The 56,498-nt window shown below is 63.1% G+C and carries 50 protein-coding genes and 1 tRNA gene (2 of these 51 cut by a window edge); 26 read left to right on the plus strand and 25 right to left on the minus strand.

Annotated features, from left to right (window positions below):
* The 4 genes from NKJ09_RS03430 to NKJ09_RS03445 all read left to right on the plus strand — a co-directional run.
* Positions 1-514 carry the 3' portion of a hypothetical protein gene (locus NKJ09_RS03430; protein ID WP_352515891.1) on the plus strand. 137 nt of this gene lie to the left of the window's left edge, so 514 of the gene's 651 nt are visible here — the last part of the coding sequence; its start codon lies beyond the left edge, outside the window; the stop codon is at positions 512-514.
* 209 nt (positions 515-723) lie between these two features.
* Positions 724-1,623 carry a bifunctional methylenetetrahydrofolate dehydrogenase/methenyltetrahydrofolate cyclohydrolase FolD gene (gene folD / locus NKJ09_RS03435; RefSeq protein ID WP_352493826.1) on the plus strand — a complete coding sequence of 300 codons (900 nt, stop codon included), beginning with the start codon at positions 724-726 and terminating at the stop codon, positions 1,621-1,623.
* A gap of 16 nt (positions 1,624-1,639) precedes the next feature.
* Positions 1,640-2,638, plus strand: a complete 999-nt coding sequence (locus NKJ09_RS03440; protein WP_023719415.1) for a GlxA family transcriptional regulator — start codon at positions 1,640-1,642, stop codon at positions 2,636-2,638.
* 112 nt (positions 2,639-2,750) lie between these two features.
* The gene (locus tag NKJ09_RS03445; RefSeq protein WP_352493827.1) at positions 2,751-4,418 is read left to right on the plus strand and encodes a vWA domain-containing protein; all 1,668 of its coding nucleotides are present in this window, start codon (positions 2,751-2,753) and stop codon (positions 4,416-4,418) included.
* Positions 4,419-4,466: 48 nt separating this feature from the next.
* On the opposite strand, the gene edd is transcribed toward NKJ09_RS03445, so the two are convergent.
* From edd to zwf, 3 genes are all read right to left on the minus strand, one after another.
* Positions 4,467-6,290: a phosphogluconate dehydratase gene (gene edd / locus NKJ09_RS03450; protein ID WP_352515890.1), complete on the minus strand. Its 1,824-nt coding sequence runs from the start codon at positions 6,288-6,290 to the stop codon at positions 4,467-4,469.
* A gap of 73 nt (positions 6,291-6,363) precedes the next feature.
* A complete protein-coding gene (pgl, locus tag NKJ09_RS03455; protein WP_352482394.1) occupies positions 6,364-7,077 on the minus strand; it encodes a 6-phosphogluconolactonase in 714 nt (237 codons plus the stop codon).
* Positions 7,059-8,528 (minus strand): glucose-6-phosphate dehydrogenase, encoded by a 1,470-nt coding sequence (gene zwf / locus NKJ09_RS03460; protein ID WP_023719411.1) that lies wholly within the window; start codon positions 8,526-8,528, stop codon positions 7,059-7,061. Before zwf ends, pgl begins: the two co-directional genes overlap by 19 nt.
* 274 nt (positions 8,529-8,802) lie before the next feature.
* Here zwf and NKJ09_RS03465 point away from each other — a divergent pair, with 274 nt between their 5' ends.
* Positions 8,803-9,549: an SDR family oxidoreductase gene (locus NKJ09_RS03465; RefSeq protein WP_352493829.1), complete on the plus strand. Its 747-nt coding sequence runs from the start codon at positions 8,803-8,805 to the stop codon at positions 9,547-9,549.
* A 67-nt stretch (positions 9,550-9,616) separates the two neighbouring features.
* Here NKJ09_RS03465 and NKJ09_RS03470 read toward each other — a convergent pair whose 3' ends face one another.
* The 4 genes from NKJ09_RS03470 to NKJ09_RS03485 all read right to left on the minus strand — a co-directional run bounded on the left by NKJ09_RS03470 (position 9,617) and on the right by NKJ09_RS03485 (position 13,922).
* Positions 9,617-10,417 (minus strand): SH3 domain-containing protein, encoded by an 801-nt coding sequence (locus NKJ09_RS03470; RefSeq protein ID WP_245278604.1) that lies wholly within the window; start codon positions 10,415-10,417, stop codon positions 9,617-9,619.
* A 259-nt stretch (positions 10,418-10,676) separates the two neighbouring features.
* Positions 10,677-11,963 (minus strand): NAD(P)/FAD-dependent oxidoreductase, encoded by a 1,287-nt coding sequence (locus tag NKJ09_RS03475; RefSeq protein WP_352493830.1) that lies wholly within the window; start codon positions 11,961-11,963, stop codon positions 10,677-10,679.
* Positions 11,964-12,060: 97 nt separating this feature from the next.
* Positions 12,061-12,429 carry a four helix bundle protein gene (locus tag NKJ09_RS03480; protein WP_352493831.1) on the minus strand — a complete coding sequence of 123 codons (369 nt, stop codon included), beginning with the start codon at positions 12,427-12,429 and terminating at the stop codon, positions 12,061-12,063.
* A 59-nt stretch (positions 12,430-12,488) separates the two neighbouring features.
* Positions 12,489-13,922: a glutamine synthetase family protein gene (locus tag NKJ09_RS03485; protein ID WP_352493832.1), complete on the minus strand. Its 1,434-nt coding sequence runs from the start codon at positions 13,920-13,922 to the stop codon at positions 12,489-12,491.
* Between the two features lie 168 nt (positions 13,923-14,090).
* Here NKJ09_RS03485 and NKJ09_RS03490 point away from each other — a divergent pair, with 168 nt between their 5' ends.
* Positions 14,091-14,807, plus strand: a complete 717-nt coding sequence (locus NKJ09_RS03490; RefSeq protein WP_352493833.1) for an HAD family hydrolase — start codon at positions 14,091-14,093, stop codon at positions 14,805-14,807.
* 32 nt (positions 14,808-14,839) lie between these two features.
* Here NKJ09_RS03490 and NKJ09_RS03495 read toward each other — a convergent pair whose 3' ends face one another.
* Entirely contained in the window at positions 14,840-15,229 is a 390-nt protein-coding gene (locus NKJ09_RS03495) for an ANTAR domain-containing protein (protein WP_156948085.1), read from the minus strand.
* 431 nt (positions 15,230-15,660) lie between these two features.
* Here NKJ09_RS03495 and NKJ09_RS03500 point away from each other — a divergent pair, with 431 nt between their 5' ends.
* Entirely contained in the window at positions 15,661-16,122 is a 462-nt protein-coding gene (locus NKJ09_RS03500; protein WP_023719403.1) for a RidA family protein, read from the plus strand.
* 64 nt (positions 16,123-16,186) lie between these two features.
* Here NKJ09_RS03500 and NKJ09_RS03505 read toward each other — a convergent pair whose 3' ends face one another.
* Both NKJ09_RS03505 and aceA read right to left on the minus strand, forming a co-directional pair.
* Positions 16,187-16,429: an SMc00767 family acetate metabolism repressor gene (locus NKJ09_RS03505; protein WP_352482385.1), complete on the minus strand. Its 243-nt coding sequence runs from the start codon at positions 16,427-16,429 to the stop codon at positions 16,187-16,189.
* A gap of 61 nt (positions 16,430-16,490) precedes the next feature.
* The gene (gene aceA, locus NKJ09_RS03510; protein ID WP_023719401.1) at positions 16,491-17,780 is read right to left on the minus strand and encodes an isocitrate lyase; all 1,290 of its coding nucleotides are present in this window, start codon (positions 17,778-17,780) and stop codon (positions 16,491-16,493) included.
* Between the two features lie 239 nt (positions 17,781-18,019).
* Here aceA and NKJ09_RS03515 point away from each other — a divergent pair, with 239 nt between their 5' ends.
* A complete protein-coding gene (locus NKJ09_RS03515) occupies positions 18,020-19,471 on the plus strand; it encodes a helix-turn-helix domain-containing protein (protein ID WP_352482384.1) in 1,452 nt (483 codons plus the stop codon).
* A gap of 43 nt (positions 19,472-19,514) precedes the next feature.
* Here NKJ09_RS03515 and NKJ09_RS03520 read toward each other — a convergent pair whose 3' ends face one another.
* Positions 19,515-20,306, minus strand: a complete 792-nt coding sequence (locus tag NKJ09_RS03520) for a class I SAM-dependent methyltransferase (protein WP_352493834.1) — start codon at positions 20,304-20,306, stop codon at positions 19,515-19,517.
* Positions 20,307-20,507: 201 nt separating this feature from the next.
* Between NKJ09_RS03520 and NKJ09_RS03525 the strand changes: the two genes are divergently transcribed.
* From NKJ09_RS03525 to NKJ09_RS03545, 5 genes are all read left to right on the plus strand, one after another.
* Positions 20,508-21,455 carry a DMT family transporter gene (locus tag NKJ09_RS03525; protein WP_352493835.1) on the plus strand — a complete coding sequence of 316 codons (948 nt, stop codon included), beginning with the start codon at positions 20,508-20,510 and terminating at the stop codon, positions 21,453-21,455.
* Between the two features lie 352 nt (positions 21,456-21,807).
* Entirely contained in the window at positions 21,808-22,908 is a 1,101-nt protein-coding gene (locus NKJ09_RS03530) for a polyamine ABC transporter substrate-binding protein (protein ID WP_023719396.1), read from the plus strand.
* 72 nt (positions 22,909-22,980) lie between these two features.
* Positions 22,981-24,120: an ABC transporter ATP-binding protein gene (locus tag NKJ09_RS03535; RefSeq protein WP_352493836.1), complete on the plus strand. Its 1,140-nt coding sequence runs from the start codon at positions 22,981-22,983 to the stop codon at positions 24,118-24,120.
* 9 nt (positions 24,121-24,129) lie between these two features.
* Positions 24,130-25,098 (plus strand): ABC transporter permease subunit, encoded by a 969-nt coding sequence (locus NKJ09_RS03540; RefSeq protein WP_352493837.1) that lies wholly within the window; start codon positions 24,130-24,132, stop codon positions 25,096-25,098.
* A complete protein-coding gene (locus NKJ09_RS03545; protein WP_352493838.1) occupies positions 25,095-25,913 on the plus strand; it encodes an ABC transporter permease in 819 nt (272 codons plus the stop codon). Before NKJ09_RS03540 ends, NKJ09_RS03545 begins: the two co-directional genes overlap by 4 nt.
* Positions 25,914-25,924: 11 nt before the next feature.
* Here NKJ09_RS03545 and NKJ09_RS03550 read toward each other — a convergent pair whose 3' ends face one another.
* Entirely contained in the window at positions 25,925-27,775 is a 1,851-nt protein-coding gene (locus NKJ09_RS03550) for an AsmA family protein (protein WP_023719392.1), read from the minus strand.
* 182 nt (positions 27,776-27,957) lie between these two features.
* On the opposite strand from NKJ09_RS03550, the gene NKJ09_RS03555 reads away from it, so the two are divergent.
* Positions 27,958-29,916 (plus strand): acetoacetate--CoA ligase, encoded by a 1,959-nt coding sequence (locus NKJ09_RS03555; protein ID WP_352493839.1) that lies wholly within the window; start codon positions 27,958-27,960, stop codon positions 29,914-29,916.
* A gap of 274 nt (positions 29,917-30,190) precedes the next feature.
* Here NKJ09_RS03555 and NKJ09_RS03560 read toward each other — a convergent pair whose 3' ends face one another.
* Complete coding sequence (locus tag NKJ09_RS03560; RefSeq protein ID WP_352493840.1) at positions 30,191-33,991, minus strand: PAS domain S-box protein; 3,801 nt, start codon at positions 33,989-33,991, stop codon at positions 30,191-30,193.
* A 253-nt stretch (positions 33,992-34,244) separates the two neighbouring features.
* Between NKJ09_RS03560 and NKJ09_RS03565 the strand changes: the two genes are divergently transcribed.
* Together NKJ09_RS03565 and NKJ09_RS03570 are read left to right on the plus strand one after the other, a co-directional pair.
* Positions 34,245-34,703 (plus strand): phasin, encoded by a 459-nt coding sequence (locus NKJ09_RS03565; RefSeq protein ID WP_352493841.1) that lies wholly within the window; start codon positions 34,245-34,247, stop codon positions 34,701-34,703.
* A gap of 345 nt (positions 34,704-35,048) precedes the next feature.
* A tRNA-His gene (locus NKJ09_RS03570) sits at positions 35,049-35,125 on the plus strand.
* A 44-nt stretch (positions 35,126-35,169) separates the two neighbouring features.
* Here NKJ09_RS03570 and NKJ09_RS03575 read toward each other — a convergent pair.
* Positions 35,170-36,093, minus strand: coding sequence for a LysR family transcriptional regulator (locus NKJ09_RS03575; RefSeq protein WP_352493842.1), 924 nt, complete (start codon positions 36,091-36,093; stop codon positions 35,170-35,172).
* A 137-nt stretch (positions 36,094-36,230) separates the two neighbouring features.
* Between NKJ09_RS03575 and NKJ09_RS03580 the strand changes: the two genes are divergently transcribed.
* The 4 genes from NKJ09_RS03580 to NKJ09_RS03595 all read left to right on the plus strand — a co-directional run bounded on the left by NKJ09_RS03580 (position 36,231) and on the right by NKJ09_RS03595 (position 38,911).
* Positions 36,231-36,983, plus strand: a complete 753-nt coding sequence (locus NKJ09_RS03580; RefSeq protein WP_352493843.1) for an SDR family NAD(P)-dependent oxidoreductase — start codon at positions 36,231-36,233, stop codon at positions 36,981-36,983.
* 90 nt (positions 36,984-37,073) lie between these two features.
* Positions 37,074-37,802 carry an SDR family oxidoreductase gene (locus tag NKJ09_RS03585; RefSeq protein WP_352762317.1) on the plus strand — a complete coding sequence of 243 codons (729 nt, stop codon included), beginning with the start codon at positions 37,074-37,076 and terminating at the stop codon, positions 37,800-37,802.
* Complete coding sequence (locus tag NKJ09_RS03590; RefSeq protein WP_502895967.1) at positions 37,802-38,146, plus strand: Atu4866 domain-containing protein; 345 nt, start codon at positions 37,802-37,804, stop codon at positions 38,144-38,146. Before NKJ09_RS03585 ends, NKJ09_RS03590 begins: the two co-directional genes overlap by 1 nt.
* A gap of 510 nt (positions 38,147-38,656) precedes the next feature.
* The gene (locus tag NKJ09_RS03595; protein WP_023719384.1) at positions 38,657-38,911 is read left to right on the plus strand and encodes a DUF768 domain-containing protein; all 255 of its coding nucleotides are present in this window, start codon (positions 38,657-38,659) and stop codon (positions 38,909-38,911) included.
* A gap of 61 nt (positions 38,912-38,972) precedes the next feature.
* Here the strand turns inward: NKJ09_RS03595 and NKJ09_RS03600 are convergent, their stop codons facing one another.
* The 3 genes from NKJ09_RS03600 to NKJ09_RS03610 are packed head-to-tail and all read right to left on the minus strand — an operon-like array spanning position 38,973 to position 42,650.
* A complete protein-coding gene (locus tag NKJ09_RS03600; protein WP_352482370.1) occupies positions 38,973-40,100 on the minus strand; it encodes a DmpA family aminopeptidase in 1,128 nt (375 codons plus the stop codon).
* A 7-nt stretch (positions 40,101-40,107) separates the two neighbouring features.
* Positions 40,108-41,673 carry an exodeoxyribonuclease VII large subunit gene (gene xseA / locus NKJ09_RS03605; protein WP_352482369.1) on the minus strand — a complete coding sequence of 522 codons (1,566 nt, stop codon included), beginning with the start codon at positions 41,671-41,673 and terminating at the stop codon, positions 40,108-40,110.
* On the minus strand, positions 41,670-42,650 hold the full coding sequence (locus NKJ09_RS03610; protein ID WP_352493845.1) for a LysR substrate-binding domain-containing protein: 981 nt from the start codon (positions 42,648-42,650) through the stop codon (positions 41,670-41,672). The genes xseA and NKJ09_RS03610 overlap by 4 nt, the downstream gene beginning before the upstream one ends.
* A 133-nt stretch (positions 42,651-42,783) precedes the next feature.
* Between NKJ09_RS03610 and NKJ09_RS03615 the strand changes: the two genes are divergently transcribed.
* A complete protein-coding gene (locus tag NKJ09_RS03615; protein ID WP_352482367.1) occupies positions 42,784-44,211 on the plus strand; it encodes an MFS transporter in 1,428 nt (475 codons plus the stop codon).
* A gap of 59 nt (positions 44,212-44,270) precedes the next feature.
* On the opposite strand, the gene NKJ09_RS03620 is transcribed toward NKJ09_RS03615, so the two are convergent.
* Positions 44,271-45,227, minus strand: coding sequence for a LysR substrate-binding domain-containing protein (locus tag NKJ09_RS03620; RefSeq protein WP_023716458.1), 957 nt, complete (start codon positions 45,225-45,227; stop codon positions 44,271-44,273).
* Between the two features lie 178 nt (positions 45,228-45,405).
* Between NKJ09_RS03620 and NKJ09_RS03625 the strand changes: the two genes are divergently transcribed.
* Positions 45,406-45,696, plus strand: a complete 291-nt coding sequence (locus tag NKJ09_RS03625) for a DUF1127 domain-containing protein (protein ID WP_023716459.1) — start codon at positions 45,406-45,408, stop codon at positions 45,694-45,696.
* 176 nt (positions 45,697-45,872) lie between these two features.
* On the opposite strand, the gene NKJ09_RS03630 is transcribed toward NKJ09_RS03625, so the two are convergent.
* From NKJ09_RS03630 to NKJ09_RS03645, 4 genes are all read right to left on the minus strand, one after another.
* Positions 45,873-46,949: a DUF937 domain-containing protein gene (locus NKJ09_RS03630; protein ID WP_352762321.1), complete on the minus strand. Its 1,077-nt coding sequence runs from the start codon at positions 46,947-46,949 to the stop codon at positions 45,873-45,875.
* Positions 46,950-47,051: 102 nt separating this feature from the next.
* Positions 47,052-48,425 carry a glutamate--cysteine ligase gene (locus NKJ09_RS03635; protein ID WP_352493847.1) on the minus strand — a complete coding sequence of 458 codons (1,374 nt, stop codon included), beginning with the start codon at positions 48,423-48,425 and terminating at the stop codon, positions 47,052-47,054.
* 204 nt (positions 48,426-48,629) lie between these two features.
* Complete coding sequence (locus NKJ09_RS03640; protein WP_352609404.1) at positions 48,630-49,364, minus strand: 16S rRNA (uracil(1498)-N(3))-methyltransferase; 735 nt, start codon at positions 49,362-49,364, stop codon at positions 48,630-48,632.
* Positions 49,365-49,396: 32 nt separating this feature from the next.
* On the minus strand, positions 49,397-50,059 hold the full coding sequence (locus NKJ09_RS03645; protein WP_352482363.1) for a hypothetical protein: 663 nt from the start codon (positions 50,057-50,059) through the stop codon (positions 49,397-49,399).
* Between the two features lie 73 nt (positions 50,060-50,132).
* On the opposite strand from NKJ09_RS03645, the gene NKJ09_RS03650 reads away from it, so the two are divergent.
* Both NKJ09_RS03650 and NKJ09_RS03655 read left to right on the plus strand, forming a co-directional pair.
* On the plus strand, positions 50,133-50,831 hold the full coding sequence (locus NKJ09_RS03650) for a type 1 glutamine amidotransferase (protein WP_023716464.1): 699 nt from the start codon (positions 50,133-50,135) through the stop codon (positions 50,829-50,831).
* Between the two features lie 291 nt (positions 50,832-51,122).
* Complete coding sequence (locus NKJ09_RS03655) at positions 51,123-51,263, plus strand: hypothetical protein (protein WP_023716466.1); 141 nt, start codon at positions 51,123-51,125, stop codon at positions 51,261-51,263.
* Between the two features lie 28 nt (positions 51,264-51,291).
* Here NKJ09_RS03655 and NKJ09_RS03660 read toward each other — a convergent pair whose 3' ends face one another.
* The 3 genes from NKJ09_RS03660 to NKJ09_RS03670 are packed head-to-tail and all read right to left on the minus strand — an operon-like array spanning position 51,292 to position 54,096.
* Positions 51,292-52,062 carry a metallophosphoesterase family protein gene (locus NKJ09_RS03660; RefSeq protein ID WP_352494024.1) on the minus strand — a complete coding sequence of 257 codons (771 nt, stop codon included), beginning with the start codon at positions 52,060-52,062 and terminating at the stop codon, positions 51,292-51,294.
* A 38-nt stretch (positions 52,063-52,100) separates the two neighbouring features.
* Positions 52,101-53,237 (minus strand): alpha-hydroxy acid oxidase, encoded by a 1,137-nt coding sequence (locus NKJ09_RS03665; RefSeq protein WP_023716468.1) that lies wholly within the window; start codon positions 53,235-53,237, stop codon positions 52,101-52,103.
* A gap of 55 nt (positions 53,238-53,292) precedes the next feature.
* Positions 53,293-54,096: a FadR/GntR family transcriptional regulator gene (locus NKJ09_RS03670; RefSeq protein ID WP_352482361.1), complete on the minus strand. Its 804-nt coding sequence runs from the start codon at positions 54,094-54,096 to the stop codon at positions 53,293-53,295.
* Between the two features lie 364 nt (positions 54,097-54,460).
* Between NKJ09_RS03670 and NKJ09_RS03675 the strand changes: the two genes are divergently transcribed.
* Together NKJ09_RS03675 and NKJ09_RS03680 are read left to right on the plus strand one after the other, a co-directional pair.
* Positions 54,461-55,744, plus strand: coding sequence for a DUF3422 family protein (locus tag NKJ09_RS03675; RefSeq protein ID WP_023716470.1), 1,284 nt, complete (start codon positions 54,461-54,463; stop codon positions 55,742-55,744).
* Positions 55,745-55,882: 138 nt separating this feature from the next.
* Positions 55,883-56,498 carry the 5' end (the start) of an FAD-linked oxidase C-terminal domain-containing protein gene (locus NKJ09_RS03680; protein ID WP_352493848.1) on the plus strand. It continues 881 nt past the right edge of the window, so the window shows 616 of its 1,497 coding nt (coding positions 1-616); the start codon lies at positions 55,883-55,885; the stop codon falls past the right edge of the window.

The raw sequence follows: 56,498 nt of genomic DNA on the forward strand, positions 1-56,498 counted from the left end.
CAGTCCGATCCTGTTGGCAGCCGCCGGCACAAGCCAGCTCCATCCTGATGGGCCGGAGGCCGCCACCATACTGACGGAAGAGCCTGCAGCTGCCGATGTATTGTTCGACCCCGCTGGCTCCGTTGGCGGCCGCGATGCTGGTCCCGCTGAGGACAAAGCGTACCGGGCAGCGCGTCGGGGTCCGATCGGTACCGTGTTGTCAGCGCTGCGCAGGCTCATGCCCGGCAGAGCGCCGGAGGAGATGGCGTCCGGCGAGACTTCCGCCGCGACAAATTCCGGCGCAGCGATGCCGCCTGCCTTCGATCTACAGCCGCTCTATGCCGGACAGCCACCTTATCCGCAGCAACCCACGCCGCAGCATTCGGCCTATACTCAGGCCTGGTCGAAGGAGGCAAATCAGGTTTCGGAAGCCGCCGATCAGCAAAGCCAGATCGAGGAAATCCGTGCCAGCCTGCGTGAATTCCGCGAAGCGGTTCGCGAGCTCACCGAAAACCGCACGCGCCGCTATTTCTAAGCGTCGAATAAAACATGCCGGTTTCGAGTTAGCGGCATGGGACGGCGCATTGACGGGATTGCCCGGCTCGATTTTCGTGAAAATGCCGCGCTGCATGTCCGCCCGGCTGCGCATGGTTCTGGGCAACGACATGCATAAAAGGTATCTGGAGTACGCCGCGGGGATGCTTTAACGCGGCAGGCTTAGGCGATCGGCGTCGAGGGTGGTTCATGGCTGAGTTGATTGACGGAAAAAGCGTCGCCGAAGACGTGGTGCGGCGGGTCAAGGCCCTGGTCGCCGAACTGGCGGAAAAGGGCGGACGGCAGCCCGGCCTCGCGGTGGTCATCGTCGGCGAGGATCCGGCGAGCCAGGTCTATGTCGCCTCCAAATCCCGCACCGCCAAGGAATGCGGCTTCCATTCGGTTCAGCACACGCTGCCGGCCGAGACCTCCGAGCCGGACCTGTTGAAGATCATCGGCCAGCTCAACGCCGATCCGGCCATCAACGGCATCCTGGTGCAGCTTCCGCTTCCCGGCCATATCGATGCCGGCAAAGTCATCCAGACCATCGCGCCGGAGAAGGATGTCGACGGCTTCCACTTCATCAATGTCGGCAAGCTCGGCACCGGCGAGCTCGAGACCGCCTTCGTGCCTTGCACGCCGGCCGGCTCGATGCTGCTGATCGAACGGGTGCGCGGCAAGGATCTGTCCGGCCTCAATGCGGTCGTCGTCGGGCGCTCGAACATCGTCGGCAAACCGATGGCGAATCTACTGCTTGCCGCCAACTGCACGGTCACCATCGCACACAGCCGCACCAGGGACCTGCCGGCGCTTGCCCGCACCGCCGATATTCTGGTCGCAGCCGTCGGCCGGCCTGAAATGGTCCGCGGCGACTGGGTCAAGCCTGGCGCCACCGTCATCGACGTCGGCATTAACCGCATCGCCGCACCTGAAAAGGGTGAAGGCAAGACCCGCCTCGTCGGCGATGTCGAGTTTGCCGAAGCAGCGAAGGCGGCCGGCGCCATCACGCCGGTGCCTGGCGGCGTCGGGCCGATGACCATTGCCATGCTGATGGCCAACACGCTAGCTTCCGCCTACCTCGCAGCCGGGTTGAAACGGCCTTCCTTCTGACCAGAGAGCAGCGTCCTTGCCGAACCTCACTGTTCCCTTAGAACGGCCGGTCACCAATGATCCCGTTCAGGGCGGCCGGCAGTTCGGGTTTCTGCTGGTCGACAAGTTCTCCATGTTCTCGCTGGCCGCGGCAATCGACACGTTCCGGTCGGCGAACCGGCTGCTCGGCCGCGATTTCTATGGCTGGACGACGGTGTCGGCCGACGGCGATGCCGTCATGGCTTCCAACGGCCTGCCGCTCAAGATCGACTACGCCGTTGTCGATCTGCCGCCGGTCGATATCCTTTTCGTCTCGGTCGGGCTGACGACGGAATTTCCCGGCAAGAGCAAGGTGCTGGCGGCGCTGCGCAGCTGGGGCCGGCGCGGCAATGCGCTCGGCGCGCTTTCGGTCGGCTCCTATTTGCTTGCCGAAGCAGGCCAGCTCGATGGCTATCGCTGCACCATCCATTGGGAAAACCGCGCCGGGTTCCTCGAACGCTTTCCGGACATCAACTGCACCGGCAACGTCTTCGAGATCGACCGCAAGCGCTACACCTGCGCCGGCGGCACCACCTCGATCGACCTGATGCTGGAAATCGTGCGCGGCGATTTCGGCTCGAGTCTCGCCAATGGCGTCGCCAACCAGTTCCAGCATGAGCGCATCCGCTCGGCCGGGGACCGCCAGCGCGTCGGCCCGGAACGCGACCTGACCGGCAAGTCGGAGAAGCTGCGCCGCATCGTCGAGCTGATGGCCGACCATCTCGACGAGCCGCTGTCGGCGGTGCAGCTCGCCAAGTCGGCGGGCCTGTCGGTGCGCCAGGTCGAGCGCCTGTTCCTGCGCCATCTCAGTGTGACGCCCGGGCGCTATTACATGCGGCTCAGGCTCGAGCGGGCGCGCGAATTGCTGCGCCAGACCAACATGCCGATCCTCGACGTGGCAATCGCCACCGGCTTCACCTCGCATTCCTATTTTGCCCAGAGCTACCGGCTGCAATTCGGCCGGCCGCCTTCCGAGGAACGCCGCACGACCTATTGAGGGTTTGGCAGAGAGGCGACGCAGCTTCGTACTCCGTCCGGGCTTGTGTCGCGACGCGGCGTCAAATAGCGTTCCGGCGCCGAACGGCGGCGACTGACGGGGGAGATTTTTGATGGCGGGATTTGTGCGGAGCGTCGCTGCGGCGGCCCTGTTGCTCTGGACGACGGGGTTCGGTTTCGCCGCCGATCGCGTCATCGTCATTCTCGATGCCTCCGGCTCGATGTGGGCGCAGATCGACGGCAAGCCCAAGCTCGAAATCGCCCGTCAATCGCTGCGGAACGTGCTGCAATCGGTCCCGGCCGATGAGGAAATCGGCCTCATGGCCTATGGCCATCGCGACAAGGCCAGTTGCGACGACATCGAACTCATCGTGCCGCCGCAGGCAGGCTCGGCAAGTGCGATCTCAGCCGCGGCCGACAGCTTGAAATTTCAGGGCAAGACGCCGCTGACCGCCGCTGTCAAGCAAGCGGCGGAAGCATTGAAATACACCGAGGACAAGGCGACGGTCGTTCTCATCACCGATGGCATCGAGACATGCAGCGGCGATCCCTGTGCGCTCGGCAAGGAGCTTGAGGCTGCCGGCATCGACTTCACCGTCGATGTCGTCGGCTTTGGCCTGACGGCTGCCGAAGGCAAGCAGGTCGCCTGCCTGGCCGATAACACCGGCGGCAAATATATCGAAGCATCGGATGAAAAGGCATTGCAGGACGCCCTCGTCGAGACCGTTGCGCCGCCGCCATCCGCTCCTGAACCGGCTGCCGCCCCGGAGCCTGCTCCCCAGCCGGCGCCTGCCCAGCCGGCGGAGTCCAATTTCGTGCCCACCGTCGTGCTTGCCGAAGGTGGCGATCCCGTCACCGACGGCAATGCCTGGGAGATCTATAAGGCGAATTCCGACGGCACGCGCGGCGATCCCGTCGCCACCGAGTACGGTGCCTACAAGGGCAATCTGGAGGCGGGCGACTATATCGTCGTCGCGCGCGCCGGCGAGGCCAAAGCCGAACAGAAGATCAAGATCGAGCCTGGCCAGGTCGCCAAGCCGCTCTTCACGTTGAATGCCGGCACGCTGGTTATCCACCCGCGGCCAAGCGAAGGGGCGGACGTTGACGGCGGCGCGGCGGTCGTGATCGCCTATCCAGGCGTCGACACCCTGCCGACCTACTATGGCGACACGAAAGTCGTGCTGCCGGCCGGCGACGAGAAGGTGACCGTCACGATCGGCCAGGGCGTGGTTACCGAGACGGTCCCGCTTGCCGCCGGCAGGGTCATCGACAAGGATATCATCGTCGGCGTCGGGCATGTCGTCGCCAACGCCTACTATGCTGCCGGTGGCGACAAGGCCGAGGGTTCTGGCGTCGGCTTCAAGGTGTTCCAGGCGAAAAAGGACATCGGCGGGACCAGGCAGGAGGTGACCTATGCCTACGGCCCCGACAGCAAGTTCGATCTGCCGCCCGACGATTATGTAATGGTCGCGACCGTCGATCTCGCGGTGGCCGAGCAGCCGTTCAGTGTCAAAATTGGCGAACATCAGGATCTGAAGATCGCCATGAACGCCGGCGTGCTGGCGATCACCGCGCCAGGGGCCTCGAAGATCGAGATATTCGAGGCCAAGAAGAACATCGATGGAACCCGCAAGTCGGTCGGCTACGCCTATGACCAGAAGTATCAGGCCACCTTGTCGGTTGGCGACTACGCGGTGGTTTCGGAGAAGTCGGACAGCAGCTCGAAGGAAGGCGCGGTAACGGTCAGGGCCGGCGCGCGAGCCGAGCTGACGGTTCAATAGATCCAAGGGAGAGCGGCCACCAGCCGCTCTTCCTCATGGCCGAAAAAGTCACGCCACGCCGAAGGCGCTCGCGCCATGGTCGGCGCGGCCCACCATCTGCCGGAACCCGGCGAAGAGCTCCCGGCCGAAGCCGAATTCATTGCCTATGAGGTCGCTGTCCGCGGGCCGGCGCAGTGCGAAATCGCCGGCCGGCACCAGCACCTCGAGCGTTCCGGCCTCGGCGTCGAGCCTGATAATATCGCCGTCATGAATCCTGGCGATCGGCCCGTCCTCCGCCGCTTCCGGCGTCACGTGGATCGCCGCCGGCACCTTGCCGGAGGCACCCGACATGCGCCCGTCGGTAACCAGCGCCACATGCTGGCCGCGGTCCTGCAGGATGCCGAGCACGGTGGTCAGCCGGTGCAATTCCGGCATGCCGTTGGCCTTCGGGCCCTGGAACCGAATGACGGCGATGAAGTCGCCGGTCAGCGACCCCGCCTTGAACGCCTCGTTCAGCCCTTGCTGGCTGTCGAACACCTTGGCCGGTGCCTCGATGATGCGCCGCTCCGGCTTGACCGCCGATGTCTTGATGACGGCGTGGCCGAGATTGCCTGAAAGCACTTTCAGCCCGCCGCTCGGCTGGAACGCCTTCTTGAACGGCGCCAGCACCTTCTCGTCGCCGCTCTGGCGCGGCGAGGCCTCGCGCACGACGCCGCCATCGGCGCCGAGCTTGGCCTCGACCGCGTAGGGGCGCAGCCCTTCGCCCCACACCGTCTGCACATCCTCATGTAAAATGCCTGCGTCGAGCAGTTCGCGGATCAGGAAGCCGAGCCCGCCGGCGGCGTGGAAGTGGTTCACATCGGCAAGGCCGTTCGGATAGACCCGCGCCAGCAGCGGCACCGCTTCCGAGATGTCGGAAATATCCTGCCAGGTAATGGCGATGCCGGCCGCCGCCGCCATGGCGATCAAATGGATGGTGTGGTTGGTCGAACCGCCGGTGGCGTGCAGGCCGACGATACCGTTGACGATCGAGCGCTCATCGATCATCCGCCCGGCTGGCGTGTAGGCGTTGCCGAGCGCTGTGATCGCCAGCGCCCGCTTGGTCGCTTCCCTGGTCAGCGCGTCGCGCAGCGGCGTGCCCGGATTGACGAACGAGGCGCCAGGCGTGTGCAGGCCCATGATCTCCATCAGCATCTGGTTGGAATTGGCGGTGCCGTAGAAAGTGCAGGTTCCCGGCCCGTGATAGGATTTGGATTCGGCTTCGAGCAGTTCGGCCCGCCCCGCCTTGCCCTCGGCATAGAGCTGGCGGATCTTGGCCTTTTCGTCGTTCGGAATGCCGGTCGTCATCGGCCCGGCCGGGATGAAGACCGCCGGCAGATGACCGAAGGTCAGCGCCGCGATCACCAGCCCCGGCACGATCTTGTCGCAGACGCCGAGATAGACGGCGGCATCGAACATGTTGTGCGACAGGCCGATCGCCGCGGCCATGGCGATCACGTCGCGCGAGAACAGCGACAGCTCCATTCCGGGCTGGCCCTGGGTTACGCCGTCGCACATCGCGGGCACGCCGCCGGCCACCTGGGCGATGCCGCCGGCCTCGCGGGCCGCGTCCTTGATCCGTGCCGGAAACGTCTCGAAAGGCTGATGCGCCGACAGCATGTCGTTATAGGAGGTGATAATGCCGAGGTTCGGCACCCGGTCGCCGCCAAGCGCCACCTTTTCGGAAGGACTGCACACGGCAAAGCCATGGGCCAGGTTGCCGCAGGACAGCACGGCCCGGTTGGCGGTGCGGTTCGAGGCTTCGGCGATGCGGCCGAGATAAGCCTCGCGACCGGGCCTGGAGCGCTCACGGATGCGCTGGGTGATGGCTTCGATGTCGCGTCTTGCGGTCATGGCGGTCGGTCCTTTCAGGCGAGGTCCCGCAAACACCTTCCGGCTGTTGCCGGGACCTGCAGCCAAGTTGAGATCAGGGTGCCCAGAAAACCTCTACGGGCTTTTGAGTTGCATCGAGCACGGCGCGAATGGGCTTTCGTGTTCCAACTCCAAGCGCGGCCTCGAATGCGGTGCGTTTTTCCGCGCCCTCGATATGCAGCGCGATGAAGCCGGCATTGATGATCCGCGCCAGTGACAGCGTCAGCCGCGGCTCGCCGGCGCTTGCCGCGTGAACCGGAAGCACGATCCTTTGCGACGACGGATCGAGCAATCTTGCCAGGTTGTCGGCATCCGGAAAGAACGAGGCGGTGTGGCCATCAGTTCCCATGCCGAGCACAACAACATCGAGGGGCCAGGGCAGCACTTGCAGCGCCTCACTGTCGGAGACCGCTGCGCCCGCGATAGTTGCCGCAGCGTGGTAGAGCGGCACGAAATTCGCGGCGGCGGCCGCGTTCTGCAGCAGGTTGGCGGCAACCAGACCGGCATTGGAGCGCGGCGACGAGGGCGGCACGAAGCGCTCGTCGACCAATGTTATCGTCACCTTTTCCCAGGCGATAGGAACGGTCGAAAGCGCCGCGAAGAATTTCGCCGGCGTCGTGCCGCCCGAAACTGCAAGCAGTGCCGTGCCGCGCTCGGCGATCGCCTTTGACAGGCGGCCGGCGACGTGGCCGGCAAGCGCTGTCGCCAACTCCTGGCGTCCGGCAAATTCGTGCCAGTTGTAGGCGCCGCCTAATTGCTCTCGTGCCATGTCCGCCCATCGCGTTCGATCAGCGCAATCGAGGCCGAGGGGCCCCATGTGCCTGCGGTGTAGCCTTGCGCCTCTTGCCTTCCGCTTTCCCAGGCGTCCTGGATCGGGTCGATCCATTTCCACGCAGCCTCGACCTCGTCGCGGCGCATGAACAGCGTCTGGTTGCCACGGATGACGTCCATGATCAGCCGCTCATAGGCATCGGGCGCGCGGCCGTCGAAGGATTGCGCAAAACTCATGTCGAGCGGGATCTGGCGCAGCCGCATGCCGCCCGGGCCCGGATCCTTGATCATGATGAACTGCTTGACGCCTTCGTCGGGCTGCAGCCTGATGACCAGTTGGTTGGCGGAGACCGGCCCGGCGCTCTCGCCGAAGATCGAATGCGGGATTGGCTTGAATTCGATAACGATCTCCGAAACGCGGGTCGCCAGCCGCTTGCCGGTGCGGAGGTAGAACGGCACGCTGGCCCAGCGCCAGTTGCCGATCTCGGCCTTGAGCGCAACGAAGGTCTCGGTGTTGCTGTTCTTGCCGAGTTCCTCGACATAGCCCTTCACCGGCCCGCCGGCCGAGGCGCCGGCACGGTATTGCCCACGCACCGTGTGCTTGGGCGCTTCGTTGCCGTTGATGCGTTTCAGCGCCCGCAGCACTTTCAGTTTTTCGTCACGGACGGCATCGGCGTCCATCGACGACGGCGCCTCCATGGCGACGAGGCAGAGCAGCTGCAGCATGTGGTTCTGTACCATGTCGCGCAACGCGCCAGCCTTGTCGTAATAGGTGACGCGGTCTTCCAGGCCGACCGTCTCGGCCACGGTGATCTGCACATGATCGACATTGGCGGAATTCCACAACGGCTCGTAGAGCGCGTTGGCGAAGCGCAGCGCCATCAAATTCTGCACCGTCTCCTTGCCGAGATAGTGGTCGATGCGGAAAATCTGGCTTTCATGGAAGTCGTCGCCGACCAGGTCGTTGAGCGCGCGCGCCGAAGCGAGATCGCGGCCGATCGGCTTTTCCAGCACGATCCGCGAATTCGGCGTGATCAGCCCGTGCTCCTTCAGCTTGTGCGAGATGTCGCCGAATAGCGCCGGCGCCACCGCCAGATAGAAAGCGCGGATGTGTTCGCTGTCGCCGATCGCCTTCTTCAGCCTGTCGAAGCCGGCACCTGTGGTTGCGTCGGCCGGGACATAGGAGAGCCGTGCGAGGAACGTTTTCAGTTCCGTGGCGTCGATATCTTCCGGTTTCACATGATCGGCAATCGCCTGCCTGGCGAAAGACTGGAATTCCTCATCGGTCATCTTCGAACGTGATGTGCCGATTATGCGCGTCGGCTCGGAAAACTGGTGGTCGCGCTGCCGGTGGTACAGTGACGGCAGAAGCTTGCGTTCCGACAGATCGCCGGTGCCGCCGAAAATGATAAAGTCGAAAGGGTCGACGGGGATGATCTGGCTGGTCATGGTCTGTCCGCTCTGACGCCGGTCGCGATAACGCGGCTGATATAATCTAATCGATTTAAACTTGCCAGTGTCATTGCGTCACATCCGCGTGTGCTCTTGACACCGGCTCTGGCCGGAGGCTTGTCGGCAAGCGATGCTTCCGGGAGCGTTCGCAGGTGCAGCATAGAGCGGGATCAAGGCGAAAGCCAAAGGAGAAATCGGCAATGGACACACATCTTTCGATGGCCATGGCCAAACGCGTCGTCGATCGTCTTCAACGATGAGTGAGAAAGGCATGCGCCTCCAAAACAAGGTCGCCATCATCACCGGCGCTGCCTCGGGTTTTGGCGAGGGCATGGCCAGGCGCTTTGCCGAGGAGGGCGCGCGGGTCGTCGTCGCCGATCTGAACGCCAAGGACGCAGAGCGCGTCGCCGGCGAGATCGGCGAAAAGGCGATCTGGACCCAGACCGACGTCTCGCTGCGGTCCGAATTCGACGACATGGTCCATGCTGCAATGAGCGTCTTCGGTCGCATCGACATCATGGTCAACAATGCCGGTTACACCCATCGCAACGGTGACATGCTGGAAGTCGACGAAGCGACCTTCGACCTGATCACGTCAGTCAACATGAAGGCAATCTACAACGCAGCACTTGCCGTGGTGCCGGCCATGGAGCGGCAAGGCGGCGGCGTCATCCTGACGACGGCTTCCACGGCCGGTATCAGGCCGCGGCCTGGTCTCACCTGGTACAACGCATCGAAGGGCTGGGCGATCACCGCGACCAAATCGATGGCGGTGGAACTCGCGCCAAAGAACATCCGTGTCAACTGCCTGTGCCCGGTCGCCGGCGAGACCGGCATGCTTGAGAAATTCATGGGCGCCGACACACCCGAGATCCGCGAGAAGTTCCGCGCATCGATCCCGCTCGGCCGGCTTTCGACGCCGCTTGACGTGGCCAATGCCGCGCTTTGGCTCGCATCGGATGAAGCAGCTTTCATCACCGGCGTGGCGCTGGAAGTCGACGGCGGCCGTTGCATTTGAACCCCTAGGCCATCCGGCGACAGGCGGCTGATGGCGAGCGATCCGAGCCGCGATCGCTCTGTCTGTCCTACGCCCCGGTTTTGACGTAGCTCTTGTAGACCCAGCCGCGCTTGCCGTTGTAGACGATCTGGCACCACTGCTTGCAACTCATCACTTGCACCGAGGTCTTGGCCGGCACGGTGAGAATGGCGGCCGCATTCTTCTTTGGGCCGGTGCGCATGGTGACGGATCTCAGGATGCGTCCGGTACCGGCAGTATTGGTTTTTCCGGATTTTGCCTTGGTGCTGTTGTCGTCTTCGCTCGCGGACTGCGTCGGCAGTTGCGGCTTGGGTGTGGGGATGGCAGCGGTCTGCGCACCGTCGGGCCCTGTGTTTTTCGTCGAGCTGCCGGGAGCCGCCACCTTGGCAAACAATGCCGCAGCGTCGGGTTTCGCTGCCGGATCGGCGAATGCCACCGAAGCAGACGATTTATCGGCCGCCTGATCGGTCTGGCTTGCCAGTTGGTCGGATGCTGCTGTGGCGGCGGCCGATGCCGTCTTTGGTCCCGTCCAGCGGGGATCGTTGGGAGCCAGCGCCGGTATGTCGGCTTCCGCCGCGGCCACCGCCGGGGAAACCGCGTCGGCCTTGCCCGTCGTCCGCGGCGCCGCAGCGACCTTGGAAGGCATGATCTTCGTCGTCTTGACCGGAATGGTCGGAACGGTCTGCTCAGGGCTCGCCGCCGCCTGTCGTTCATTGGCCGGCAAGGCCAGCCACAGCGCCACTGCGGCAACGCCGAGCAGTGCTGCCGTGCCAAGCGCAGCGATCACGAGATGCGCGTTCGACCGGACCCCGTGCCAGAACGTCGGCCGCATATCGTAACCGAATTGCATCGCAAGGCGCCGTCGTTCCGGCGCACCGAAACTGAAGGGCTCTCTCACACTTGCCACCTCCATTTGCGGGCCGATGTTCTCACGACCGATGCCGGAGAGCCGGCATTTCGATCGGCATCGTTCCCAAACCAAAAGCGGGCAGGCCCGCAAAAATTCCCCGTTCAGCTGCCCACGAGCATCATCTTTCGCCCGCGATTGTGGCATCACTGCGCCCTTGGCGGGGATTCTGCGCCCTGGTTAAGGATTCTGCGACGCCTGGTTAAATCCTGTCCCGCAACGCGTACCAGTTGAGCGCAAGAAAGAGCAGTGGCGCGCGGAAACGCCGGCCGCCGGGGAAAGGCGGAATCTTCAGATCCTCGATCAGCTTCAGCCGGTCGCGGTTGCCGGCGACCGTCTCGGCATAAAGCTTGCCGAAAAAATTGGACAGCATGACGCCGTGGCCGGAATAACCACCGACCGAGATCACATTGGGCATGACTTCGCGCACGAACGGCTTTCTCGGTACGGTGATGCCGACATAGCCGCCCCAGCCATGGGTGATCTCAATGTCCTTCAGTGCCGGATAGATCTCGGCGATCTGCCGGCGGATGTGGATGTGAATGTCCTTGGGATCGTTGACTGCGTAGATCTCGCGCCCGCCAAACAGCAGCCGCCCATCCTTCGATTTGCGGAAATAGCGCACGACGAAGCGCGAATCGTCGACCGCCTCGCCACCCGGCAACACTTTGGAATCGGCGCCCAGCGGTACCGTTGCGCCGATGAATGAGCCGATCGGCATGATATGCGAAGCACTCACCGGCTCGAGCGTGCCGCCATAGGCGTTGACCCCGATCAAGCACTTCCCGGCGATGATCGTGCCCTTCGGCGTCGTCACCCTCACTTTGCCGCCGCCGGAGGTGATGCCGGTCGACGGTGTCTGCTCGAAAAGCTTTGCGCCGGCCTGTGCCGCGACTTTTGCGGTGCCGATCACCAGCTTCAGCGGATGGATGTGGCCGGTGCCCGTGTCGCGGGTGCCGCCGAAATAATGCGTCGAGCCGAGCCGCTCGGCTGTCTCCGCGGCATCCATGAATGAGATGTGCGGATAGCCGAACCGGCTTGCCATGATCTCGGCATGTGCCTTGTAGTCGTCGACATAGCGCTTTTTGTGCGCCACCGACATTTGGCCGGGCATATAGTCGATCTCGATCTGGTGCACCGCGGCGAAGTCGAGGAGATGCGCCTTGGCCTCTTCGGCCAGGTCGAACAGCGCCTTGGCGCAGGAAAAGCCGTATTCCGCTTCCAGCTCCTCTGCCCAGGCCCGCTGTCCGGTGCCGAGCTGGCCGCCATTGCGGCCCGATGCGCCGTCACCGAAACGATGCGTTTCGATAAGCACGACATCCGCGCCTGACTTGGCGAGATGAGCCGCAGCCGACAGGCCGGTAAAGCCGCCGCCGACGATCACCACGTCGCATGTCCGGTCGCCGTCGAGCGCCGGATATTCGGGCCTTGGTCCGGCCGTGTCCTCGTACCAGGAGCGGCCGGGGGAGATTGGGGATTGGTAAGTCATGATGCTCGGCTAGGGGAGTAGGGGAGTAGGGCAGTAGGGCAGTAGGGCAGTAGGGCAGTAGGGCAGTAGGGCAGTAGGGCAGTAGGGCAGTAGGTGTCTATTCAGCCGACAGCTTGCGGATGAGAAGCCGCAAGAGCTTTCCTACGCTCTCGCTGTGAGGCATCAATGATTCGACTGCCTCGCGAGAGGTAATTCCAACCCGTTGCGCGATTAGAAGGTGTGTCTCCAGTTCCTTGAGTGATCCCTGGGGGATCCTGAGAAACTGCTGGTAGGAAGCTCGGCTTTCTCGGCCGTAACCCTCGGCGATGTTGGCTGGCACAGACGTTGCTGCCCGACGCACCTGACCCGTCAGCCCGTAGAGCTCGTCCTTCGGCCAGGTCCTTGTGACTTGGGAGATTGCAACCGTTAGGTCCATGGCTTGCTGCCAGACGATCAGATCCCTGTACGATGCGATCTTGTCCGTCATCCTTGCCCTACTGCCCTACTGCCCTAACTGCCCTACTGCCATATTGCCCTACTCTCCTACTACACATTCAGCAGCAAATACTCCCGCTCCCATGGGCTGATCACTTCCATGAAGGTCTCGAATTCCGCCCGCTTGATCGCCGCATAAGTCGCTGCGAAGGATTTGCCGAGTAGGGCGCAGAGTTCCTCGTCGGCCTCGAACAGGTCGACGGCTTCGAGCAGGCCGCGCGGCAGGTCGATCTCATCCTCATTGGCGGTCGTCAGTACCGGCGGATCGGCCTTGATCTTATTGGTCATGCCGATCAGCCCGCAGGCGAGCGATGCGGCCAGCGCCAGATAGGGATTGGCGTCGGAGGAAGGAATGCGGTTTTCGACGCGCCGCGCTGCCGGGTCGGAGCGTGGCACGCGAAAGGCCGTGGTGCGGTTGTCGTAGCCCCATTTGTTGTTGACCGGCGCCGAGGCCGCCTGCGTCAGCCGCCGGTAGGAATTGACGTAGGGCGCAAACATCACCAGCGCGTTCGGCACATGTTTCTGCATGCCGCCGATGAAGTGGAAGAAGGCCTCGGTCTCCGAGCCGTCCTCCGCGGAAAAGACGTTCTTGCCGGTCTTCTTGTCGATGATTGACTGATGGATATGCATGGCCGAACCGGGCTGCCCCTGGATCGGCTTGGCCATGAACGTGGCATAGATCTCGTGCTTCAGCGCCGCCTCGCGGATGGTTCGCTTGAACATGAACACCTGGTCGGCGAGCTCGATCGGATCGCCGTGACGCAGATTGATTTCGAGTTGGCCGGCGCCCTCTTCGTGGATCAGCGTGTCGATCTCCAGGCCCTGGCTTTCGGAGAAATGATAGATGTCGTCGATCAGTTCGTCGAATTCGTTGACCCCGGCGATCGAATAGCCGGCGCCGCCGCCGATCGGCCGTCCGGAGCGCCCGACTGGCGGGGTCAGCGGGTAGTCCGGATCGGGGTTCTTGCGCACCAGGTAGAACTCGATCTCGGGCGCCACCACAGGTCTCAGCCCGCGTCTGTCATAGGCGGCAAGCACGCGCTTCAGAACGTTGCGCGGTGTGAACTCGACCGAGCGGCCGTCCTGGTGGACGAGGTCGCAGATGACCGCCGCCGTCGGGTCCTCCTCCCACGGCACCACCGTCAGCGTCGAGAGGTCAGGCATCAGCTTGAGGTCGCCATCGTCCTCCGGATAGTGGAAGCCGTTGCCGTCCTCCGGATAACCACCCGAGATCGTCGTCATGAACACCGCCGAAGGCAGGGCAAGCGAGGTGTTGGAGGTGAACTTCTTCGACGGCATCATTTTGCCGCGCGCAACCCCGGCCTGGTCGGGCGTGATGCATTCGATGTCTTCGATGCCGCGCCATTCCAGCCAGGCGCTGACTTCCTTCCAGTTCTTGACGCCACGTTGGTTTTTCACGAAGGCAGGCATGCGGGCGCGTCCTCCGCGGCTCGACGGACGGACTTCCTTTTTTGCAGGCGGCATCAATCACCAGATTTGTTGCAGATTGTGGAGTATAGCCGTTGCCGGCGACCAAAGGGAAGGGGAGCCGGCTGGCGTGCGCCTCGATTACCGGGGGAACACAACGACTTCCGGATAAAAACATCCTGGTCTAGGGTCGGCGTCCCGCAACGCCGCAATTGAAGACGCCGAATGCAACACAGCCGCAAACTGACGACGATCGGCTTCGACGCCGACGACACGCTGTGGCAGAACGAACAGTTCTTCCGCATGACCGAGAAGCGCTTTGCCGCGCTGCTCGCCGACCACGCCGAGGAGGACTGGATTTCGGCAAGATTGCTGGAGGTCGAGAAGCGCAACCTCGCGGTCTACGGCTTCGGCATCAAGGGATTTACGCTGTCAATGATCGAGACGGCGATCGAGGTCACCGAAGGCCACGTGCCTGCCTCAACCATTGCCGAAATTCTCGCCGCGGGCCGCGAGATGCTCAGCCATCCGATCGAGCCGCTTCCCTATGCGCGCGAGACCGTGGAAAAGCTGGCCGGCGCCTACCGCCTGGTGCTGATCACCAAGGGCGACCTCTTCGACCAGGAACGCAAGCTCGCGCAATCCGGACTGGGCGAGTTGTTCCATGCGGTCGAAATCGTCAGCGACAAGAGCGCTGCCACCTATAGCCGGATCTTCAGCCGCTACGGCGATGGCCCGGAAAAGGGCATGATGGTCGGCAACTCGCTCAAATCGGACGTCGTGCCGGCAATCGAAGCCGGCAGTTGGGGCATCCACGTGCCGCATGAACTGACCTGGGTGCTGGAGCATGTCGAGCCGCCGGTCTCAGCACCGCGCTTTCGCCAGATAGCCAATCTCGGTGAACTGCCGGGCCTGATCGAGCGTATCGGCGAGATTGATTGATCAGGTCTGCAGTCGACGCGTCGCGGTAGAGGTCAGTTGCGGCCGAGCCCGACCAGCCGGTCGATCACCGGCTGCAGCCGTTCGGTGGTGATCGGCTTGACGACCACCGCATCGATGACGCTCGACAGGCCCAGGGTCTCCGGAGTGCCGGTCTTGACTGAGAGCAGGATCACCAACGGAAGCGATTTGCCTGACGCCCTTCGCAGCGCATCGATGCCCGACAGCAAGGCGTCGCAGTCACCGTTCTCCGCTCCGCCGTCGAGAACGACAGTGCCGGGAATCAGCGCGTGCAAGGCCTTTGCCGCGGTTTCGGGAGTTTCCGAGATCGGTTTGAGGCCGGACCGCTCAACGATCTTTGAAACCACGACCCGGTTGATCGGTGATTTTCCGACCACCAGCACCCGCGAGAAATCTGGGAGCATCCGCGTCTCCACGCCCCGGCTAACGAACGCCGCCTGCTTTGCAGTCTCGATTTCGCGATTCGCTGGGCACATGGCGGGGCAGGCCGTTGTTCAGTGTTTCAATGCAGGGTTGAAACTTGAGAGGTAATTGGCGTGAGATCGCTGCTCATGTCAAGCTGAAATGGCATATCAGGAGAATATCGCAAGAAACATTAAAATTAAAATTAAGTGCTTTTCTTTGCCGCCGCTCGAAAGGAGAAGTCGCCATTACAACTGGGCAGGCTTCAGCGAAGTTTGGCTGTGCAGCGCGAACGCATCAACTCGCAGCCGTAGCCGGATTGAAGCAGGTTGGATGAAGGCGAGGCAAGTCTGTCGCGAGCTTGTCGCATCGCCTCGCTGGACTATCCTTCCTCGTTGGCTAAGCACGTCTCTTTGAGCGACGGGAGATGACAATGGAACTCGTGACTCATAAGAAATTTAAAAACGGCCGGTTGATGCCATGGGGAAAGGGTACGGTCGTTACCGGCGCAAAGGGGTTTGTCTACCTTTCCGGAAATACCGCGACGGCCGAGGACTACGATCCGATCGGCAAAAGCGGCGGCGGCGCCATTGGCGACGCGGCAGCACAGTGGCGCGCAGTTCTCACCAACATCAAATCAGATCTGGAGGAGCTTGGCAGCGCGCTCGAGCATCTCATCCGGCTGACCTTCTTTGTTAAGGGGCCATTTCCCGATGGCGGCGTTCTGAGCTCCCCCAATTTCCGCTTGGACGTCTTGGACGAATTCTTTGCGGTGCACTGCCCGAAGCACTGCAGCTACAACAACCCGCCGCCCTCGGAAGTTATTGGAGTTGCAGCGCTTGCTCAGTCTGATCTTGTCATTGAAATCGTTGCATTAGCAGCTCTGCCGGACTAGGCAGAGCCGCAGCCTGCGAGGTGCGATAGCATGCGTTCAAAAAGGCGCGGTGCGGTAGAATTCATTAGTCGGGGCTCCGCTGTGTGACGATGACCGGGATCAGCAGATCGCCCCAGTTGCCATCGCCGCCATGGTGACGTGCCGAGCGCACCAGTTCGACCGAGACGCCGGCCTCGACCGCCTTCATCACCGACTGATTGAGCCTGTGCAGATCGTTCGCCAACATGCGAATGGTCGCCTGCTGGTCGACATTCATGCTGGTGGCTTGCTCTTCGGCCCGTTCCTTGACGCGGCTTATCGATGCCATTGGTCTTCTCCTTGTGTTGTCATGCCCGTTTGGGCGTTCCCTCTGTTTGTCTGCTATTCCGCTATTCCGCTGCCGGCCTGAATTGGGCGTGCTCGGTCGATCCATGCATGGCCGTGGTCGAAGACTGGCCACCGGTGATCGCCATCGAGACGGCGTCGAAATAGCCGGTGCCGACCTCGCGTTGGTGCTTGGTGGCAGTGTAGCCATTGGCTTCCGCGGCGAATTCCGCCTGCTGCAGTTCCGAATAGGCCGCCATCTGCCGCTCCTTGTAGCCGCGGGCGAGCTCGAACATGCCGAAGTTGAGCTGGTGGAAACCGGCCAGCGTAATGAACTGGAACTTGTAACCCATGGCGCCGAGTTCCTTCTGGAACTTCGCAATCGTCGCGTCGTCGAGATTCTTCTTCCAGTTGAAAGACGGCGAGCAATTATAGGCAAGCAGCTTGCCGGGATGGTGCTTGCGCACACCCTCGGCAAACGTCCTGGCCTGCGCCAGATCGGGCTTGGAAGTCTCGCACCAGATCAGGTCCGCATAGGGCGCGTAGGCGACGGCGCGGGCGATGCAGGGCTCGATGCCATTGCTGACACGATAGAAGCCCTCCGCGGTGCGGCCGGCGCCATAATCGACGAAGGGCTGGTCGCGCTCATCGATGTCGGAGGTCAAGAGCTGTGCCGCTTCCGCATCGGTGCGGGCCACGACCAGCGTCGGCGTGCCCATGACGTCGGCGGCAAGCCGCGCAGCGTTGAGGTTGCGGATGTGTGCAGCGGTCGGGATCAGCACCTTGCCGCCGAGGTGGCCGCATTTCTTCTCCGAAGCCAGCTGGTCCTCGTAATGGACGCCGGCCGCACCCGCCTCGATGAATGCCTTCATGATCTCGAAGGCGTTGAGCGGCCCGCCGAAGCCGGCTTCGGCATCGGCGACGATCGGCGCGAACCAGGTGTCGACCGACAGCCCCTTGCCTTCGGAAGTCTCGATCTGGTCGGCGCGCTGCAAGGTGCGGTTTATGCGCTTGACCAGTTCGGGCGCCGCATTTGCGGGATAAAGCGACTGGTCCGGGTACATGGCGGAAGCGGTGTTGGCATCGGCGGCGACCTGCCATCCCGACAGATAGATCGCTTTCAGCCCGGCCCGCACCTGCTGCATTGCCTGGTTGCCCGACATGGCACCGAGCGCGTTGACGAAATCCTCTTCATGGATGAGCTGCCACAGCCGGTTTGCCCCCATTTCGGCGAGGCTCTGCCGAATCTGCACCGAGCCGCGCAGCCGTCTCACGTCCTCTGGCGAATACGGCCGTTCGATGCCATCGAAGCGCCCTTGGGGCGCCGACGGGACAAGGTTGTAAAAATCGGTCATTGGTCACTCCAGGCTGGCTTTAATGCCGGTTTCGGAAACGCCGTACAGAAGGAATATGTGCGCCGTGTGCGTGACATCATTTACATGTCGGCACTAGGCAAGCGAGACAAACTCCGAAATTGGCCATGAAATAAGAGAAAACCTGTGTTGTGTTTGACTGATGAGAGCTGTAAATTTGTCATGATTGTAAACGCCGCCATGCCATCAGCGGATGTAAAATTCTTGTCAAGGACAGTCGATTGGCCGACCATAAAATCTTTGCCGGGCCGCGCATTCGTCGCATCCGCAACGCCAAGGGCCTGACCCAGACGGCGATGGCCGAAGGGCTCGGCATCTCGCCGTCCTATCTCAATCTCATCGAGCGCAACCAACGGCCGTTGACGGTGCAACTGATCCTGAGACTGGCGTCCGTCTACAAGGTCGACCCACATGAATTGCAGGGCGAGGCGAGGGGTTCGGTCGCCGATTTGAAGGAAGTGTTTTCAGATCCGTTGCTGGCCGGCGAACTGCCAGGCGACCAGGAACTCATCGAGCTTGCCGAGGCGGCGCCCAACGCTTCCGCCGCTGTGATAAAGCTGTTTCGCGCCTATCGCGAGCAGGCCGCGCGGCTATCCGATCTCAACGAGCTGCTCGCGCGTGAGGGCAAAGCCACCGCACTCTCCGGCGCCCGGCTGCCGATCGACGAGGTGCATGAGATTTTCGAACGCCGGCCGAACCATTTTACCGCGCTCGAAGAGGAAGCCGAGGCATTCACGTCGGTGCTCGATCCCGGCGACGATCTGTTCAGTGCGTTGAAGGCTTGGCTGCGGCGTGAATTCGGCGTCGTCGTCAAGGTACTGCCGGTCGCCACCATGCCCAACTGGCGCCGTCGCTATGACCGTCACTCGCAGCGCCTGTTCCTGTCCGAGCGCCTGTCGCCATTCGATCAGCTGCGCGAGGTGGCTATGGAGGCCTGCCTGATCCGCATGAGCGTTGCTGTCGCTGTCGAGATCCAGGCGCTGAAGCTGGCCACGGACGAAGCCCGCCGGCTCGCCCGTTTCGAGCTCGGCCGCTATGCCGCGCACGCGCTGATGATGCCCTATCAGCCTTTTCACGCCGCTGCGGTCCGCGCCCGCTATGACATCGACATGTTGCGGTCGCGCTTCGGCGTTTCCTTCGAGCAAGCGGCGAACCGGCTGACCACGCTGCAGCGGCCGGGTGCGTCGGGCGTGCCGTTCTTCATGCTCGAGGTCGACAGTGCCGGCAATCGCTTCCGCAAGGCGGGCAGCCACGGCTTTCCGCAAAGTCGCTTCGGCGGCGGCTGTCCGAAGCTGCCGGTCCATACCACCTTCGCCCAGCCCGGCCAAATCCTGGTCGAGGCCGTGGAAATGCCCGATGGTGCGGCGTTTCTCTGCATCGCCCGCACGCTCGAAGGCCCGCAGGGCTCGTTTGCCGAGCGACCGCGCCGCACCGCGCTGCTGCTCGGCTGCGACATCGGTTTTCGCGATGAGATCGTCTATGGAGCAGCGTTGCCGGGGCCGGCCGCCATCGGCAAGGCCGGACAGAACGCCACTGTGTCCGCGACGCCGGTCGGCCCTGCCTGCCGGCTGTGTGAACGCATCGGCTGCCTCGCCCGCGCCGAGCCACCGCTGACACGCCCGCTCGGCCTCGACGAGATGGTGACGGGACTGTCGGCGTTCGATTTTCAGTGACGGCAAACAGAGTTGCCGGGGATCGTGCCGCGGGCGCATTCTTCTATCGGCTACCGCTGCCTATCAGAACGTCCATTTCAATCGTCAGCGGCTCTCCAGGGCTCGGCGAAGCTAGCCCGCGCCAGACCTCCTCGCGCACGATGTGCTTCATATCCGGAGGAAGCTGGACATACTCCTGACCGCTCAATGTTGCGCCCTTGGCGATGCCGCTGAAATAGTCGTCGAAGGACGAGAACTTGATGGGCCGCGTTTCGAGCTGGACGTCAATCTTTCGAAACCCGGCGCGATAGAGCAAATCATGCAAGCATGTGGCGTCGGGGACGGAGAAGAAGCGATTTAGCTTTTCAGCTTTCTCAGGGGCATGGCGGGCGATTACCGCACCTATTCTGGCGAACAACGAACGCTCTGGCGTCGTTGTCACGCTAACTGCAGTCCGGCCGTTGGGGCGCAGAACCCGGCGAAATTCCGAAAGCGCTCCAAGCTGGTCCGAGAAGAACATGAGCCCAAGCTGACAGGTCACTGTGTCGAACCGACGGTCCTCATAAGGAAGCGCGTGAGCGTCGAACGTAGCGAGGGTGATTGGCTGGTCTTTCAAATTGCGTTTGGCGGATTCGAGCATGGCCGGCGAGATGTCGCCGCCAATCACGGCGCCGGAAGGGCCTACAATGATGGCAGCGGCTTGCGCTGCCGCTCCGGTGCCCGTTGCGACGTCGAGCACGCGATGGCCAGGCGCAATCCGTGCTGCCTTCAGCAAGGACGGGATAAACGAGTTCGTCGCACGGGCGAACAACTCGTCATAGCCAATCGCCGCCGTTTTGTAGAATGGCTCATCCATGGGGGCGCCCTATACATTTGCACCGTACGTCGAGCATGGGGCGTCTGTCGATGATCGGGCATCTCTGTGCACCTGTCGGTGCGCCAAATGGAACACGATGCTGGATCACTCCCCATCCCCGTCTTTGCGTTACGCGATTAAGGCACGTTTCTGTCGTCCGCTTTGCATCGTGCCGCCTCGAAACCGCCGACAGTCGTAATCATGACCGACATATCATCACCGCAGATCGCCGTTTCGCCTCCGCGAAATGAGGAGCGTATCGGTTTCCTGCTGGTGTTCCTGTCGGCGCTGATGTGGAGCCTCGGCGGTACCATTGCCCGTTTCATCGATGCCGGCGACAGCTGGACGGTGGTGTTCTGGCGCTCGGTCTGGGCCGCCGCCTTCCTGCTCTGCTTCATGGTCTGGCGCGACGGCTGGCGTGGCACGCTGAAGCTGTTTCGCGGCATGGGCCTGGCCGGCCTTGCGGTGGCGTTTTGTTTCGCCACGGCGTCGACCTCTTTCGTCGTGGCGCTTGCATATACCACCGTCGCCAACATCCTGTTGATGCAGGCCGGTGTGCCGCTTCTGGCGGCGTTGTTTGCCTGGGCGCTGTTTCGCGAGCGGGTGGCCGTGGCGACCTGGCTGGCGATCGCCGCCGTCATTGCTGGCGTCGCCGTCATGGTCTCGGAATCGCTCGATGGCGCCGTATCGCCGATCGGCGATGGGCTGGCGCTGCTCATTGCCGTTATGTTCTCGATCGCAACCGTCATCACGCGCCGCTTTGCCCATGTGCGCATGACTCCGGCGACGTGCCTCGGGACGATGCTGGCGGCCGCCTTCGCGGCATCGCAGGCGTCGGCACTGGGCGTTTCCAGCCACGATATGGGCTTCCTTTTTGCCTTCGGCGTGGTCAATCTGGGGCTCGGCCTCGTCTTCTTCGCCACCGGCGCCCGGCTTGTTCCGGCCGCCGTGGCGGCGCTACTCGGCACGTTCGAGCCGATCCTAGGCCCGATCTGGGTTTGGCTCATTCATTCCGAGGTGCCGTCGGCGCGCACCATCGTCGGCGGTGCGGTCGTCATCACGGCGCTCCTCGTCCATATCGGGCTCGAATTCAAGCGCCAGACGCGGCCGCAGCGGGCGGGCGTCACCGGTGTGCCTTCGCCTAATTGATGCAGCGCGCGCGCCAAAGCGAGATGGACCATTGACAATGTCGCAGCCGCGCGGGCAGGCTGCGATCACGGCAACAACAAGACAGGCGTATCTTGCCAAGTCTCCATGCCGGCTGCATCGAGGCCGGACAACATCGTCGTCTCCCTGCGCGCGCCGTAGCGAAAGCTTCTGACGGCGCCGCAACACCACCAGCGCCACGCCAAGTCTTCACTGTCGCCTCGTCGCCGAACCATAATGGCGCCGGCAATTCGCGCTTGTCGCCTGCCTGCAAGCTCAATACCCTGAAGCAAATGCCCAGCCGGGCGCACGCCGCGACGAGCTGGCGACGGAACACTCATCAAAGGAGAATAGCATGACCCGCAAAGCGCTCTGGCTTTCGGCGACTTCGGCGTTTCTGGCAGTTTTTACCTTGGGCGCGCATGCCGAGGACCGTGTCGTCAATGTCTTCAACTGGTCGGACTATATCGACAGTTCGATCATCGACGACTTCACCAAGGAAACCGGCATCAAGGTCGTCTACGACACCTATGATTCCAACGAAATTCTCGAAACCAAGCTGCTTGCCGGTGGTAGCGGCTACGATGTCGTGGTGCCGACGGCAAGCCCGTTCCTGGCCCGTCAAATCCAGGCCGGGGTATATCAGAAGCTGGACAAGTCGAAGCTGCCCAACCTTTCCAATATGTGGAACGTGGTGATGGAGCGGGTTGCGAAGTTCGACCCCGGCAACGAATACTCGGTCAACTACATGTGGGGGACCACAGGCATTGGCTACAACACCGAGAAAGTGAAGGAAGCCCTCGGCGTCGACAAGATCGACAGCTGGGATGCGGTCCTGAAGCCGGAGAATATCGCCAAGCTCGCCAATTGTGGCGTGTACTTCCTGGATTCGCCTACAGACATTTTTCCGACTGTGCTGAACTATCTTGGCCTCAAGCCTGACTCGACCTCTCCTGACGACCTTGCCAAGGCCACAGAACTCATGCTGAGCATCCGGCCTTCTATCCGCAAATTCCATTCGTCGGAATACATCAACGCGCTCGCCAATGGCGACATCTGCGTGGCTGTCGGATTTTCGGGGGATCTCTTCCAGGCCCGCGACCGTGCGGCGGAAGCGAAAAAGGGGGTCGACATCGCCTACACGATTCCAAAGGAAGGTGCGGAAATGTGGTTCGACGAAATGGCGATCCCGGCCGATGCACCGCATGTCGCCGAGGCACACGAATTTCTGAACTACATGATGAGACCAGAAGTTATTGCCAAATCCACCAACTTTGTCTTCTACGCCAATGGCAACAAGGCCTCTCAGCCGCTCGTCAGCAAGGAGATCCTTGATGACCCGGGCATTTATCCGGATGACTCGACGCTGGCCAAGCTGTTCACTGTCGGTCCATATGACCCCAAGACGCAACGTCTCGTCACCAGATCGTGGACCAAGGTCATCACGGGACAATAGTGATCTGACGCGACCCCGGTGGCTGACTGCCGGGGTCGTCTTTTAGGGACGGAATCAGGCACGGAGTGGGACATGAAATCGCTTGGCAGCATCCGCAGGGATTTCGCGCCATGGAATGATCCGAATGCCAAGCCATACATTCAGTTCGACAACGTCACCAAGAAGTTCGGCGACTTCACTGCCGTCAACAATCTGTCGCTGACCATCTTCGAACGCGAATTCTTTGCCCTGCTCGGAGCCTCAGGCTGCGGGAAATCGACGCTGCTCAGGATGCTTGCCGGCTTCGAGGAGCCGACCGCCGGCCGTATCCTGCTCGATGGCCAGGATCTGCGCGGCATCCCGCCATATCGGCGGCCGGTCAACATGATGTTCCAGTCCTACGCCTTGTTTCCGCACATGACGGTCGAGAACAACATCGCGTTCGGCCTCAAGCAGGAAGGCATGGCCAGGGCCGATATCGACAAGCGCGTCGCCGAGATGCTGAAGCTGGTCAAGCTCGAGCAGTTCGCCAAACGCAAGCCGCACCAATTGTCGGGCGGCCAGCGCCAGCGTGTCGCACTGGCCCGCTCGGTGGCCAAGCGGCCGAAAGTCCTGCTGCTCGATGAGCCGCTTGGCGCGCTGGACAAGAAGCTGCGCGAGGAAACCCAGTTCGAGCTGATGGACCTGCAGCAGAGCCTTGGCCTCACCTTCGTCGTCGTCACCCATGACCAGGAAGAGGCGATGACGATGGCCGACCGCATCGCCATCATCGACAAGGGCGAGGTAATGCAGGTGGCGACGCCGGCCGAGGTCTACGAGGCGCCGGGTTCCCGCTTCGTCGCCGGCTTCGTCGGCAATGTGAATATGTTCGACGGCAAGATCGCGGCTGGCGAGGCCGGCAGCGCAAGCATCGACGCCGGCAACGGCATCACCATCCGCACCGAAAATGCCGGCCGTGCCGCCGCCGGAACGTCCGTCACCTTCGCCATCAGACCGGAAAAGATCAAGGTTTCCTCCACGAAACCGGCTGGTGCCGTCAACGCCATCGAGGGCGAGGTCTACGACATCGCCTATCTCGGTGACATGACCATCTATCACGTCAGGCTGGATGACGGTCAGGTGGTGCGGGCAAGCACCATGAACGCGGCACGCATCACCGAGGATCCGCTGACCTGGAACGACCGTGCCTGGGTTTCTTTTCGACCCGACGCCGGCGTCGTGCTGACACGGTAGGGACTGATCATGTCCGCTGTCACCACCGCAACAAGCTCTTCGGCAAACGCCGCCGGCAAATCCGCCTTGGCCAGGCTGGGAGCGGCTTTGGTTAGCCGTCTCGTCATCATCATCCCCTACCTCTGGCTGCTGTTCTTCTTTCTCGTCCCCTTCATCATCGTCTTCAAGATTTCGCTGTCGCAGACCGCGATAGCCATGCCGCCTTACACGCCGGTGCTCGATTTCCGCGGCGGCGTTTCCGGGGTTGTCGCGTGGTTTGGCGCGCTCAATTTCGACAACTACATCTGGCTGACGCAGGACGCGCTTTACTTCAACGCCTATGTGACGAGCGTCATCGTCGCCGCCATCTCGACGGTCCTGACGTTGGTGATCGGTTATCCCATCGCCTATGGCATGGCACGCGCTCCGGCGACGATCCGCCCGACCTTGCTGATGCTGGTGATCCTGCCGTTCTGGACCTCGTTCCTGATCCGTGTCTACGCCTGGATCGGCATTCTCAAGCCCGAGGGCCTGCTCAACGAGCTGCTGCTCGCCACCGGCATCATCAGCCATCGGCTGATCATCCTCAACACCTACACGGCGATCTTCATTGGCATCGTCTACTCCTATCTGCCGTTCATGGTCCTGCCGCTCTATTCGGCATTGGAGAAGATGGACAATTCGCTGATCGAGGCCGCCAAGGATCTCGGCTGCCCGCCGACCAGCGCCTTCTGGAAGATCACGTTCCCGCTGTCGCTGCCCGGCGTCATCGCCGGCTGCCTGTTGGTGTTCATTCCCGCCGTCGGCGAGTTCGTCATCCCCGATCTGCTCGGCGGCTCACAGACACTGATGATCGGCAGGACGCTGTGGAGCGAATTCTTCGGCAACCGCGACTGGCCGGTGTCGTCTGCCGTTGCCGTCATCTTGCTGCTGCTGCTGATCGTGCCGATCATGCTCTTCCAGCGAGCCCAGGCGCGTGCCCAGGAGCAGGACCTATGAACGCTACCTGGAGCCGCTTCAACATCGTTTCGATCGTGCTCGGCTTTGCCTTTCTCTACCTGCCGATCGTCCTGCTCGTCGTGTTCTCTTTCAACGAGTCGAAGCTGGTCACCGTCTGGGGCGGCTTCTCGACGAAATGGTACGTGTCGCTGTTCCACAATCAGGGTCTGATGGACGCCACCTGGGTGACGGCGCGCGTCGGCGTCATCTCGGCCACCGTGGCGACCGTGCTCGGCACTCTGGCCGCGCTCACCTTGACACGCTACACGCGCTTTCGCGGCCGGCTGCTGTTTTCCGGCATGGTGTTTGCACCGCTGGTCATGCCGGAAGTCATCACCGGCCTGTCGCTATTGCTGCTCTTCGTCGCTGTCGGCTTCGACCGCGGCTTTCTCACGGTGACGCTTGCCCACACCACGCTGACCATGTGCTTCGTCGCTGTGGTGGTCCAATCGCGCCTGATCACGTTCGATCGTTCGCTGGAAGAAGCCGCGATGGATCTCGGTGCGCCGCCGGTAAGGACCTTCTTCCAGATCACGCTGCCGGTCATCATGCCGGCGATCGTCTCTGGCTGGATGCTGGCCTTCACGCTCTCGCTCGACGACCTGGTTATTACCAGCTTCACCTCGGGGCCTGGCGCCACGACGCTGCCGATGAAGATCTACAGCCAGGTCCGCCTTGGCGTGACGCCGGAAATCAACGCGGCGTGCACCATTCTGATCGCGGTCGTCGCAGTTGGCGTGATCATCGCTTCGCTCGCAAACAAACGCCGCGAGGTGCAGCGGCAGCGCGACGAGCAGGCGGCGCAGCGAGGTTGAGTTCCTGCTGCTTACTCGCCTGAAACACCGCGACTTATCGGCGAGATGAACGGCGTGCTCCAGGTGCCGCCGACGAAGAACGACGACTGCTTGGGCGCTTGGCCGTTCGTCTGCGTGGCAGCCTGGCTCGGCTGGACGATGCCGCCGGACAGCGCCAGCCCGCGTCCGGCATAGGATGCGATGCCGGAAAGCCAGATCTTGTATTGCGCGGAATTCACCTCGGCCTTGTCGATGCGCGCCACGCCGTTCGAAACGCTCGCCTTGAGCTCGGCCCCGTCGATCGGCAGCGTTCCGTCCGAGACGTCGTCAAGCGCAAAGAATCCACCCTGTTCGGTGTGCTTGAGGAACGCCGGCAGGTTAAGCCGGCTCAGCGCACCCGCGCCGAAGGTCGCGGACAGCGAGCCATTGGCGTTTTCGAAAATGGAGTCCCAGGTTCTGCCCGGCCCCTTGAGGATGACCGAAACGGTTCCGGTGCCGATCGGCACCAGCCGCGTCATCCCGGCCGCGGTGCCGAAAGCGCCGCCGTCGATGTCGGAAGCAAGCAGCCGGATCTCGACTTCCGTGCCGGCGGGCTTGCGGTCGAAACGGACGCTGCTTTGGACGTTGCCGCCAAAGGCGGATGCATCGGAGATGTCGAAGACGGCGAGGCCGTTCTTGACCTGGGCGGTGGCGGCGACGTCGGCAAGCTGGATTGCACCTGCCGTGGCATGCGCGGCGGACAGCCTGAGATCGAGATTGATCCGGTCGGCGAAGCTTGTGTCGATCTCGCCCGGGCCGGCGGCGCCGGCGGATGGTACGGGGGTAAAGGCGGAGAGAAACGATCTGAGGTCGAGCGTATCGAAGGCAAGTGTGCCGGAGATCACCGGCAGTGCCTCGCCGTAGGTGAAGTCCAGCGCGCCCATTCCGGGGTTGTTGTCGAGGGTCAGGGCCGTATTTTCGAATTTGATGCGCCCGGCCGTCGCCGTGATCTTGCTTGAAACCGAGATCGAGCCGATTGCCGCACCGGGCGCGATGCCGGCCTGCGACCATTCGAGCACGCGTCGCAGCGAAGGTGCGGCAAATTTTGCCTGGCCGTCGAAATAGCCGTTCTCCGACATGCTGGCCAGCCCGTCGAAGGAAAAGCTGGCCGGCGCCGCCTTGAAGGAAAGCGTGACCGGTGCTGCGCCGCCGCCAAACAGCACAAGCGGGTTCGGCGATGCGGCGTCGACGGAAACGCTTTCGCCGCGCCATATCCCGGTCGCCGACAGCGTCGCATTGCTGTTCATCGCGGCCCAATTCGCCTGGCCGCTCAGGCTGCTCAATATCTCCTGGTCCTTGCCGCCGATGGCGGCGACCACGCGGCCATCCCTGAACTCGACTGTGCCGAACGGATCTGCCGGCAGCTTGCCGAGATCCGGCTTGGCGGGATTTGTGTTGATCACCGCGCGGGCAGCATCGATCGAACGCGTAATGCGCCCGCCGCTCGGAATCGCAGGCAGGAAAAACCCGCTCGCGGTACGCTGAACCCTGATCGTCGGTCGCACCAGCCGCGCCGTCGAAAACACCACGTCGCCACGCAGCGCCGCCATGGCCGAGAGGTCGACCTCGACCCGTTCGGCCTCGATCACAGGCGGTGCATCCGTCTCTGTCCATTGCGACAGCGTCACGTCGCTCAGGATCGCCCGGAAATTCGGCCAGACCTCGATGCGCGGCGCGCCGTCGATGGTGACCCTGAAACCGCTCCAGGCGCTCATTTCCCACGCGATGCGGTCACGCACGATACGGGTCGAGGCGATCAACGGCAAGGCTGCAACGACCAGCGCGACGACGGTGACGGCTGCGCCGATCGCCCATATTCCGCGTCGGATCAAAGGTGATGGCATATCGCCCCGTATGCTTCCATTCCGACAAAATCGCCCGACGGGTGTAACCGACGGCTGACGCATTTCAAGTCTTTATGGCCCGGCGATGGCATTTGCGCACACCCTGACCGGCGCGGTCCAACAAAATCTTGCTCTGCTGCATCGCGATATGCATAAGCGATGCAGCCTGCGGAGGAACAATGATGGCCGACGACGCACCGCTCTGGATGCCGACGCAAGAGCAGATCGACGCAGCGCCGATGACCGCCTTCATGAACGCCGCGGCGAGCAGGGCCGGCAAGGCTTTCTCCTCCTATGCCGACCTGCATCGCTGGTCGATCGATGACCGCGAGACCTTCTGGAGCCTGGTCTGGGACTTTTGCGGCATCGTCGGCGACAAGGGCGAACGCGTGCTGGTCGATGGCGACAAGATGCCCGGCGCGACCTTCTTCCCTGACGCGAAGCTGAACTTCGCCGAGAATCTTCTGAAGAAAACCGGGCTTGGCGACGCAGTCGTCTTTCGCGGCGAGGACAAGGTCGAGCGGCGGCTGTCCTGGAACGAGCTGCATGCGCTGACCTCGCGCCTGCAACAGCTCTTCCTGTCGCTCAAGGTGAAGAAGGGCGACCGCATCGCCGCGATGATGCCGAACATGCCGGAGACCGTTGCGGCGATGCTGGCTGCCGCCTCGATCGGCGCCGTCTGGTCGTCCTGCTCCCCAGATTTCGGCGAGCAGGGTGTTCTCGACCGGTTCGGCCAGATCGAGCCTGTCGTCTTCATCGCGCCGGACGGCTACTGGTACAATGGCAAGGCGATCGAAGTCGCCGACAAGATCGCGGCTGTGGTGGCGAAGCTCGCCACCGTGCGCAAAGTCCTGATCGTCGATTATCTCGGCACGTCGACCGACGTCGCGGCAACCATCGGCAAGGCGGCTGCGCTGGAGGAGGCGCTGTCACCCTTTGCCGCCAGGCCTGTCAGTTACGAAAGGCTGCCGTTTTCGCATCCGCTCTACATCCTGTTTTCGTCAGGCACGACCGGCATCCCCAAATGCATCGTCCATTCAGCCGGCGGAACGCTGATCCAGCACGTCAAGGAAGAGCGGCTGCATGCCGGCCTGCTCGACGGCGATCGCTTCTTCTATTTCACCACCTGCGGCTGGATGATGTGGAACTGGCTGGTGTCGGGCCTGGCGTCGGGCGCCACCTTGCTGCTCTATGACGGCTCGCCTTTCTACCCGGACGGCAATGCGCTGTTCGACTTCGCCGATGCCGAGAAGATGACCTATTTCGGCACCTCGGCCAAATTCATCGATTCCGTGCGCAAGGCCGGCCTCAAGCCGATCCACACGCATGATCTTTCCAGTGTGCGCACCATCTCCTCGACCGGCTCGCCGCTGTCGCCGGAAGATTTCCGTTTCGTCTATGAAGGCATCAAGAAGGACGTGCATCTCGCCTCGATCTCCGGCGGCACCGATATCGTCTCCTGCTTCGTGCTCGGCGTGCCGATCGAACCGGTATGGCCCGGCGAGATCCAGGGACCCGGCCTCGGCCTTGCCGTCGACGTCTGGGACGATGATGGCCGTCCGCTTCGCAAGGAGAAGGGGGAGCTCGTCTGCACCAAGCCGTTTCCGGCAATGCCGATCGGCTTCTGGAACGACCCTGACGGCAAGAAATACGAGGCCGCCTATTTCGAGCGCTTCGACAATGTCTGGTGCCACGGCGATTTCGCCGAATGGACCGCCCATGGCGGGCTGATCATCCATGGCCGTTCCGACGCCACGCTCAATCCGGGCGGTGTTAGGATCGGCACGGCGGAGATCTACAATCAGGTCGAGCAGATGCCGGAAATCCTCGAAGCGCTATGCATCGGCCAGGATTTCGACAATGACGTGCGTGTCGTGCTGTTCGTACGGGTGGCGGCCGGCGTCGAACTCGATGCCGAGCTGGAAAAACGCATCCGCGCGAAAATCCGCACCGGGGCGAGCCCGCGCCACGTGCCGGCCAAGATCGTCGCCGTCGGCGATATACCGCGCACCAAATCGGGCAAGATTACCGAGCTCGCGGTCCGCGACATGGTGCATGGCCGCGCCATCAAGAACAAGGAAGCGCTCGCCAATCCCGAAGCGCTCGAGCTGTTCCGCAACCTGCCGCAGCTTGCCGACTGAGCATGGAGCCCGGGCTGGGAACCGGGGTCATGGTTAACGAAATGTCTCCGCGGAATTTACCTAGATTTCATGAGTGGTACACATTGGTAAATTTTCCGGCGTGCCGGTAAGGATTTGTTAAGGCCCGGCATCGATAGTCGTGCGTAACTTGAGGGAGAAATCCCGTTCCTCTTAGCCCCCAGAGGATCTGATTCGCTCAAGCCCCCGTTGTGACAGCAATTCTATCATTCAAGGCGTCCCATTGGACGCCTTTTTTCTTTGCGCAGCCATAGACCTAACCGGCCAGCACGCGGGTCGAGGGGAAGGCGACTTCGACCAGGGTTCCCTCGCCGGGCGTCGAGTTGATGGTGAACCGGGCACGGTTCGCTTCGACCATCGCCTTCGTCAGCGGCAGCCCGAGACCGGTGCCGTCGCCGCGGCCGCGCTTCAGCGCGTTGATCTGCTTGAACGGCTTCAGCGCCTGCTCGATCTCGGACTGGCTCATGCCGATGCCGGTATCGCGCACGCGCATGACGACGTCGCCGGAGAGCTCATAGGCCGTCGACACGATCACCTGGCCGCCGGCCTGCGTGTAGCGGACGGCGTTCGACAAGATGTTGAGCGCGATCTGCCGCACGCTGCGCAGATCGGCCACCACTTCCGGCAGTCGCGAGGCGAAGCTGGAGCGGATGATGACGCGTTCCCGGTTGGCTTGCGGCTGCATCATCGCCACGGTCTCGGCCAGCGTGTCGTTGAGCGACACCGCCTCATAAGCCATCTCCTGCTGACCGGCCTCGATTTTCGAAATGTCGAGCAGGTCGTTGACCAGATCGAGCACGTGGTTGCCCGAACGGTTGATGTCGCGCAGATAGTCGCGATAGCGGTCATTGGCCACCGGCCCGAATTTCTCGTCCACCATCAGCTCGGAAAAGCCGATGATGGCGTTGAGCGGCGTGCGGATCTCGTGGCTGATGCGGGCCAGAAAATCGGTCTTCTGCGACGAGGCGCGTTCGGCGACCGCGCGCGCCTGGGTCAGGTCCTCTTCGGCGCGCTTCCACTGGGTAATGTCGCGCACCACCGCGCAGAAGCCGCTGTCGTTGGGCAGCCTGCCGATGGTCATGAACAGCGGAATGAAGCGCCCCTGTGCCTCGCGTCCGATCACCTCGCGGCCATCGTTCATCACACTCGCAACGCCGGGCTCCGACAACCCCTCGAGATAGTCACGCGCCGCGCGCTGGCTTTCGATCGCAAACAGCGAGACGAACGGTTTGCCGGTCACCTCGTCGCTGTCGAAGCCGAACAGCGCTTCCGCCGGACGGCTAATTGAACGGATCGTTCCGTTACGGCCGATCAGCACGACGCCGTCGGTGGCGGTGTCGATGATGGTGCGCATTTCGGCAATGCGTGCCTTGAGCTCGGAAACATCCGGCTGCGTTTGGTCGTCGGCGGCGCCATGTGGAATGGCTACTGCTTCGTCGCCGGAACGGCGTACGACCAGCATCAGCGCCTTGCCGTTTCCCCAGGGGACGGAGCGTAAAATCGCGTCGATCGGAAACTCCTGACCGTCGCGCGTCTTCAGCCGTAGAGCGCGGTCGCTGCCGTCGGAACTGCCGTCGTCGGCATAAGGGTCGGCAAACAGCGCGCCGAGCCCGCCGGCCTCGTCCAAGGCATTGAGCGTCGCATAGCCGGTCAGGCCGAGGAATTCGTCGTTCGCGTAGTGCAGCTGGTCGCCGGAATGGATAAGCACCGGCACTGGCAGCTTGCCGAGGATCGAGGTATCCGGCCCCTTGTTGTCCTCTCCGGCAAACGCCGACGGCACGAAGCCGTCGAGTTTGAGCGGTGGTGCCAGCGGCCGCCCGACGGGCGGCGCCGAGCCGGCATCGCCGGCTGCGGCTTCGTTGTCATCGGACCAATCTTCGCTGTCCTCGGCGTCGCGGAAGTCTTCCGCCGTCATGCTGTCGTCGTCGTCGCCATCCTGCGGCGCTTCGGCGACGATCGTTCGACGGTTCGTGCTGGGCTCAACGCCTTCCTGCGCTTCATCGCTGGGTTCGCGGTCGGCATAGTCGAGCAGCGATCCGGAAACAGGGCGTGTGATGGGTTCGCCGGCTTGCGCCTCTGCTGCCGTCTCGTCGGGTTGCTCGCCGTCGAGCCGGGCGAGGTCCTTCTGGTCCTCGGCATCGGCCTCGGGCGGTTCGGCCGCCTCGCTTTCCGGACTTGGCGCCGGCATTTCACCCTTGTCCGTCGGACCGGCTTTTTTCAGCTTTGGTTCGTCGGCCTTGCCGGCTGCCTCAACTTTGGTCGCGGTCTCCGCAGCCGGCTTTGGCTTCTCGGCGCTGCGCTGTTCGTCTACCGGCTTTTCGGCCGGGGTGCTGTCCTTCTTGAGACGCTCGCCAATCTCGCGAAACGCGCTGCGTTCCAGCGTAGACAGGCCCTTGTCGTTGGCCGGCTGCCGGTGCTCGGCCAGCCGGATCACCTTGTCGGCAAAGCGCCGCTCGGGCTTTGGCACGATGGTCAACGCCGGCACTTCGCCCCGGAACGGATCGGCGGCTTTCGGTGTCTCGGGGGCAGGTTCAACGGCTTCGGGCCCGACCGCGGCAGGCTTCTCCTCGGCGACAAGGGCCATGCCGGCCGCGTCGGGATCGATCACCGCATCGCTGCTGCGGGCGACGCCGAAACCGCGAAAACCTTCGAAAACGCGGCTGCGGCTGTAAACCGGGAGCGCCGCCAGATCGACGGGTATCTTCAGATCGGTGCCGGCGACCGGCCACAGCACGGAGCGGCCGGACCAGGTGTCGCGCCGTTCGAGCAGGCCGGCGATCTCGCCTGAAGGATCGAGGCCGTAGGCGGCTGAAACGTCCTCGAAGCGGCGGCCGATCACGTCGGCTGCGGGCTTGCCGACGAGTTCGGCAAATTCCGGCGACAGGGCACTGAACCGGCCCTCTGCGTCGGTACGCCAGACGAAACGCATGGGCGCGGCCGTACGATCAATCGCGGGGCCGCGGCCTTGGGCCCGGGAAGCGGCTTTGATCGCTTGTGTGGCGCTTTCCTGCGGGGCGTCCAGACCGGCCGGCGAAGCGGCGGGGCTGGCTGGTGTCTCGGCTTCGCCGAACACACCTGCCCCGGGCGGGACCTGCGTGTCGTCGCCCGCATTGAAGTACCAATGGTCATGCTGCGTCGGCGTTTCGCCAGCCGTGTGCTGATTGTCGGCCCCCGAAACCTGCTTGGCTGTGTCGGCAGGCTCGTGCTCCGCCGATGCGGAGCTGCCTTCGATCGCCGCAAGGTCGATCTCCGCCGCGCCGGTGGTGGTGATTGGCGGCTCGGCGATTGGCTGCTCGTTGTCCTGGTCCGTTGGTTGGGGAAGACCGCTCGGCGCCGCTGCTGCCTCGCTGCCGGGTCCCGCGACGGCGCGCTCGCCAACAGGGGCCCCGCCGTCAAGCCGGTCCTCGTCGATCACCACCAGCAGGTGCCGCTCGTCTGTCAGACGGGCAAGGCCTGCCGGATAGGAGCTGGATCCGCCCGGAACCAGGCGCTTGACGATGCGGTCGCTGTCGTTCGCCACGTCGGCGACAAGCGCGGCCAGCGTCTCAGGCCGGATGCCGAGCGACGAAAAGCCGTCCGACGCGGCGTCGATATTGCCCTTGGCATCGACAAAGGCGATGTAGTGGCCGTCTTCGGTAAAGCCGCTGATGGCGCGATCGGCGATCTCGGCCGCGCTGCGCGAGCCGGTCTGCGCCGCCGGCAACGCCAGCATGATTGCTTCCTCGCCATCGGGCATGGTCACCGCGCTGGCCAGGAAACCAACCGCGCGGCTGGTCAGCCCGGTAGCCAGGCGGACCGTGATGGCACGGTCGCGGCCGATCCGCGGAAAACCGCTGGTTGCCATGATCTGGCGCCTGGCGATCAGCGGCAATCCTGCCGAAGCGCCGATGATGGCTCCGATATCCGGATAGCCGAATACCGCTGCGCCGGGGCCGTTGGCCCATATCACCTGCTCGAGATCTGCCGACAGAATGGCGATCGCGTCGCCGGCGGCGAACCGCAGGCGGACCGCGTCGAGCACGGCAACATCGAGGAAGGAGTAGTTTTCAGCCGGCATGCGCTTGGCGACCCTCACAGAGCGGGCAATTTGCGGTTAACGCTTTGTTAATAAAAGCCGACGGCGCGAAGGTCCACAAGTCAAAGCGTGCAACCAGCGGAATCTCTAGGCGCGTGGTTAACGTCGCGAAACAAATAATCAATGGTGCGATGCAACAAACATGTTGCAATGCACAAAATTTGCCTTTATATTGCCACGATAGATGAACGAGACGGCTTTCTGTCAAAGCCGCTGCCGCTGAAAAGGATGGAAAATGTCCAGGACCAAGACCGCCGACACGATGGAAAACGTTGAATTCCCAAGCTTCGACGCTTCCAAGGCCACCGATCAGATCCGCGCCTTCGCCGAAAAGGGCGTCGAGCAGTCGAAAGAGGCCTATGCCAAGCTGAAGACCGGCGCCGAGGAGACCCAGAAGGCTCTGGAGTCGACCTACGAGACCGCCAAGACCGTTTCCAGCGACCTGTCGCTCAAGACCATCGCCGCCCTGCGCGCCAATGCCGAGGCCGGCTTCTCGCATTTCGAAGCCCTGATTGGCGCCAAGTCGCTGTCGGAAGTCGTCGAGCTGCAGACTGCGTTCCTGCGCAAGAGCGTCGAAATGACCGTTGAGCAGGCCAAGGACTTCCAGGCGGTTGCTGCCAAGGCGGCCGAGGACGTATCTAAGCCGATCAAGACCGCCTTCGAGAAGGCCGTGAAAGAAATTAAGATCGCCTAATATTTGCACACAGTTTGACGATGCATCAAAAGGTCGCATTTCGTCAGACAAATAGATGTGCGATATAGTGGTTTAAGCGAATACCCGGCGGGTGGAATCTCCTCCCTCTGCTCACCGGGATAACCAGCCAGCACCTCCTCCCGCTGGCTCGTAACAGGAAAAGGCCGGCACCTCCTCCCGCCGGCCTTTTCTTTGTCCGGCGAAAAATGACGCTATGCCGGAGCGATCTTTTGCTTTGCCAAAAGCCTTGAATTAAACTCCGATAGCCCGTATGGACGCATCGCCGAACGACAGAGCGGGTCCCGGAGAATGAACGTTCCGTCTGGATATCGCTCGGGCAAGCGTGCCGTTGTAGCTCAGATGGTTAGAGCGCCGGATTGTGGATCCGGAGGTCGCTGGTTCGATCCCAGCCAACGGTACCATTCAGCTTTCAGCCAGGTTTCTGACCAATAGCGCCAAGCGATCTCTACGACCCTGGCGCGGTCACCTGCGATCCCGCCTGACGCGCACCGCGCAGGTGATCCACAAGGGCTCTCAGCTTCGGCGCGATATTCCGTCGGCTGGGAAAAAAAAGATAGAAGCCCGCAAACGGCGGAAAATAGTCGTCGAGGATTCGCACAAGCTCGCCGCGGTCGATCCAGGGGCGGAATGTGTCCGCCATGCCGAACGTGATTCCGGCGCCTGCAACGGCCAGCCGGATCATCAGCCACATGTCGTTAGTGGTGATCTCGGGCGCAACCGCCACGTCGAACTCGCGCCCGTCCTCGCCAAACTCCCACCGATAGGGCGAAACTCCCGGCGCCGGCCGCCAGCCGATACAACGATGAGCCACAAGCTCGCGCGGATGGGCGGGTGCTCCGAACTTTTCGAGATAGCGCGGGGCGCAGACGGCCATCTGTCGCTGATCGCCCGATACCGGCACGGCAATCATGTCCTGCTCGATCACTTCGCCGAGCCTCACGCCCGCATCATAACCTTCGGCAACGATGTCGAATTCCTCGTCGGTGACCACGATATCCAGATGCACCTCGGGAAATCTTTCTGCAAAGGACGCCAGCAACGGCCCTGACAGAAACGTCTCCGCGATCGACGAAACCGCGATCCGCAGCCGGCCGCGTGGGCGATCCAGAAACTCCGTGGTGGCTTCGATTGCCGCGTTCACGTCGGCGATCGCCGGTGCGACGCTCGCCAGCAGGCGCTCGCCCGCCTCGGTCAGATTTACGCTGCGTGTCGTGCGCTGCAGCAATGCGATGCCAAGGCGCTGTTCAAGCCTGAGGACGCTCTGGCTGACCGCCGAGCGCGTCACGCCCAGCCGGTCTGCCGCAGCGCGGAAATTGCGTTCCTCGGCCACTGTGACGAAGACGGCAATTGCATTGAGATCGATGTCCATTGGTTAGCTAAACTTACCATCGAGGTTACCAGCGGGCGGGTTATCGCGACAATGCCATGGCTCTATCTCTATCGCAATGGCAAGAAAGGCTTGATCCTCCCGATCAAGCCGATGCCGGATGACCAAGGAGATAACCCATGACATCACTGCCTTCCTCCTGGAACCTGGATGGAAAAGTCGCCCTCGTGACGGGCGCGGCACGCGGCATCGGCCGCTGCACGGCGGAGCTGCTGCGTGCCAGGGGTGCCCGGATCGTGGCAAGCGATCTCAGCGACACTGTACGTGAATTGGAAGCCGAGGATGTGGCAACCCTGGTCGGTGATGTCGCTGACGAGGCTCTGGCCAGACGCTCGGTCGAACTCGCGGCGAAGCGCTTCGGACGACTGGACATCGTCGTGAACAATGCCGGTCGCACGCTCAACAAACGTCTGACGGCGACCTCGGTCGACGACTATGACCGCATCCTGCAGATCAATGCGCGCGGCAGTTTTGTCACCGCCCGGGCTGCGGTGGAGTTGATGGCCGCCGGCGGTGGTGGCGCGATCGTCAATGTCTCGTCGATCTCGGCCGTCGCGGCCTTCGAGACGCAGGCGGCCTATGCATCCTCCAAGGCGGCAGTCGCACAGCTGACCAAGGTGATAGCGATCGAATACGGGCGCATGGGCATTCGCTGCAACGCCGTTGCCCCTGGCGTGATCGAAACCGACATCATGGAAGGCGTGGTGGAGAATGGCCGGGAGATGCTGCGCAGCTTCGGCGATGCGCATCCGATCGGCCGGATCGGCCAGCCGCAGGAAGTTGCCGAGGCCATCGCCTTTCTTGCCTCGCCGGCGTCCAGCTTCATCACCGGGTCCCTGCTTCTGGTCGATGGCGGCTACACCGCCCAGTGACCCCAAATAAGGCTGGCGCACTGCGGGAGCTCACCCGCACGCCATCCTTCACATCGTGAAAATAACCGCTGAACCAAAAGGATTATCTCGATGACCATGAACAAAGTTGTTCTGATCACCGGTGCCTCCAGCGGCATCGGTGCTGGCATCGCCCGCGAACTTGGCGCGGCAGGTGCAAAGCTGATGCTTGGCGCACGGCGCACCGACCGCCTTGAAGTCCTCGCAGCCGAAATCGAGGCAGCTGGTGGAATCGTTCGCGTACGAGCGCTCGACGTCACCAAAAGGGCGGATGTCGCAGCATTCGCCGATGCTGCGCGGGCCGAATGGGGCCAGGTCGACGTCATCGTCAACAATGCGGGCGTCATGCCGCTCTCGGCCATGGCAGCCATGAAGGTCGACGAGTGGGAGCTGATGGTGGACGTCAACATCAAAGGTGTTCTGTACGGCATCGCGGCGGTCCTGCCGGAGATGACGGCACGCGGCTCCGGGCATATCATCAATATCGGTTCCATCGGCGCACTGGCCGTCTCGCCCACGGCTGCCGTTTATTGCGCAACGAAATACGCTGTCCGCGCGATTTCCGATGGGCTCCGCCAGGAGAGTGACGATATCCGCGTAACCTGCATTCATCCTGGCGTGGTGGAAAGCGAGCTGGCCAACACGATCTCCGACGAAGCCGCTGCCGCCGCCATGAAAACCTGGCGTGCTATTGCCCTGCAACCCGATGCCATCGCCAGGGCAGTGTGCTACGCAATCGAACAGCCCGACGATGTCGACGTCAACGAGATCGTCGTGCGTCCGACGAAGGCGGCGCATTGATGCGATCCACTTTGGCCGCAATGCTTACGGGTATTGCCGTTGCTGTAGCCCCAACCGGCCTGACCCTTCCTTCAACTCCAATCCTTGCGGAGGAATCAATGACGCGCCAAGATCACCCCTATGTCGGAATGTGGGTCACCGAGGATCGCCATATCAGGCACGAACTCCTGCCGAACGGCCGTTATGACGAAGCGCGCGGTGACCGCGAGAGCGCCTATCGGGGACGCTATGAAGTGCAGGGAAACCACATAGAATACTGGGACGATACGGGCTTCACCGCGGACGGAGAGTTCGTCGAAGGCGTTCTCTATCATGCCGGCATGATCCTTTATCGCCAGCGGTAGAGAGCCACCCTGAGACAAGCAATTCAGGGTTCCACAAGACGCTATTGCATGCCTTGCATGAGGCGCTCGGCAGTTTGCACCACAAGGCCCGCCACACCACATATCTCCCGGCAAGCGCGGCGGAAAGAAGCAGGATCGCGGGCAGAGTCGACATTGCAAATGGTTGTCACTATATAGCGGCGGCTTTGACGGCTCGCCTTTTACGTGGTGCCGGCGAGTGCGCGGTAAATGTGCTAGCTATTGTGTTATCTATTGTGATCTAAAACGGCTTGAAAACCGAAAAAAAGCAAATAGAAACAATAGCGCGGGTCAAACGAGTTTCGTCGAGAGAATCAGTCCTCAAGAACCAGAACGTGCTCCTTGAACCCACCATTCCCTTCAGCTCTGTGGACCTCGGACAAGTTCGGCTTGCCGGGCGAAGCCGACTCGGCTCGAATGGCAGCACGCATCTTTTCGAAGATGCCGACGTTTATGATTACCAATCGGCATAGCCGCTAGGGAAACAGCAGTATGAGTGAACACGCGATCGAGTTCTTGCGCGGGTGGATTGGCGAAAAAGTCCATTGCCAGCCCTCGCCAGCCAGAATCGAGAAGCAGGCCGAGACCCTCGCCAGGGAATGTGCGGCCAAAGCTGCCGAAGCCGGCATACCCCTGGAGGATATCCAGGAAGAGGTCGGCGACATTCAGGAGCTCATTGCTTCGAGGCTCGAAGAGGCGGCCGAGGCCGATCAGGACGAGCAGAATTCCAACAAGCCTGCCGGCTGACGGATCGCCCCCGGCAAAACCTGCCGGGCGATTATTGCCTGTCTGATGCAGTTGCGCGGTCTTATCGCCGCGCAGCCTTGCCAAATCTCTCCTCGAGCCATGCTTTCGGCAACGCCGGCACGAAATTGCCGTCGCGCCCGGTCATGTCATCATTGGCGACCAGCGCGTTGAGGATGGCTTCCTCCACGCTCTGAACGACGGCGTCGAAGAACGGGTTGATGTCGGCATCCGGTATGTAGCCGGCGCTGACCAGCTTGCCGGCGGCGCCGCGCGCCGCATCGGCATTGGCCGTGCTGACGGCGAGAAAAATATCGCCGGATGAATTGTATCCATAGCCGCCGGTCAGCGCGACGCCGAGCGGCACGCGTTTCGCCAGTCTTTTCAACTGATGCGGCATGAATGGCGCATCGGTGGCGACGATCGCGATGATCGAGCTCTTTTCCGCTCGCGGCGTGTTGTCCCGGATCGCCGGTTCGGCGAGTTCCGCTCCGGCCCTGACGCCACGCACGACAAGGTTCCGCCGCGCACCGAAATTCGACTGGACGAAGCAGCCGATCGTGAAACGCTCTCCGTTCCAGTCGACGCTGCGCGAGGATGTGCCCGATCCCGCCTTGAAGCCAAAGGTGATCATGCCGGTGCCGCCGCCGACGCTGCCCTCTTCGATCGGCCCGCTTTCAGCCATCTCGAGCGCCGAAAATACATGCTCGAAGCTCACATGGTGGCCGTTGATGTCGTTTAGAAAGCCGTCATAAGTCTCGCCCGCTACCGGCAGTGCCCAGGCGCTGTCGAGCGATTGCGGCAGCACCTTCTGCATCCAGCGCAGCGTTGCGTCGCGGCTGACGCCGCAGGAATGCGTGTTGGTGATGGTGATGGGAAGATTGAACGCTCCGAGTTCCTCTATCAGATGCGAGCCGGTCAGTTCGCCATTGCCATTGGCGCTGAACACGCCGGCGAACGCCGGTACGGCCAGTTCGCCCCTGGGCCGTGGCAGGATCGCGGTCACGCCGGTGCGTACTGGACCCTTGCCGACAACGGGCGGCCCGTCCCCTGAGATCAGCGTGGTATAGCCGACCGTCACGCCAGGCACATCGGTGATGGCGTTGAAGCGGCCCGGCGTGCCATCGAATGGGATCGCGAAGGCGCGGGCGCGCGGTTTGCCCGAGGGCGTCGCAAGATGAGGGTCGGTCATTTCTTCCTCAGAAAAGCGAACCTTGGCCGCCCGGCGCCTTGAGCTTGGCCGCGGGCTTGGCAACCGTCTTCGGCCGCGCCGTGCCACTGATGGCGACTGCATCCGCGGTGCCGTCGGCGAACTCCAGCGAAAGCGCCATTCCCGACACCACGTCCGTCGCATGCTTGACCACCGCGCCGTCCACATCCTTGACCAGTGCGAAGCCCCGCGCCAGCACGGCCTTGTGCGAGAGCGTCGCCAGCAACCGATCGGCCTGCGTCAGTTTTCCACGCAGACGGTCCAGTCGTCTCGAAATCGCGTGGTCCTGCCGCCGCGTCAGGGCCAGCAGGGCATCGCCTTGCAGTTTCTGCCGCCTCGCGATCGGCGCCGGTGACAGTCTGGCCGCCGTGCGCGAAAACCGCGCCCGACGCTCGCGCACGATGGCAAGGAACGCCGCTTGCGCACGGGCGAGGTCGCGGCGGGTCAGCGTGCGGGCTTCGTTCATGCGCCGCGACAAGGTGGCCGGCGTCAGCCGCTGCCCCAGAAGCCTGGCCCGCTTGCGCTCGACGCTGACCGACAGCGCCCGGCCAAGCCGGCTCGTCGCCTCGTCGAAGCGCCGCCGCGGCAGCGCCAGCAACTGGTCGGGCGAGGGCAGCGCACGGGCGGCCGCGCGCGCCGCTTGCCGCTTGCGTTCGAAATTGCGCGACACCGCGGTGTTCAACCGTGCGCTGAGACCGGCAAGCGTCGCTTCGAGGTCGACCTTGACCGGCACGGCGATTTCGGCGGCGCCCGTCGGCGTCGGCGCCCGCACATCCGCGGCCAGATCGACCAGCGTCCAGTCGGTCTCGTGGCCGACCGCGGAAATCAACGGAATGGCCGAAGCGGCGACGGCCCGGGCGAGCGCTTCGTCGTTGAAGCCCCACAGATCCTCCAGGCTGCCGCCGCCGCGTGCCACGATCAACAGGTCGGGCCGCGGGATGGCGCCGTCCCATGGCAGTGCGTTGAAGCCGTTGACAGCAGCGGTCACCTCCGCTCCCGCCATTTCGCCCTGCACCCGCACCGGCCAGACGAGCACATGCAGCGGAAAGCGGTCCTTGATGCGGTGGATGATGTCGCGGATGACGGCGCCTGTCGGCGAGGTGACGACGCCGATGACGCGCGGCATGAAGGGCAGCAGGCGCTTGCGGCCGGCGTCGAACAGGCCTTCGGCCTGCAGCCGGCGCTTGCGCTCTTCCAGCAGCGCCATCAGCGCGCCGGCACCGGCCGGCTCAAGATTGTCGATGACGATCTGGTAGTTGGACTTTCCGGGATAGGTGGTCAGCCTGCCGGTGGCGATCACCTCCATGCCTTCCTCTGGACGGAATTTCAGCCGGCTCATCGTGGTCTTCCACACCACGGCGTCGAGCCGCGCGCGATCGTCCTTCAGGCAGAAATAGGCATGGCCGGAGGAATGCGGCCCGCGATAGCCGGAAATCTCGCCGCGCACCCGTACATTGCCGAAGACGTCCTCGACCGTGCGCTTCAGCGCGCCGGAAATCTCGCTCACCGTATACTCGGTGGCGTTGGTGCGTGATTCGGATGCTGTGTCGCTCATCGGCCGATTGGGGGACGGTTGTTGGCCGCCGTCAAGGCGCCTGTATCCGGCCGCGTGTCATAACGCGATCCCATCATCTCGCTACGGCCAAAAAATTCGGCAGCCAGATAATCGCTGAACGCTCGAACTGCCGGCAACAGGCTGCGCCCCGAAGGCGACAGCAAAGTGATCCCAGCTTCTCCCGCCGTCCATTGCGGCAGGATGCGTTGCAATATGCCATTGCCTGTTTCGGCCTGGCAGAAATAGGCCGGCAGCGCCACGATCCCCAGGCCCGCGATGGCAGCCTGTTTCAGTGTTCCCAGATCGTCGCTGCGCAAGCGCGCCGTGAACGGCATCAGCACAGTCTCGCCGCCGGTGTTGCGCAGATTCCAGACCGCCCCGCCGGTCGGCCCGTTCAATGCCAGGCCGCCATGGCCGGCAAGGTCCTGTGGGCTTGTCAGTATGCCTGCGCCGGCAAGATAGATGGGTGCGGCGAAAAGGTGCCAGGGCGTCGGCGCGAACCGACGCTGGATCAGGCTGGAATCGGGCAGCGGCTCGACATGGCCGCGAAGTGCAAGGTCAAACCCCTCGTCGACAAGATCCACATACCTGTTGGTCGCGTGCTGGATGATGTTTACCTTGGGAAACTTTAAAAGGAACCGGGGTAGCAATTCCGCCAGGAACGACTGCGCCATGCCGATCGAGCAGGTGAAGCGGACCGTACCGCTGGGCTCGGCCAGTCGTCGCGCCGCGGCGCCTTCGGCCGATTCCGCCTCGACCAGCATTCCCACAGCAAACTGATAGACCTCCTGGCCGATATCAGTGACGGCGAAGCTGCGGGAGGTTCGCTGGATAAGACAGACGCCCAGCTGTTTCTCGAGCTCGATGATGCGCCGGCTGATGTTGGACTTTGATCGTCCAAGCGCGTGGCTTGCGGCAGTGAAGCTCTGTTTCTCGACCACCTTCGCAAAATAATAAAGATCGTTCAGATCCAGCACAGTCGCACATCGTTGCCAATAGAGGACGATGCTTCCAGTTATATGCCATTTTGGCTGTTTCGTCCAGATATTACCTTGCCAATTGCCGCGCTGATCAGCGGGTGCTGGGCTCCATTTGGAAAAAGGAATAGGCATGACCGACCAGTTGAATATGAGCCACCACTCGAGCGTGGCTGACGTATCGGCCCGACCACGGTTTGGTCTGGTTTTGACATTGCTGGCTTTTGCCCAGCTTATTATTTCGATCGACTACAATATCGTTTTTGTCGCTTTGCCCGAGATCGGCCTGGGCCTCGGCTTCTCGGCGCAGACCCTGCAATGGGTCGTGAGTGCGTATGCGGTTGCGTTTGGCGGCTTCCTCTTGCTTGGAGGCAGGGCATCCGACCTGCTTGGGCGTCGGCGAATGTTCGTTTTCGGGCTTGTCCTCTACGCAGTGTCTTCGCTGGTCGGCGGTTTCGCCACGACGCCTCAGATCCTGATTGCCGCGCGCGCCGTGCAGGGCTTGGGCGGCGCTTTTCTTTTCCCGGCCACCCTGTCGCTGGTCAACACCACCTTCAGCGAAGGTCGCGAACGCAATATCGCTTTGTCCGTATGGGCCGGCTCTGGTGCCGGGGGCATGGTTCTGGGCTCGTTGCTTGGCGGCGTGCTGACCCAGGCATTCGGCTGGGAGGCGGTGTTCTTCGTCAACGTGCCTTTGGCCGGCATCGCGATCGTGGCGGCCTTTCCGGTGATTCTAGGAGACAGCGGGTACCAGTCAGGCGGCAAGTTCGATCTGCCGGGCGCATTGACGGCGACGGTCGGTACCACCCTGCTCGTTTTCACGCTCGTCCAGGGTCCAGAGTACGGCTGGGCCTCACAGGGTATTCTGGTCAGCGCTGCCGTTGGGATCCTGTTGCTGGCGCTCTTCGTGGCCATAGAGGCGCATAGCCGCGACCCGTTGCTGCCGCTGCGGCTGCTGGCCAACCGCAACCTCAGCACCGGCGTCGTCACCACATTCCTGTTCACCGCCACGTTCGGTTCTTTGCTCTATTTCCTGTCTTTCTACTTCCAGACAGTGCAGGGCTTCGGCGTTCTGCAGACTGGTTTCGCCTTCATGGTCCCGATGTTGGCCGTCTTGTCGGGCAATGCGCTGAGCGGTCGGATGGCGACCCGTCTGGGTACACGAAACACACTCGTCGTCAGCCTTGCGATCGGCGCGATTGGTACGGCGGGCCTGGGCATGGCCATGTCGGCGGACAGCACTTATGCCGACCTGGTCCCCGGACTGATTGTCTTCAGCCTCGGCGGCGGCATCACCTTTCCAACAATGTTCGCAGCCGCAGCCAAGGGCGTTGCCGCGCATGAGCAAGGCATCGCCTCAGGCATTGCATCCACGGGTCAGCAGGTCGGTAGCGCGGTGGGGCTGGCTATCCTGGTTGCCGTTGCAAACGCCGGCACCGGCGGTTTGACAGGAGAAGCGCTGCGCGTCGCTACCGCTGAGGGTGTGCGGATGGCCGTCTATCTCGCCGCTGCCGGTACCGCGGTGATGATCCTCGTCGCACTGAATTTCCGTCGTCATTGAGCCCGAACTTGCTTCGGCTCCGCGGTGGCGGGCCCCATGGCGCTATGAGACACCAAGCCCTACCAGCCCGGCAGGATCTGGTTCGGCTTGGTCCGCTTCATCTTCGCGAAGGCGAGGGCGGCGAAATCGAACGTGCCGGTCTCCTCGCCGAGCGGCACGGAAATATTGTCGAGGCTTTCCGAAATATGGCGGGCGAGCGCGTCGACGATCTCCGGCCGCGAGGTCTGGCCGCGCATGATGCCGATGCGGCAATCGGGCAGGGCGCCGAAACCGTCGGCCTCGCCCAGCACCCGCATGCCGGGCCGCAGCGCGCATTCCGGCAGCACCGAGATCGCCAGGCCGGAAAGCACCGCCGCGGCGATAACGGTGGCCGAGAAGCTGGTGAACAGGATGCGGTAGTCGCGGTTCTGCTGGTCGAGCACATCGGCGGCGGCCCGCCGCCAGATGCAGTTCGGCCGGCCGAAGGCCATCGGCAGGATCGGCTGCTCATGCGTCGCATGATTGGCCGAGGTAACCCACAGCAGCGGTTCGCGCCGCACCACTTCCGATTGGCCGCGCGCGTCATTGTGCGTCACCAGCGCCAGGTCGAGATTGCCGCGCTTGATGTGTTCGACCAGTCCCGGCGTCGGTTCGCAGATAACGGTCAGTTCGACATGCGGGTTGGAACGGGCAAACCGCGCCATGATCTCGGGCAGGAAGCGATCGGCATAGTCGTCCGGCGTGCCGATGCGGATGGTGCCTTCGAGCCGGCGGTCGTCGAAGGCGGCCAGTGTTTCCTTGTTGAGATAGAGCAGCCGCCTTGCGTAGGAGAGCAGTCTGTCGCCTTCCTCGGTCAGCCGGTTGGTGCGGCCGTCTTTTTCGAACAGCGGCTTGCCGATCCGCTCTTCGAGCCGCCGCATCTGCATCGACACCGCAGACTGGGTGCGATGCACGGCTTCCGCCGCGCGGGTAAAGCTGCCGGTGTCGACAATCGAGATGAAGGTCTGCAACTGATCGAGATCGAGCGGCGCTTTCATCGGTCTAATCCATCATTGATGTTGATGCTAAAGATTAGAAACATTCGTTGGATTAATCAATCGCGCCGTGGCAAATTCTGACTGTCCACATGAAGGCATGTGAATCGAAGCCGGAACGGCCGCTGTCGCCAGCGCCCGATCGACTGGTTTCGCTCGTTCGAACGTGAAGGAGACCGACATGGCTACGTTTGATTTCGCTACCGAGACCTCGCGCATCACCTCGCGTCCGGCCGTTGCGACGCGCGTGGCCAATGCCGCTGCCAATGTTTACCGCGCCTGGAAAAACCGTCGCGCCTTTTATCGCCTCGGCGAGATGTCGGATGCCGAGCTCGCCGACATCGGTCTGACCCGCGCCGACCTGCACGTCGCTGTCGGTGTGCCCTTTGGCCGCGATCCGACCGAGAGGCTTCGCGTCATCGCGGTCGAGCGCGCCGAAACGATCGAGGATATTGCCCGCAAGGTGGCCTGATCGCACAAATTCGCGATTTTGGTCGCATTGAACCTTTTTGAGGCACGAAGCCACCAAGTTACGCAGGCTCCCCACTCCCTGCCGGATCCCCCCGGCCAGCCTGCGCGCTGCCCGGTCCTCCCAGGACCGGGCTTTCTTTTTTGGGCGGCACTGATGATTGGATGCCGGTGTCTAGTCTACCGCCGGCCCATACCCTGCTTGAACTGGTCGAAGATCGACTCCATGCCTTTCTGGTAGTCGTCGCGCTGCTGGGCACCCGTCTCGAACATCTTGCCGAACAGGTCGTCGAACGGATTTCTCGGCCTGCCGCTCGGATTGGCCTGCGGCTGCGGCGCCTGGGGCTGCTGGGGCGCCTGACGCGCCTGCGGCTGCGGTTGTTGCGCACCACCGCCGAACATGTCCTGCAGTACTTTGCCGAGCGGATTGTCACCATAAGGGTTCTGTGTCTGCTGGGGCTGGTTCTGCGGCTGCTGCGGCTGTTGCGCGCCGCCGCCGAACATGTCCTGCAGCACCTTGCCGAGTGGATTGTCGCCATAAGGGTTCTGTGTCTGCTGCGGCTGGGTTTGCGGCTGCTGCCCGCCGCCGAACATGTCCTGCAACAGCTTGCCGAGCGGGTTGTCGCCGTAAGGGCTCTGCGTCTGTTGCGGCTTCTGTGCGCCGCCGAACATATCCTGCAGGACCTTGCCGAGCGGATTGTCCGCCGGGCCTGCAGGCTGAGGGGCCGGCGCCTGGCTGCCGCCGCCCGCCTGCCGCATCATCTGCTCGATGAGCTCGCCGAGCGGATTGCCGCCGCCGGGCCCACCCCCTGCCGCATGCATCTGCCCGCCTAACTGGTTGGTGGTCTGCTTGAACAGCCCGCCCATCATCATCGAGGCAATTGCCGGCAGCATCTGCTGCAACACCTGCTGGCTGACACCGCTCGCCTGCGCGGCCTGGCTGGCGACGGCGCGTGACAGATCCTTCGAGCCGAACAAATGCCCCAGAATTCCGTTGCCTTCATCGAGGCCCTGCGGCGAGAAGGCCCGGCTTGCATCCTCGAAATATTTGGCGTGCTGGCCGCTGGCCATCGCCGTCATGAAGGAGCCGAGTCCATAAGGGTCCGCTGTGTTGCGCTTCAGCCCCTGCGAAAAGGCCGGCAGCAGCGCCGCGACCGCCGCCTGCGTCTGCTGCTGCGACAGCCCGAACTGCTGGGCCAGCGCCTGCATGCCGTTGCCGTTCTGGGCCTGTGCCAGAATATCGAACAAGGAAGGCATTGTTTTCTCCTCCGGGAAAATCCTCGTTGGAGAAGCCTAGTTCGTTTCCATCATTGATTGAAGCGAATTTGCCGGACCGTGGCTCATGCGGATAGCGAAGCGTTAATACGCGTATTCCATGAACACCGGCTCGATCGAGCCGCCCCAGCGTGTGTGGTAGGCCGACAGCATCTCTTCGGCGCTGGTCGTGCCGCGCGCGACGACCTCGTCCAGCGTGTTGAGAAACGAGGTCTCGTCATAGCCGTCGCGGTTCTTGCGGCCCCGGTTCTTCAGTCCCATGCGCGAGATGACGAGCACGTCGCGTGCGATCTCGCGCAATGTCGTGTTGCGGAAGGGCGCCGAAATGCCCTGTTCTGGCACTGCGTTGCGCATTGCCAGCACTTCGTCATAGCTCCAGCTCGAGGTCAGCGCCTCGGCCGCGTCGAGCGCCGCCGCATCGTAGAGCAGCCCGACCCAGAAGGCCGGCAGCGCGCAGATGCGCCGCCACGGCCCGCCATCGGCGCCGCGCATTTCGAGAAAGCGCTTCAGCCGCACGTCAGGGAACAGCGTCGACAGATGGTTCGCCCAGTCGCCCATCGTCGGCAGCCCGTCCGGCAGTTCGTTACCGGCAGCACCCGCCATGAACTGGCGGAAGGTGACGTGCGTCATGTCGTGGTACTGGCCGTCGCGGATGACGAAATACATCGGCACGTCGAGCGCCCATTCGACATAATCGGCAAAGCCAAAATCGGGCGAGAAGCAGAATTCGAGCAGCCCGGAGCGCTGGTTGTCGGTGTCGCGCCAGATCTCGCCGCGCCAGCTCTGCAGGCCGTTCGGCCGGCTTTCGGTGAAGGGCGAGTTGGCAAACAGCGCCGTCGACAGTGGCTGCAGCTTCAGTGACACCTGCATCTTGCGGCGCATATCGGCTTCGCTCTCGAAGTCGAGATTCACCTGGATGGTGCAGGTCCGGTACATCATGTCGAGACCCTTGGTGCCGACCTTGGGCATGTAGCGGGTCATGATCTCGTAGCGCGATTTCGGCATTTTCGGCGTCTCGGCCAGCGACCATTTCGGGCTGCCGCCAAGGCCGAGGAAGCGAATGCCCATGGGTTCGGCGATCTCGCGTACCTGCGCCAGATGCGCATTGCCTTCGCGGCAGGTCTGGTGGATCGTCTCCAGTGGGGCGCCGGACAGTTCGAACTGGCCGCCGGGCTCCAGCGAGATCGCGCCCTGGCCGGTCGGCTCGACCAGGCCGATGATGCGGCCGGCATCCATGATCGGGTCCCAGCCGAGTTTGTCCTGCATGCCTTCGAGGATGGCGCGGATGCCGCGCTCGCCGCCATAGGGCACCGGCGCATTGCCGTCGATATAGAACGGGAATTTCTCGTGCTCGGTGCCGATCCGCCATTTGTCGCGCGGCTTGTTGCCTTCGGCCAGATGCTCGACGAGTTCGTCGACGCTTTCTATCGGCCGGAAATCGGTAGTATCGCGCGCCATAACAGCCCTCCGCACATGACCCCGAAAATCGGCTTCGATTTTCGGAAAGGATCATGTGCCCAATCAATATGCTACAGCGTCCTTTGCGCGCCCGAAAGGACGCGCTGCGCTGCAGAGCGGCCGGACGACCGCCGGCGCTAGATGGACGAAATGTCAGTAGCCGATCAAGCGAAAAATCCTGAGCCAGAGGGTAACGGGAATTGATCACCAATCGCCGATTGTCGCCTGGATCAGCGCCAGTGCCGCCACCGCCGCCGTATCCGCTCGCAGGATGCGCGGCCCGAGCGGAATGGCGGTAACGAACGGCAGCGCTCTCAGCATCCTGCGTTCCTCGTCGGAAAAGCCGCCCTCCGGCCCGACTAGCAGCGCGAGCTTGTTCTCCCGCACCGCCTGCAATGCCGGCAGGGGATTGTTGGTGGCGGCATCCTCGTCGCAGAAGATCAACCGCCGCTCACGATCCCAGTTGCCGAGCAGGCGCTCGAATTTTTCCGCTTCGCGCACATCCGGTACCGCCAATATGCCGCATTGTTCGGCCGCCTCGACGACATTGGCGCGCAGGCGCTCGATGCCGGGTCTTGCCACTTGCGTGTGCTGGGTGATGACCGGCTGCAGGATGCCGGCGCCCATCTCCACCACCTTCTGCACGAGGTAGTCGAGCCGTCCTTGCTTCAGCGGCGCGAAGCAATAGACGAGATCGGGCAGTGGCGGCTGCGGCCGCTGCAGCGCCATCACCTTCAGGCGCAACGCCTTCTTCGATTTCGCGGCGATCGCCGCCGACCATTCGCCGTCGCGGCCGTTGAACACCAGAACCTCGGCGCCTTCGCCGAGCCGCAGCACATGCGAGAGATAATGGCTCTGCTGCGGGCCGACCTCGAACTCGGTATCCGGTCCAAGCTCGTCCGGCACGAACAGCCGCTGCATCTTGTAATTGGCGCGCATCGCCGAGGAATGCGGCAACGTCACCCTCGGCGTCAAGCCTCGGCGGAAGGATGCCAGACAGGCTCGTAGCCTTGCTGCAGCACCGAAACAGTTGTCGCCGGCGTGAGCATGTGGATTGGACCGTCGGTAAAACCGCCGAACCCCACCGGTTCGCGATAGCCGCCGAAACTCCAGGACAGCGCGGCGCCGTCAAACAGGGCGTACGCCCTGTTTCCTGACGAGATCATCGTGCCGTCCGGCAAGTCCGCAAGCGCCTCCGGTTCCAGTCTCGGCGCCGGTCCGCCCGATGCCAGGCGCTCCTTGTGCAGGCGCTTGTCGAGTTGCGGCGCGCGCGGCTCGGCAATGCCGAAGGCGTCGCCGAAGCGCTGGACAAAATCCCTGGCTCGCTCGCGCCGGCAGAAAAAGCACGGCCGGTGCCCGGCCGCCAGCGCCGTCACCTCGTCGAGGAAAAACAGTTCGGTCCAGCCGGCCTTGCCGCCCAATTGGTCGTCGCTTTGCCGGTTGCGCCCCATCGGCTCGCGCCGCACATTGCGGAATTCGCAGACGCAGATGATCCAGGCTTGCAGCGCCCAGCGCTTCTTCAACAGCGTTCTCGTCTCGGCGTCGTGAATGATGCCGCGATTGCCCATGAACAGGCCGCGCTCCGGCACGGCATGGATGGCGCCGAACGGATCGACCCGGTTTTGCAGTGGCATAGGCGTTCCTTGTTGGCTGCGATGCTGGCGCCATGATATCGCTCGCTGCATCTATTCATGTCAGCAGGTTTCGATGCGGGTCTTGGTCGTCCAGAACTTCGACAATGAGGGCCTTGGCCAGATCGGCGCGGCGCTTGTCGAGGCCGGCGCCGATATCGACCTGCGCCGGCCCTATCGCGGCGACGCGCTGCCGCAAGATAGCGGCGGGCATGACGCCATGGTGGTGCTCGGCGGCGCCCAGAATGCACTGGACGACGAGCTCTGTCCTTATTTTCCGGGCCTGCTCGACCTGACGCGCGATTTTGCCGAGAGGGATCGCGCGGTGCTCGGCATCTGCCTTGGCGGCCAGTTGGTCGCGCGCGCCTTTGGCGGCGAGAACCAGATCGGCGGTGCCTCGGAGTTCGGCTGGCACGAGGTCGCGCTCACCGCGGCCGCGAACGCCGATCCGGTGCTCGCCGCCTTGCCCGAAAAATTCCCGATCTTCGAATGGCACGACGACACCTTTGTCTTGCCTGAGAGGGCCGTGCGGCTGGCCGGCAACGCCGTCGCCGAGAACCAGGCGTTCCGCATCGGCCGCGCCGTCTATGGCTTCCAGTTCCATTTCGAGGCCGACCGGCCGATGGTTCGCGACTGGAGCACCTCCTTCGCACCGCTGATCGCCGAGCGGCATCCGGAATGGGCTGGCCGGCTCGACGATGAAATGGCCCGCAACGGACCGCAAGCCGATGCCGCCGGCCTGGCCATCGCCCGCGCCTGGGTGGCGACGATCTGACGGCTCATACAGCCAACGTTGCCTATTTGGCGACGTTGCATATTTGGCACGCGGCGGCAAATCCGCCGGGGATAACGCGTTTCATCCTTGGCCTGTGTCAGTCCGCCAGCCTAAAAGGCGCCGCTCTGCATCTTCCGTGCAACCGCGATGAACCTTTCCTGTGACCCGCGCGACACACCGCCGATACAGAACATGCCTAGAAGCGCGAAACCGTCAGACATTTGCGACGTATTTTGCGTTTCAACGCATTGGTAACCCGCTCGTGCATAGATGCAGGAAGCTCAACAAGAGATGACGTCCGTGAAAGCAGCCTTTTTGTCCTTTGCCATGTTGTCGGCCATCGTCTTGTGCGGCCTCGGCATTTATTCCGCCGACGCGGCCAACAACCACAATGCCGTCGACGGCTACGGCGTCACCGCCGCGCTTCGCTAGACCCTCTGCTCATAACCCCACGCCTTCCCTAAGCCCGCTCACCCGTGACTGTCAGGATATGCTTGTCCGCGCCGTCCACGACGAGCGCGGTGAGGTTTCCCGACTGCCAGGCGAGGGTGTCGACATTGACGCGGTTGCCTGTGATCTCGGGCTTGGGCACCGGCGTATGGCCGTGCACCACGATCTTGGGATGAAGACCGGTGTGATCGTGGAAGACCTCGCGGATCCAGATCAGGTCCTGCCGGCTCTGGCTTTCCAGCGCAATGCCAGGCCGGATGCCGGCATGGCAGAAGAAGAAATCGCCGAACGTGACTGAAAAGGGCAGCGAGCGCAGGAACTCGACATGGTTCTGCGGCACTGCCTCGACCAATGCGGCGTGGCCTTGCCGCAATGCCGCATCGGCGCGGCCAAACCAGGCGCTGCTCCCACCGAGCGACACGCCATAGGATAGCGCCGTCTGGATGCCGCCATAGCGCATGAACAGCCCGTCCGGATCGGGGACATCGAGAAAATCGAGAAAGCCGAGATCATGATTCCCGACCAGCGTCAGGTGACGCGGATCGCGTTTTTGCGCGTCGATCAGGAAATCGATGACGCCTTTGGAGTTCGGGCCGCGGTCGACATAGTCGCCGAGATGGATCACGCGCCAATCAGCCGACGGCCTTTGACCGAGCTCCGCCTCGATCCGCCGGTGCATGGCGGTCAGCAGGTCGAGCCGGCCGTGCACATCGCCGATCGCATAAAGGCGCATGCCTTGCGGTCCGCGCGCCTCGTAAAAATTGATGCCGGGCTCCGTCAATGCCTGCGTCGCCTCCGTGATCATGCTGTCACGGGACTTTAGCGCCGAAGCTGATCCTTGCCCATGTCGGTGACCAGACGCTTTCCGCACAGTGCCAGCGTTATGTCCATCTCCTTGCGGATGATTTCCAGCGCCTTGGTAACCCCTTCCTTGCCGAGTGCGCCGAGGCCGTACAGGAAGGGTCGGCCGATATAGGTGCCCTTGGCGCCGAGGCACAGTGCTTTGAGCACGTCCTGGCCGGAACGGATGCCGCCGTCCATATGCACCTCGATCGTGTCGCCGACGGCATCGGCGATCTCTTCGAGCGCCATGATCGATGACGAGGCGCCGTCGAGCTGGCGGCCGCCATGGTTGGAAACGATGATCGCATCGGCACCCGACCTGGCCGCCATCATCGCATCTTCCTTGTCGAGAATGCCTTTCAGGATCAGCTTGCCGCCCCAGCGCTCCTTGATCCAGGCGACGTCCTTCCACGACAGATGCGGATCGAACTGCTCCTTCGTCCACGACGAAAGCGAGGCGAGGTCGCCGACGCCCTTGGCATGGCCGACGATGTTGCGGAAGCTCCGGCGCTTGGTGCCGGCCATGCCGACGCACCAGCGCGGCCTGGTCGCCATCTGCCAGAGGTGCTTCGGCGTCATTCGCGGCGGCGCCGAAAGCCCGTTGCGGATATCCTTGTGGCGCTGGCCGAGGATCTGCAGATCGAGCGTCAGCACCAGCGCCGAGCATTTCGCCGCCTTTGCCCGGTCGATCAAATCGAAGACGAAATCCTTGTCGCGCAGCACATACAGCTGGAACCAGAACGGCTTCCTGGTCACCGACGCGACATCCTCGATCGAGCAGATGCTCATCGTAGACAGCGTGAACGGCACGCCGAATTCTTCCGCCGCCTGCGCCGCCAGCATCTCGCCGTCCGGATGCTGCATGCCGGTCATGCCGGTCGGCGCCAGCGCCACCGGCATCGCCACCTTCTCGCCGATCATGGTCGATTCCAGCGAGCGGTTGTCCATGTCGACCAGCACGCGCTGGCGGAACTTGATCTTTTGGAAATCCTCTTCGTTGGCGCGGTAGGTGCTTTCGGTCCAGGCGCCGGAATCGGCGTAGTCGAAGAACATCTTCGGCACACGGCGGCGCGCCAGGTCCTTGAGGTCGGCGATGGTGAGGATGCTGCTCATGGATCTTTTTCCGCTGGTTCTTCGCTGGTTCGTCGTTGAATTTTCTGGCCGCGGCCTACGGCTGTTTTCTTGCCGGCTCGCCATCACCGGGCTCGGAGCGCTGCCTGAGCCTCAGCCGCGACACGCGCTGCCAGTCGCCGCTGCGCTCGGCCTCGGCCATCGACCGTTCGACATAGGAGATGTGGTCCATCGCCGCCTGCCGCGCCGCGGCCGGATCGCCGGCCTTGACCGCGGTGTAGATTGCCCGGTGCTGCGAAAGCAGCGCCTCGCGCGCACCCGGCACGCTGAACACCAGCCGCCGGTTCTGGAACACGCCTTCCGACAGCAGCCGGTAACAGGCGCGCAGCGTGTGCAGCAGGATGATGTTGTGCGCGCATTCGCAGATCGCGTGATGGAACTCAACGTCGATTTCCGCCTCGTCGTCGAAATTGCCGGTCCGGTGCGCCTCGTCCATCCGTGCCATGATGCGGTCGAGCAGCGCCAGATCGTCCGATGTGGCGCGCCGCGCCGCATATTCCGCCGCCACCGCCTCGATCTCGCGGCGGTACTCCAGATAGTCGGTCACCGCCTTGCGATGCATCGAGATCAGGTCGGCCACCGGCTTCGTGAACAGCTGGCCGATGACGTCGGCGACATGGGTGCCGCCGCCTGGCCGTGTCGTCAATAGCCCGCGCCCTTCCAAGGCTTTCAAGGCATCGCGCAGGATCGGCCGCGACACCTCGAACTGGCGCGCCAGCTCGCGCTCGCCCGGCAGCCGGTCGCCGGTGCGCAGCACGCCTTCGAGGATCAGGCTCTCGATCTGCTGCACCACCTCGTCGGCGGTGCGCGAATGCTCGATCCGGGAGAAAATGTCGCTCAAACGGGGTGCCTGGGGGTTGAACCGATGTCGCGCAAGATAAAGCCAGCGTCGCCAACTGGTCAAATTATTTATCCAATTCGCCCGGCCGGGTCGGTTTCACAGCCGCGGCTTCATATCACCTTCTGCTAAACTGGCTGTTTGCGTCCCCTGGCGATTGCCTCTAGAGCAATTCCAGGAAAAGTGTGAAACGGTTTTCCGTCCGGAATTGCGCAGAATCAAAGGGATAGAGCGGTTCGGCGTTTCCGTGAAACGATAAAACCGCTCTAGAGGGACATCATTGCCAAAGGGCTCAGAGAAGCCCGGGGGACCAGCCGTGCCAGACGCCGACCCGTCCAATCTCGAATTCCAGCTGCGCGCTAAAGCCATGGGCGGCAGCGTCATGGGCTTTCCGGCGCATGAAGGTCGGCCCGGCGCGCTCGGCGAGGTCCACGCCCGACCGCATCCGCTGGTCGAAAAGCCGCGCGTGCTGGTGCAGCTTTCCTTCATGACCGAAGGCGGCTCGAGCGTCGATCTGGCAGTGCTTTCGGAACTGTCGCAGCGCCTTGGTATTGCCGCGCCCGACCGCCATGCCCGCCATCACGCGATGAAGTGGGGCAAGGGCTCGCTGCGCTGGGAACGGCACACGGAGTTCTCGACCTATCTCTGGGAAGGGCCGCTCGCCGAAAACGGCAGGGGGCAAGAAGATACCCCCTTCGGCAACGGGTTTTCGCCGCCGGGCACGGTGATTTCCGGCATCAGGCTCGAAATCCGCAAATGGACACCGGCGAACGAGCGGCTGATCGCCGGCTTCGACCCGACCAGCCTGTGCTATTCGCTGGTCGAGCGCGGCAACGCGGCCATCGTCACCGATTTCCGCCAGGATGGCGACGGCTTGACCCGCATGCTGGTGCTCGATCGCGGGCTGACACCGGCGCGCACCGGGGCGCTGTCGCAGCGGCTGATCGATATCGAGACCTACCGCACGCTGGCCATGCTTGGGCTGCCGCTGGCGCTGATGCTTTCGGGGCGTGCCCGCCGCATCGAGGACAGGCTGGCCCAGACCACGCTGGAAATGAAGGTCGCCGAAACCCGCGACAGCCAGACCTTGCTGGCCGACCTGACCGAACTTGCCGCCGAACTGGAGGCGGATGCCGCCTCCAGCCTCTACCGGTTCGGCGCCAGCCGTGCCTATGACGGCATCGTCGGCGAGCGGCTGGAGGCGCTCGAGGAAGAAGCCGTGCCCGGCTACGACACCTGGGGCGGGTTCCTGCAGCGGCGCGTCGCGCCGGCCATGCGCACCTGCCGTTCGGTCGAGGAGCGCCAGGCCAATCTGTCGCGCAAGCTGACCCGTGCCACCACGCTGCTGCGCACCTGGGTCGACGTCGAGGTCGAGAAGCAGAACCGCGATCTCTTGGCATCGATGAACAATCGCGCCCGCCTGCAATTGCGCCTGCAGCAGACGGTGGAGGGGCTGTCTGTCGCCGCCGTTTCCTACTATGTCGTCGGCCTCATCGGCTACGTCGCCAAGGGCGCCTCGATCTTCGGCCATGCCTTTGCGCCGGAAATGGTCACCGCCGCCTCGGTGCCGCTCGCCGTCCTGCTCGTCTGGTGGGGCGTGCGCCGTGTCCGCCGCATGCACTCCGAACCGGGCAAGCAGCCGGGCGAGTAGTGTGGGGCGCGCAGCGGCAGATTGCCGCTGCGAAAGGCTGTCCCGGCCATAGGCCCGCGATCCCGGCCAAAGCGGCATTTGCAACCGATAGCCGTCGCTGGTAAAAGATTTTTACCAGTCGGTCGAAGGAGGCTGTCGATGTCCGGTCTTGCGATGCCGAAACCAGACGACGCCACGCTGCGCCGGCGCGATGAGATCGTCGCCGATATGCGCATCATCGTGCCGGGCGAGGGCGTCGTCGACGCAGCCAATGCGATGCGCGCCTTCGAGAGCGATGGGCTCACCGCCTACCGGCAATTGCCGCTGGTCGTGGTGCTGCCGCAAACCGTGGCGCAGGTCTCGCGCGTGCTGAAATATTGCAGTGACCGCAATATCCGCGTCGTGCCGCGCGGCTCCGGCACCTCGCTCTCCGGCGGGGCGCTGCCGCTGGAAGACGCGGTGCTGCTGGTGATGAGCCGCTTCAACCGCATCCTCGAGATCGATTTCCAGAACCGCATCGTCGTCGCTCAGCCCGGCGTCACCAATCTCGGCATCACCACCGCCGTCGAGCAGGAGGGCTTCTATTACGCCCCCGATCCATCCTCCCAGATCGCCTGCTCGATCGGCGGCAATGTCGCGGAAAATTCCGGCGGCGTGCACTGCCTGAAATACGGTCTCACCGCCAATAATGTGCTTGGTATCGAGATGGTGCTGATGAATGGCGAGGTGGTGCGCCTCGGCGGCAGCCATCTCGACGCGGAAGGCTACGACCTGC

Source organism: Mesorhizobium sp. M0189, assembly GCF_040322135.1.
Classification (GTDB): domain Bacteria; phylum Pseudomonadota; class Alphaproteobacteria; order Rhizobiales; family Rhizobiaceae; genus Mesorhizobium.

Bases quoted from the DNA above. Each gene is read 5' to 3' on its own strand.
- folD (WP_352493826.1), top strand. From the start codon at position 724: ATGGCTGAGTTGATTGACGGAAAAAGCGTCGCCGAAGACGTGGTGCGG.
- NKJ09_RS03445 (WP_352493827.1), top strand. From the start codon at position 2,751: ATGGCGGGATTTGTGCGGAGCGTCGCTGCGGCGGCCCTGTTGCTCTGG.
- edd (WP_352515890.1), bottom strand. From the start codon at position 6,290: ATGACCGCAAGACGCGACATCGAAGCCATCACCCAGCGCATCCGTGAG.
- pgl (WP_352482394.1), bottom strand. From the start codon at position 7,077: ATGGCACGAGAGCAATTAGGCGGCGCCTACAACTGGCACGAATTTGCC.
- zwf (WP_023719411.1), bottom strand. From the start codon at position 8,528: ATGACCAGCCAGATCATCCCCGTCGACCCTTTCGACTTTATCATTTTC.
- NKJ09_RS03465 (WP_352493829.1), top strand. From the start codon at position 8,803: ATGCGCCTCCAAAACAAGGTCGCCATCATCACCGGCGCTGCCTCGGGT.
- NKJ09_RS03470 (WP_245278604.1), bottom strand. From the start codon at position 10,417: ATGCAATTCGGTTACGATATGCGGCCGACGTTCTGGCACGGGGTCCGG.
- NKJ09_RS03475 (WP_352493830.1), bottom strand. From the start codon at position 11,963: ATGACTTACCAATCCCCAATCTCCCCCGGCCGCTCCTGGTACGAGGAC.
- NKJ09_RS03480 (WP_352493831.1), bottom strand. From the start codon at position 12,429: ATGACGGACAAGATCGCATCGTACAGGGATCTGATCGTCTGGCAGCAA.
- NKJ09_RS03485 (WP_352493832.1), bottom strand. From the start codon at position 13,922: ATGCCGCCTGCAAAAAAGGAAGTCCGTCCGTCGAGCCGCGGAGGACGC.
- NKJ09_RS03490 (WP_352493833.1), top strand. From the start codon at position 14,091: ATGCAACACAGCCGCAAACTGACGACGATCGGCTTCGACGCCGACGAC.
- NKJ09_RS03495 (WP_156948085.1), bottom strand. From the start codon at position 15,229: ATGCTCCCAGATTTCTCGCGGGTGCTGGTGGTCGGAAAATCACCGATC.
- NKJ09_RS03500 (WP_023719403.1), top strand. From the start codon at position 15,661: ATGGAACTCGTGACTCATAAGAAATTTAAAAACGGCCGGTTGATGCCA.
- NKJ09_RS03505 (WP_352482385.1), bottom strand. From the start codon at position 16,429: ATGGCATCGATAAGCCGCGTCAAGGAACGGGCCGAAGAGCAAGCCACC.
- aceA (WP_023719401.1), bottom strand. From the start codon at position 17,780: ATGACCGATTTTTACAACCTTGTCCCGTCGGCGCCCCAAGGGCGCTTC.
- NKJ09_RS03520 (WP_352493834.1), bottom strand. From the start codon at position 20,306: ATGGATGAGCCATTCTACAAAACGGCGGCGATTGGCTATGACGAGTTG.
- NKJ09_RS03525 (WP_352493835.1), top strand. From the start codon at position 20,508: ATGACCGACATATCATCACCGCAGATCGCCGTTTCGCCTCCGCGAAAT.
- NKJ09_RS03530 (WP_023719396.1), top strand. From the start codon at position 21,808: ATGACCCGCAAAGCGCTCTGGCTTTCGGCGACTTCGGCGTTTCTGGCA.
- NKJ09_RS03535 (WP_352493836.1), top strand. From the start codon at position 22,981: ATGAAATCGCTTGGCAGCATCCGCAGGGATTTCGCGCCATGGAATGAT.
- NKJ09_RS03540 (WP_352493837.1), top strand. From the start codon at position 24,130: ATGTCCGCTGTCACCACCGCAACAAGCTCTTCGGCAAACGCCGCCGGC.
- NKJ09_RS03545 (WP_352493838.1), top strand. From the start codon at position 25,095: ATGAACGCTACCTGGAGCCGCTTCAACATCGTTTCGATCGTGCTCGGC.
- NKJ09_RS03550 (WP_023719392.1), bottom strand. From the start codon at position 27,775: ATGCCATCACCTTTGATCCGACGCGGAATATGGGCGATCGGCGCAGCC.
- NKJ09_RS03555 (WP_352493839.1), top strand. From the start codon at position 27,958: ATGGCCGACGACGCACCGCTCTGGATGCCGACGCAAGAGCAGATCGAC.
- NKJ09_RS03560 (WP_352493840.1), bottom strand. From the start codon at position 33,991: ATGCCGGCTGAAAACTACTCCTTCCTCGATGTTGCCGTGCTCGACGCG.
- NKJ09_RS03565 (WP_352493841.1), top strand. From the start codon at position 34,245: ATGTCCAGGACCAAGACCGCCGACACGATGGAAAACGTTGAATTCCCA.
- NKJ09_RS03575 (WP_352493842.1), bottom strand. From the start codon at position 36,093: ATGGACATCGATCTCAATGCAATTGCCGTCTTCGTCACAGTGGCCGAG.
- NKJ09_RS03580 (WP_352493843.1), top strand. From the start codon at position 36,231: ATGACATCACTGCCTTCCTCCTGGAACCTGGATGGAAAAGTCGCCCTC.
- NKJ09_RS03585 (WP_352762317.1), top strand. From the start codon at position 37,074: ATGACCATGAACAAAGTTGTTCTGATCACCGGTGCCTCCAGCGGCATC.
- NKJ09_RS03590 (WP_502895967.1), top strand. From the start codon at position 37,802: ATGCGATCCACTTTGGCCGCAATGCTTACGGGTATTGCCGTTGCTGTA.
- NKJ09_RS03595 (WP_023719384.1), top strand. From the start codon at position 38,657: ATGAGTGAACACGCGATCGAGTTCTTGCGCGGGTGGATTGGCGAAAAA.
- NKJ09_RS03600 (WP_352482370.1), bottom strand. From the start codon at position 40,100: ATGACCGACCCTCATCTTGCGACGCCCTCGGGCAAACCGCGCGCCCGC.
- xseA (WP_352482369.1), bottom strand. From the start codon at position 41,673: ATGAGCGACACAGCATCCGAATCACGCACCAACGCCACCGAGTATACG.
- NKJ09_RS03615 (WP_352482367.1), top strand. From the start codon at position 42,784: ATGACCGACCAGTTGAATATGAGCCACCACTCGAGCGTGGCTGACGTA.
- NKJ09_RS03620 (WP_023716458.1), bottom strand. From the start codon at position 45,227: ATGAAAGCGCCGCTCGATCTCGATCAGTTGCAGACCTTCATCTCGATT.
- NKJ09_RS03625 (WP_023716459.1), top strand. From the start codon at position 45,406: ATGGCTACGTTTGATTTCGCTACCGAGACCTCGCGCATCACCTCGCGT.
- NKJ09_RS03630 (WP_352762321.1), bottom strand. From the start codon at position 46,949: ATGCCTTCCTTGTTCGATATTCTGGCACAGGCCCAGAACGGCAACGGC.
- NKJ09_RS03635 (WP_352493847.1), bottom strand. From the start codon at position 48,425: ATGGCGCGCGATACTACCGATTTCCGGCCGATAGAAAGCGTCGACGAA.
- NKJ09_RS03640 (WP_352609404.1), bottom strand. From the start codon at position 49,364: ATGCGCGCCAATTACAAGATGCAGCGGCTGTTCGTGCCGGACGAGCTT.
- NKJ09_RS03645 (WP_352482363.1), bottom strand. From the start codon at position 50,059: ATGCCACTGCAAAACCGGGTCGATCCGTTCGGCGCCATCCATGCCGTG.
- NKJ09_RS03650 (WP_023716464.1), top strand. From the start codon at position 50,133: ATGCGGGTCTTGGTCGTCCAGAACTTCGACAATGAGGGCCTTGGCCAG.
- NKJ09_RS03655 (WP_023716466.1), top strand. From the start codon at position 51,123: ATGACGTCCGTGAAAGCAGCCTTTTTGTCCTTTGCCATGTTGTCGGCC.
- NKJ09_RS03665 (WP_023716468.1), bottom strand. From the start codon at position 53,237: ATGAGCAGCATCCTCACCATCGCCGACCTCAAGGACCTGGCGCGCCGC.
- NKJ09_RS03675 (WP_023716470.1), top strand. From the start codon at position 54,461: ATGGGCGGCAGCGTCATGGGCTTTCCGGCGCATGAAGGTCGGCCCGGC.